The sequence below is a fragment of the Pantoea sp. JGM49 genome, from assembly GCF_018257655.1.
Classification (GTDB): Bacteria; Pseudomonadota; Gammaproteobacteria; order Enterobacterales; family Enterobacteriaceae; genus Pantoea; species Pantoea communis.
Genome location: NZ_JAERJM010000002.1, coordinates 115,344 through 173,014, shown reverse-complemented (window position 1 = coordinate 173,014; position 57,671 = coordinate 115,344). Strand labels below are relative to the sequence as shown.

At 53.9% G+C, this 57,671-nt stretch carries 53 protein-coding genes (2 of these 53 cut by a window edge); 23 read left to right on the top strand and 30 right to left on the bottom strand.

From position 1 onward, the window contains the following. A protein-coding gene (locus tag JK231_RS03940; protein WP_211728043.1) for a PLP-dependent cysteine synthase family protein crosses the window boundary here: on the top strand, positions 1-457 show its final stretch. 584 nt of this gene lie to the left of the window's left edge; the window shows 457 of its 1,041 coding nt (coding positions 585-1,041); its start codon lies beyond the left edge, outside the window; its stop codon occupies positions 455-457. 153 nt (positions 458-610) lie between these two features. On the opposite strand, the gene cof is transcribed toward JK231_RS03940, so the two are convergent. After that, complete coding sequence (gene cof, locus JK231_RS03935; protein ID WP_211728042.1) at positions 611-1,432, bottom strand: HMP-PP phosphatase; 822 nt, start codon at positions 1,430-1,432, stop codon at positions 611-613. A gap of 93 nt (positions 1,433-1,525) precedes the next feature. Between cof and JK231_RS03930 the strand changes: the two genes are divergently transcribed. Then, entirely contained in the window at positions 1,526-3,241 is a 1,716-nt protein-coding gene (locus JK231_RS03930; protein ID WP_211728041.1) for an SgrR family transcriptional regulator, read from the top strand. Between the two features lie 26 nt (positions 3,242-3,267). Beyond that, positions 3,268-3,963: a 7-cyano-7-deazaguanine synthase QueC gene (gene queC, locus JK231_RS03925; protein ID WP_058962234.1), complete on the top strand. Its 696-nt coding sequence runs from the start codon at positions 3,268-3,270 to the stop codon at positions 3,961-3,963. Positions 3,964-4,172: 209 nt separating this feature from the next. Here queC and JK231_RS03920 read toward each other — a convergent pair whose 3' ends face one another. The 9 genes from JK231_RS03920 to bolA all read right to left on the bottom strand — a co-directional run bounded on the left by JK231_RS03920 (position 4,173) and on the right by bolA (position 14,557). Beyond that, entirely contained in the window at positions 4,173-4,580 is a 408-nt protein-coding gene (locus tag JK231_RS03920) for a YbgC/FadM family acyl-CoA thioesterase (protein WP_058962233.1), read from the bottom strand. Positions 4,581-4,681: 101 nt separating this feature from the next. Then, entirely contained in the window at positions 4,682-5,005 is a 324-nt protein-coding gene (locus JK231_RS03915) for a ComEA family DNA-binding protein (protein ID WP_211728040.1), read from the bottom strand. Positions 5,006-5,144: 139 nt separating this feature from the next. After that, positions 5,145-7,013 (bottom strand): peptidylprolyl isomerase, encoded by a 1,869-nt coding sequence (gene ppiD / locus JK231_RS03910; RefSeq protein WP_160832689.1) that lies wholly within the window; start codon positions 7,011-7,013, stop codon positions 5,145-5,147. 237 nt (positions 7,014-7,250) lie between these two features. Further along, the gene (gene hupB, locus JK231_RS03905) at positions 7,251-7,523 is read right to left on the bottom strand and encodes a nucleoid-associated protein HU-beta (RefSeq protein ID WP_034828113.1); all 273 of its coding nucleotides are present in this window, start codon (positions 7,521-7,523) and stop codon (positions 7,251-7,253) included. 213 nt (positions 7,524-7,736) lie between these two features. Then, positions 7,737-10,091 (bottom strand): endopeptidase La, encoded by a 2,355-nt coding sequence (lon, locus tag JK231_RS03900; RefSeq protein WP_034828111.1) that lies wholly within the window; start codon positions 10,089-10,091, stop codon positions 7,737-7,739. A 186-nt stretch (positions 10,092-10,277) separates the two neighbouring features. After that, positions 10,278-11,549 (bottom strand): ATP-dependent protease ATP-binding subunit ClpX, encoded by a 1,272-nt coding sequence (clpX, locus tag JK231_RS03895; protein ID WP_211728039.1) that lies wholly within the window; start codon positions 11,547-11,549, stop codon positions 10,278-10,280. Positions 11,550-11,676: 127 nt separating this feature from the next. Then, positions 11,677-12,300, bottom strand: a complete 624-nt coding sequence (clpP, locus tag JK231_RS03890) for an ATP-dependent Clp endopeptidase proteolytic subunit ClpP (RefSeq protein ID WP_008103933.1) — start codon at positions 12,298-12,300, stop codon at positions 11,677-11,679. A 336-nt stretch (positions 12,301-12,636) separates the two neighbouring features. Continuing rightward, a complete protein-coding gene (gene tig, locus JK231_RS03885) occupies positions 12,637-13,941 on the bottom strand; it encodes a trigger factor (protein WP_211728038.1) in 1,305 nt (434 codons plus the stop codon). Positions 13,942-14,242: 301 nt separating this feature from the next. Beyond that, positions 14,243-14,557: a transcriptional regulator BolA gene (gene bolA, locus JK231_RS03880; RefSeq protein WP_034828103.1), complete on the bottom strand. Its 315-nt coding sequence runs from the start codon at positions 14,555-14,557 to the stop codon at positions 14,243-14,245. 267 nt (positions 14,558-14,824) lie between these two features. Here bolA and JK231_RS03875 point away from each other — a divergent pair, with 267 nt between their 5' ends. The 8 genes from JK231_RS03875 to JK231_RS03840 all read left to right on the top strand — a co-directional run bounded on the left by JK231_RS03875 (position 14,825) and on the right by JK231_RS03840 (position 23,763). Further along, complete coding sequence (locus tag JK231_RS03875) at positions 14,825-15,403, top strand: lipoprotein (RefSeq protein WP_211728037.1); 579 nt, start codon at positions 14,825-14,827, stop codon at positions 15,401-15,403. Between the two features lie 54 nt (positions 15,404-15,457). Further along, positions 15,458-16,945 carry a muropeptide MFS transporter AmpG gene (ampG, locus tag JK231_RS03870; RefSeq protein ID WP_211728036.1) on the top strand — a complete coding sequence of 496 codons (1,488 nt, stop codon included), beginning with the start codon at positions 15,458-15,460 and terminating at the stop codon, positions 16,943-16,945. 440 nt (positions 16,946-17,385) lie between these two features. Beyond that, complete coding sequence (gene cyoA / locus JK231_RS03865; RefSeq protein WP_034828097.1) at positions 17,386-18,312, top strand: cytochrome o ubiquinol oxidase subunit II; 927 nt, start codon at positions 17,386-17,388, stop codon at positions 18,310-18,312. A 4-nt stretch (positions 18,313-18,316) separates the two neighbouring features. Continuing rightward, positions 18,317-20,299 (top strand): cytochrome o ubiquinol oxidase subunit I, encoded by a 1,983-nt coding sequence (gene cyoB, locus JK231_RS03860; protein ID WP_034828096.1) that lies wholly within the window; start codon positions 18,317-18,319, stop codon positions 20,297-20,299. After that, on the top strand, positions 20,299-20,913 hold the full coding sequence (locus tag JK231_RS03855) for a cytochrome o ubiquinol oxidase subunit III (RefSeq protein WP_038648564.1): 615 nt from the start codon (positions 20,299-20,301) through the stop codon (positions 20,911-20,913). The genes cyoB and JK231_RS03855 overlap by 1 nt, the downstream gene beginning before the upstream one ends. Beyond that, on the top strand, positions 20,913-21,242 hold the full coding sequence (locus JK231_RS03850; RefSeq protein ID WP_034828092.1) for a cytochrome o ubiquinol oxidase subunit IV: 330 nt from the start codon (positions 20,913-20,915) through the stop codon (positions 21,240-21,242). The genes JK231_RS03855 and JK231_RS03850 overlap by 1 nt, the downstream gene beginning before the upstream one ends. A gap of 13 nt (positions 21,243-21,255) precedes the next feature. Further along, positions 21,256-22,143 (top strand): heme o synthase, encoded by an 888-nt coding sequence (gene cyoE, locus JK231_RS03845; RefSeq protein ID WP_034828090.1) that lies wholly within the window; start codon positions 21,256-21,258, stop codon positions 22,141-22,143. Between the two features lie 255 nt (positions 22,144-22,398). Continuing rightward, on the top strand, positions 22,399-23,763 hold the full coding sequence (locus JK231_RS03840) for an MFS transporter (RefSeq protein WP_211728035.1): 1,365 nt from the start codon (positions 22,399-22,401) through the stop codon (positions 23,761-23,763). A gap of 61 nt (positions 23,764-23,824) precedes the next feature. On the opposite strand, the gene adhP is transcribed toward JK231_RS03840, so the two are convergent. Then, a complete protein-coding gene (gene adhP, locus JK231_RS03835) occupies positions 23,825-24,859 on the bottom strand; it encodes an alcohol dehydrogenase AdhP (RefSeq protein ID WP_176505736.1) in 1,035 nt (344 codons plus the stop codon). A gap of 36 nt (positions 24,860-24,895) precedes the next feature. Next, positions 24,896-26,416, bottom strand: coding sequence for an aldehyde dehydrogenase family protein (locus tag JK231_RS03830; protein WP_211728034.1), 1,521 nt, complete (start codon positions 26,414-26,416; stop codon positions 24,896-24,898). A gap of 291 nt (positions 26,417-26,707) precedes the next feature. Between JK231_RS03830 and JK231_RS03825 the strand changes: the two genes are divergently transcribed. Then, a complete protein-coding gene (locus JK231_RS03825) occupies positions 26,708-28,480 on the top strand; it encodes a sigma-54-dependent Fis family transcriptional regulator (protein ID WP_211728033.1) in 1,773 nt (590 codons plus the stop codon). Here JK231_RS03825 and JK231_RS03820 read toward each other — a convergent pair. Beyond that, complete coding sequence (locus JK231_RS03820; protein ID WP_034831052.1) at positions 28,477-28,968, bottom strand: YajQ family cyclic di-GMP-binding protein; 492 nt, start codon at positions 28,966-28,968, stop codon at positions 28,477-28,479. The two genes, JK231_RS03825 and JK231_RS03820, sit on opposite strands and share 4 nt — an antisense overlap. 125 nt (positions 28,969-29,093) lie before the next feature. Here JK231_RS03820 and panE point away from each other — a divergent pair, with 125 nt between their 5' ends. Next, positions 29,094-30,014, top strand: coding sequence for a 2-dehydropantoate 2-reductase (gene panE / locus JK231_RS03815; RefSeq protein WP_045833921.1), 921 nt, complete (start codon positions 29,094-29,096; stop codon positions 30,012-30,014). After that, positions 29,968-30,579, top strand: a complete 612-nt coding sequence (gene yajL / locus JK231_RS03810) for a protein deglycase YajL (protein WP_211728032.1) — start codon at positions 29,968-29,970, stop codon at positions 30,577-30,579. The genes panE and yajL overlap by 47 nt, the downstream gene beginning before the upstream one ends. A 121-nt stretch (positions 30,580-30,700) precedes the next feature. On the opposite strand, the gene thiI is transcribed toward yajL, so the two are convergent. Further along, a complete protein-coding gene (gene thiI / locus JK231_RS03805) occupies positions 30,701-32,149 on the bottom strand; it encodes a tRNA uracil 4-sulfurtransferase ThiI (protein WP_211728031.1) in 1,449 nt (482 codons plus the stop codon). A 233-nt stretch (positions 32,150-32,382) separates the two neighbouring features. Between thiI and xseB the strand changes: the two genes are divergently transcribed. From xseB to JK231_RS03785, 4 genes are all read left to right on the top strand, one after another. Continuing rightward, the gene (gene xseB / locus JK231_RS03800; RefSeq protein WP_034831045.1) at positions 32,383-32,625 is read left to right on the top strand and encodes an exodeoxyribonuclease VII small subunit; all 243 of its coding nucleotides are present in this window, start codon (positions 32,383-32,385) and stop codon (positions 32,623-32,625) included. Beyond that, complete coding sequence (gene ispA / locus JK231_RS03795) at positions 32,625-33,524, top strand: (2E,6E)-farnesyl diphosphate synthase (RefSeq protein ID WP_034831043.1); 900 nt, start codon at positions 32,625-32,627, stop codon at positions 33,522-33,524. Before xseB ends, ispA begins: the two co-directional genes overlap by 1 nt. 19 nt (positions 33,525-33,543) lie before the next feature. Next, positions 33,544-35,409 carry a 1-deoxy-D-xylulose-5-phosphate synthase gene (gene dxs, locus JK231_RS03790; protein WP_211728030.1) on the top strand — a complete coding sequence of 622 codons (1,866 nt, stop codon included), beginning with the start codon at positions 33,544-33,546 and terminating at the stop codon, positions 35,407-35,409. Positions 35,410-35,471: 62 nt separating this feature from the next. Next, entirely contained in the window at positions 35,472-36,446 is a 975-nt protein-coding gene (locus JK231_RS03785; RefSeq protein ID WP_211728029.1) for an aldo/keto reductase, read from the top strand. 149 nt (positions 36,447-36,595) lie between these two features. On the opposite strand, the gene pgpA is transcribed toward JK231_RS03785, so the two are convergent. From pgpA to nrdR, 6 genes are all read right to left on the bottom strand, one after another. After that, positions 36,596-37,084 carry a phosphatidylglycerophosphatase A gene (pgpA, locus tag JK231_RS03780; protein ID WP_211728028.1) on the bottom strand — a complete coding sequence of 163 codons (489 nt, stop codon included), beginning with the start codon at positions 37,082-37,084 and terminating at the stop codon, positions 36,596-36,598. After that, a complete protein-coding gene (gene thiL / locus JK231_RS03775; protein ID WP_034831036.1) occupies positions 37,074-38,051 on the bottom strand; it encodes a thiamine-phosphate kinase in 978 nt (325 codons plus the stop codon). Before thiL ends, pgpA begins: the two co-directional genes overlap by 11 nt. Before the next feature lie 47 nt (positions 38,052-38,098). Then, the gene (gene nusB, locus JK231_RS03770; protein ID WP_038648596.1) at positions 38,099-38,518 is read right to left on the bottom strand and encodes a transcription antitermination factor NusB; all 420 of its coding nucleotides are present in this window, start codon (positions 38,516-38,518) and stop codon (positions 38,099-38,101) included. A 19-nt stretch (positions 38,519-38,537) separates the two neighbouring features. Beyond that, positions 38,538-39,008, bottom strand: a complete 471-nt coding sequence (ribE, locus tag JK231_RS03765; RefSeq protein ID WP_160867938.1) for a 6,7-dimethyl-8-ribityllumazine synthase — start codon at positions 39,006-39,008, stop codon at positions 38,538-38,540. Positions 39,009-39,101: 93 nt separating this feature from the next. Continuing rightward, positions 39,102-40,205 (bottom strand): bifunctional diaminohydroxyphosphoribosylaminopyrimidine deaminase/5-amino-6-(5-phosphoribosylamino)uracil reductase RibD, encoded by a 1,104-nt coding sequence (gene ribD / locus JK231_RS03760; RefSeq protein ID WP_211728027.1) that lies wholly within the window; start codon positions 40,203-40,205, stop codon positions 39,102-39,104. A 3-nt stretch (positions 40,206-40,208) separates the two neighbouring features. Then, a complete protein-coding gene (gene nrdR / locus JK231_RS03755) occupies positions 40,209-40,658 on the bottom strand; it encodes a transcriptional regulator NrdR (RefSeq protein ID WP_034831027.1) in 450 nt (149 codons plus the stop codon). 172 nt (positions 40,659-40,830) lie between these two features. On the opposite strand from nrdR, the gene lysM reads away from it, so the two are divergent. Then, positions 40,831-41,268 (top strand): peptidoglycan-binding protein LysM, encoded by a 438-nt coding sequence (gene lysM, locus JK231_RS03750; protein ID WP_045833917.1) that lies wholly within the window; start codon positions 40,831-40,833, stop codon positions 41,266-41,268. 15 nt (positions 41,269-41,283) lie between these two features. Beyond that, a complete protein-coding gene (locus tag JK231_RS03745) occupies positions 41,284-41,847 on the top strand; it encodes a DUF3251 domain-containing protein (RefSeq protein ID WP_211728026.1) in 564 nt (187 codons plus the stop codon). A gap of 59 nt (positions 41,848-41,906) precedes the next feature. Here the strand turns inward: JK231_RS03745 and secF are convergent, their stop codons facing one another. The 5 genes from secF to queA are packed head-to-tail and all read right to left on the bottom strand — an operon-like array spanning position 41,907 to position 47,350. Beyond that, positions 41,907-42,875 (bottom strand): protein translocase subunit SecF, encoded by a 969-nt coding sequence (secF, locus tag JK231_RS03740; protein ID WP_038648607.1) that lies wholly within the window; start codon positions 42,873-42,875, stop codon positions 41,907-41,909. 10 nt (positions 42,876-42,885) lie between these two features. Beyond that, a complete protein-coding gene (gene secD / locus JK231_RS03735) occupies positions 42,886-44,733 on the bottom strand; it encodes a protein translocase subunit SecD (protein WP_160867942.1) in 1,848 nt (615 codons plus the stop codon). A gap of 25 nt (positions 44,734-44,758) precedes the next feature. After that, a complete protein-coding gene (gene yajC / locus JK231_RS03730) occupies positions 44,759-45,091 on the bottom strand; it encodes a preprotein translocase subunit YajC (RefSeq protein ID WP_034831018.1) in 333 nt (110 codons plus the stop codon). A 25-nt stretch (positions 45,092-45,116) separates the two neighbouring features. Beyond that, complete coding sequence (gene tgt / locus JK231_RS03725) at positions 45,117-46,241, bottom strand: tRNA guanosine(34) transglycosylase Tgt (protein WP_034831015.1); 1,125 nt, start codon at positions 46,239-46,241, stop codon at positions 45,117-45,119. Positions 46,242-46,279: 38 nt separating this feature from the next. Next, on the bottom strand, positions 46,280-47,350 hold the full coding sequence (gene queA / locus JK231_RS03720; RefSeq protein WP_058961447.1) for a tRNA preQ1(34) S-adenosylmethionine ribosyltransferase-isomerase QueA: 1,071 nt from the start codon (positions 47,348-47,350) through the stop codon (positions 46,280-46,282). 105 nt (positions 47,351-47,455) lie between these two features. Between queA and JK231_RS03715 the strand changes: the two genes are divergently transcribed. From JK231_RS03715 to JK231_RS03705, 3 genes are all read left to right on the top strand, one after another. Continuing rightward, complete coding sequence (locus tag JK231_RS03715) at positions 47,456-48,037, top strand: ACP phosphodiesterase (protein ID WP_097117505.1); 582 nt, start codon at positions 47,456-47,458, stop codon at positions 48,035-48,037. Positions 48,038-48,201: 164 nt separating this feature from the next. After that, positions 48,202-49,011, top strand: a complete 810-nt coding sequence (locus tag JK231_RS03710) for an inositol monophosphatase (RefSeq protein ID WP_160833999.1) — start codon at positions 48,202-48,204, stop codon at positions 49,009-49,011. 282 nt (positions 49,012-49,293) lie between these two features. Then, positions 49,294-51,246 (top strand): acyltransferase family protein, encoded by a 1,953-nt coding sequence (locus JK231_RS03705; RefSeq protein ID WP_160834000.1) that lies wholly within the window; start codon positions 49,294-49,296, stop codon positions 51,244-51,246. A gap of 127 nt (positions 51,247-51,373) precedes the next feature. On the opposite strand, the gene proY is transcribed toward JK231_RS03705, so the two are convergent. From proY to phoR, 5 genes are all read right to left on the bottom strand, one after another. Continuing rightward, complete coding sequence (gene proY / locus JK231_RS03700) at positions 51,374-52,729, bottom strand: proline-specific permease ProY (protein ID WP_160834001.1); 1,356 nt, start codon at positions 52,727-52,729, stop codon at positions 51,374-51,376. Positions 52,730-52,796: 67 nt separating this feature from the next. After that, entirely contained in the window at positions 52,797-54,116 is a 1,320-nt protein-coding gene (gene brnQ / locus JK231_RS03695; protein ID WP_160834002.1) for a branched-chain amino acid transporter carrier protein BrnQ, read from the bottom strand. Between the two features lie 402 nt (positions 54,117-54,518). Continuing rightward, on the bottom strand, positions 54,519-55,622 hold the full coding sequence (locus JK231_RS03690; protein WP_211728025.1) for a cobalamin-independent methionine synthase II family protein: 1,104 nt from the start codon (positions 55,620-55,622) through the stop codon (positions 54,519-54,521). 172 nt (positions 55,623-55,794) lie between these two features. Beyond that, a complete protein-coding gene (locus JK231_RS03685) occupies positions 55,795-56,715 on the bottom strand; it encodes a PstS family phosphate ABC transporter substrate-binding protein (RefSeq protein WP_211728024.1) in 921 nt (306 codons plus the stop codon). Between the two features lie 92 nt (positions 56,716-56,807). After that, positions 56,808-57,671 carry the 3' portion of a phosphate regulon sensor histidine kinase PhoR gene (gene phoR / locus JK231_RS03680; RefSeq protein ID WP_211728023.1) on the bottom strand. 447 nt of this gene lie beyond the right edge of the window, so 864 of the gene's 1,311 nt are visible here — the last part of the coding sequence; the start codon falls outside the window, past its right edge — the gene reads right to left on this strand; its stop codon occupies positions 56,808-56,810.

Sequence of the window (57,671 nt, the reverse complement as noted above, 5' to 3'; positions counted from 1 at the left end):
ACTGGGCCGCTATATCCGTTATCAGGGGCACGATACGCGTCTGCTGGTGGTGGATCCGCAGCACTCCGTGTTCTTTGATTTCTGGCATAGTCGTGACAGCGCGCTGCGCAGCGATCGCGGCAGCATGATTGAAGGCATCGGACGTCCGCGTGTGGAGCCGTCGTTTTTACCGGATGTGATCGACGAAATGATCAAAGTACCCGATGGCGCGACAGTGGCTGCGATGCTTCATCTGGAGAAAATTCTGGGTCGTCGCCCTGGCGCTTCAACCGGCACCAACTTCTGGGGCATGCTGCAGGTGGCGAAACGCATGCGGGAAAATGGCGAGCAAGGTTCGCTGGTGACACTACTGTGCGACAGTGGTGAGCGTTATCCGGACACCTATTACAACCCGGAGTGGGTCGCGCAGCATATCGGGGATATTCAGCCGTGGCTGCGTGAGCTTTACCCTAAATAATTCGAATTGCAGGAAGGAGGCAAACGAGAGCATCCCGATGAGCTTACTGGAGTAAGTGATTCGGGTAAACGAGTGCAGCCAACGCACCTGCAATTCGAAGTATGACGGGTATGCAATAAAAAACCGGACATCCTGTCCGGTTCACTGTAAGCCTCAGCATTCGGGGGAATAATCGAGGTGTGGTGTGCTCATCCAGTGATTTAAGTAATGAGACACCGCCTGTGTCTCGCAATGTCCAATAATCGGCAAATGCGGCAGCGACGATTTCAATTGATGCATGGCGTTGCCCATGATGAACCCGCTGCCAACGCGCTCCAGCATTTCGCGATCATTCATCGCATCACCAAACGCCATACAATCCGCCATTGATAGCGACAGATGCTGGCACAGATGCGCCAGCGCCGCGCCTTTGTGGCAGTCCAGCGGCAGAACTTCCAGACAATCCCATGCGGAAAAACAGATATTGGCGCGCTCACCCAAGGCTTGCTGCAACTCTACTTTTAACGCCTGCAGCATCTCATGCGGCGCAATAAAGCAAATTTTGGTCACCTCATGCGCCGACATCTGACGCAAATCGCGCAGCTGATAATGGAAGCCGCTCATCACGTGTGCTTCCAATGCTCCCAGCAACGGTTTATCGGTGAACCAGCCCTCATCGTTGAAGATATGAATCGATGCCGGCGTTTGCCAATGCGTGTGGATCACCTCTTCGGCTACAGAAGAGGACAGATCACAGCCAAACAGCTGCTGACCCTCCAGATCGTGAATGCGTGTGCCATTGCCGGTAATCAACCAGGCCGGCAGGGTGAGCTGTTCACGTACCACCTGCACATCCATCAGATGGCGGCCCGTGGCAAAGGCAATGGTGATATCGCGCTGATGCAAGGCATGCAGGGTGTCGATGGTTTCATTCCCTAACCGATGCGTCGGCAGTAACAACGTGCCATCCATATCAAATGCCGCGAGGCGAGCCATGCAATGTCTCCTGTCTGAGTGAGGAATCTACTATCGCCTGGTAATTACGGAACTAATAGTGAATACTTTCAGGAAACTGTTCCGGGTTTAGCCATGCGCCAACTTCATCGGGTTAATCAATTTCAGCGCCTGTGGCAACTCAGCCAGGGCGAGCCTCTGCGTTTGAGTGTTGCTGCCATGGCCCAACACTGTTTTTGCAGTGAGCGCCACGTACGTACCTTATTACGCCAGTGGCAGGATGCAGGCTGGCTGCACTGGCGCGGCGAATCCGGCCGCGGAAAACAAGGCGAACTGACATTTCTGATCTCACCTGAACAACTTCGCCAACAGCTGCTAACCCAGCAACTGGAAGCAGGCGAAGCGATACAAGCGTTGCAAGTATTGGATCTTCATCCTGAGCGGCTGGTGAAAATGCTGCGACCGCTGATGGGCGGCCAATGGCAGAATCAGGCACCGGTACTGCGTATTCCCTATTATCGCGCGATGGAGCCGCTGCGGCCGCTGCGTCTGACCGGAAGAGCTGAGCAGCACCTGGTGCGGCAGATTTTCTCTGGCCTGACGCGCTTTAATGGCGACGATGTAGAAGGTGATCTTGCGCATCACTGGCAACATGATGGCAGCGGCTGTGACTGGTATTTCTGGTTACGACCTCAGCTCAGCTGGCACAACGATGAGCCAATTCAAGCTGCGCAGCTGGTTGCTCAGTTACAGCAGATTATGCAAACCGTGCGCGGCAGCCGCCTGCTGGCCTCTATCGAACGCATCGAGGCGCCACATCCGCTGGCTCTGCGTATTCAATTGCGTCAGAGCGACTACTGGCTGCCGCAGCGTCTGGCACATCAATACTGCCTGCTGCCACATCCTGATGCAGTGGATATAGGCAGTGGCCCCTGGAAGCTGACCCATTTCACCGATGAGCTGGTTCGCCTGGAAAGTCATGCCCGCTGGCATCTGCAACGACCGCTGATTCAGCGGGTGGAATACTGGATTACTCCACAGCTGTTTGCCCATGGTCTCGGCACCAGCTGTCGCCACCCGGTGCAAATCGCCATTGGTGATCCTGACGAGCTGGACGCATTGCGCCCGGTCGATCACAGCATCAGCCTCGGCTTCTGTTATCTGGCACCGCGCATTTCCGCCAGTTTCACTGCTGCTCAGGCAACAACACTGATTGCATTAATACAACACAGTGGCGTGATTCAGCAGTTACCGTTGGATGAAGGCTTGATTACCGCGAGCAAGGAGTTGCTGCCCGGTTGGCCCGTTCCCTCTGCCGGGATGACCACCGTCAAGCTGCCCGAAAAACTCACACTGCACTACCATCTTCCTATCGAACTGCATGTGATGGCGCAGGCGCTGGTGCCTTTGCTGGCCCATCAGGGCTGCGAATTAACCTGCGTTTTTCATGATGTGAAAAACTGGCGTGACGATATCGACCTGAGCGATGCCGATGTGGTGATGGGTGACCGGTTAATTGGCGATGCACCGCTGTTTACCCTGGTGAACTGGCTGGAGAACGATCCCGTATGGACTCCCTTACGTGCCCCGGTACTACAAGCGCCACTCATCGCTATCGCCCATCAGCCCGACCCAGAGCAACGCGCAGCATTAACACAGCAATTGTTCCAGCAGCTGATGGGTGACGGACATCTGTTGCCGCTGTTTAACTATCGCTATCAGGTGTTTGCCCCGCCCGGCGTTGAAGGCATCCAGCTCAATACATTGGGCTGGTTTGATTTCACCCGCGCCTGGATTCCACCGCCCGCAACCGCAGGGGCTGTTCAGCCCGCGCCCGAGCCAGTACCATAGACGCACTGATTTTTGGGGAAATTGAGATGAAACGAGCCGTTGTCGTATTCAGTGGCGGACAAGATTCCACCACCTGCTTGATTCAGGCACTGCAGCAGTATGATGAAGTGCACTGTGTCACCTTCGATTATGGTCAGCGCCATCGCGAAGAGATTGAAGTCGCGGCAGAACTGGCGCACAAACTGGGGGCGCGTGCACACAAAGTACTGGATGTGACGCTGCTCAATGAGCTGGCAGTCAGCAGCCTGACGCGCGATAACATTCCAGTGCCTACTTACGATCCTGACGCCAGCGGGTTGCCGAGCACTTTTGTGCCGGGCCGCAATATTCTGTTCCTGACCTTAGCCTCTATCTACGCCTATCAGGTGGAAGCCGAGGCGGTGATTACCGGTGTCTGCGAAACAGATTTCTCCGGCTACCCTGATTGCCGCGATGAGTTCGTTAAAGCGCTCAACAATGCCGTGAGTCTCGGTATGGCGCGCAACGTTCGCTTCGAAACGCCACTGATGTGGCTGAATAAAGCGGAAACCTGGGCGCTGGCCGATTACTGGCAACAGTTGCCACTGGTGCGGGCGGAAACCCTGACCTGTTATAACGGTGTGAAAGGCGATGGCTGTGGTGAATGCGCGGCTTGCCATCTGCGCGCGCGCGGGTTGGCGGATTATCAGGCTAATGCTTCAGCCGTCATGGCAGCGATGAAACAAAAAAGCGGCCTTAACTGATTGCGCTAAATCGGAGGCTCGCAGTGATTGCGCGGCCTGGCTGGTTGGGAGGGTTTAGCTGATTCGCTAGCAGGAAATAATTGAGCTGCTTCGCTAGCAGGAACTGTTTGAGCGTCTTCGTTCGCTGCAACTCATTGGGCTACTTAACTAGCTGGAACTTATTAAGCGGTTTAGCTGGCTGGCGTTTCTGACGCCAGCTCGCTCCGCTGTTAATGGCTTTCTACCATCAATGCCGACAAACGGTCGCGCAGCTCCCCTTCCATCGGTACCGCTTTTTGCGTACGCAAATCGATGCAGACGAAAGTTAACGCGGCGTCTGCCACCACGGTGTTATCACCCGCCAGCAGCACGCGCTGCGAAATAATGCCGCTTTTGCCATTCAACTGTGACACTTCGCTCTCAATATGTAATACGTCGCCCAGCACCGCCGGACGACGATAGTTAATATTGATATTGACCACCACAAACGCCAGCTTCTGATCCATCAGCCAGTGAAAAGCATCGACATCCTCCAGCCATTGCCAGCGCGCCTCTTCCAGAAATTCGAGATAGCGTGCGTTGTTCACATGCTGATAAACGTCCAGATGATAGCCGCGTACTTTGATGGTGGTTTGCATTGTTGCTCCTGTTCAGACTGTGAATACCAACTGGTATGACCTGTTGAGCATAGCACAGCCTGATTGGGTGCTTTATCAATCCTTCAAAGTCGCGACCCGCCTCACAGTTTCAGGCGATCGCTGTTACGTTCGACCAGCGCATTGCCGATGCCCGGTATTTCCTTAAGCTGATCGATGGCGGTAAACGGACCATATTGCTCGCGGTAACTGACAATCGCCTGAGCTTTCTTCAGGCCGATGCCGTTCATTACGGCTGCGAGCTGTTCAGCGCTGGCTTGATTGATGCTGACCTGTCCCTCTTGCGGCGAGGATACTTGCGTCGCCTGCGTTTCGCTGGGGCTTTCGGCCGCGGACAGTCCGGTGGTATAGAGTGCGCCACCCAGCGCCAGCGTGATACATAGAGCGCGAAAAGTTGATTTCACCATGCTGTGTTTCTCCTTGTGTTTGACAGCCACAGCAGAGTGTCACAGCGTGTTTTCAGGCTCAAAAGGGCAATTCCAGAAATGGAAAAGGCCGCAGAAGCGGCCTTTGAGTGTTGCAGCGGATTCACATTTTTTGTGAGGCTTACTGGTTTTGTGCAGCCGCGCCGTATTTGATTTTCGCGTCTTTGCGCAGGTTTTCCAGCAGCGCTTCAAACGCAATCTGTGCGTTATTCTGCGTCACGCCTTTCACCATCTCATCAATCTGCGCCTGCGGCATATTACCCGGGCTGACTTTATCCAGTGCGACCAGCACCACGTTGCCCTGCATATCTTCGCTCACGCCCCAGGACGGTTTGTTGTCCGCGGGTTGTGGCAAGTTAAAGGCAGACTGCGCAACCGGATCTTGTGCATTACGATCAAAGGATTTGCTGGCGCTCAGGGTCAAGCCTGCCGCTTTCAGCGCATCTTCTTTACCGGCTTTCAGATCAACCAGCAGCTTATCGGCCTGCGCTTTAGCCTGCTGTGTGGCTTTGTCATGCTTCAGCGTGTCGGCAATCTGCGCTTTCACCTGGTCCAGCGGTTTCACGGCTTCAGGCTTGTGCTCACTGATGCGCAGCACGAATGCACGATCGCCATCGACGCTGATGATGTCAGAGTTATTACCCGGCGCACCGTTTTGGCCCACCAGTCCACCGTTGAAGATCGCCTGCTTGACCTGATCGAAATCGAGTTCAGCCGGAACATTATCACGCGTGATCCAGCCGGTTTCCGTGACTTTCAGACCGGAAGCCTGTGCCGCACCCGCCAGCGACTCGTTGTCATTGCTGGCCGCTTCACTGACTTTCTGCTGCAGCTTGTAAAAGGCGTCGACTGCTTTTTCCTGCTTCACCTTGTCAGCAACGGCGTCATGGATCTCAGCCAGCGGCTTAATCTGCTCGGCCTGGATATCATCCAGACGTACCACCAGGAAACCGACTGAAGATTTGATCACGCCAGACAGTTGGCCTTTCTGCGTCAGGTTGGCATTTTTCAGCTCATCCGGCGTGGTACCCGGCTCCAGCCAACCCATATCGCCGCCTTTGCGTGCCGAAATTGGGTCAATGGATTTGCTTTTTGCCAGCGTAGCGAAGTCTTCACCCTTCTTCAGCGCTTCCAGAACGGCATTGGCATCCGCTTCAGTTTTGGTCTGAATCACGCTGTAGCGATTGCGCTGCGGCTGTGAGTAGTCAGCTTTGTGTTGATCGAACCAACTCTGAATGTCCGCTTCGCTCACGGTTTCCTGCATGCTGGCAGCATCCATTTTGATGTAGCTGACGCGGAACTGCTCAGGTGCCATGAAGCTGTTCTGATGCTGCTGGTAATACTGATTGATCTCATCATCACTGGCCGTTTGTTTCGCTGCCAGCGCGTTAACATCAATCACCGCCTGACGAATTTCACGCTGCTGCGAGACCAGGTCTACCAGCTTGCTGGTTTCACCTTTCAGCATGAAATCGGTATTAGCGATCGCATTGATCAACTGCTGAGTGGCCAACTGCTTACGCAGCGCCGCCGCGTACTGATCCGGCGTAAAGCCCATCTGAGTGATTAAGCCGTTATATTTCGCGTTATCAAACTTGCCGTTAGTCTGGAAAGCTTTTTGATTGAAGATCGCCTGCTTGATCTGATCATCGCTAATGCCAATCTTCAGATCTTTGATGTATTGATCAAGCAACGCCTGATCAATCAGCTGAGACAGCGCCTGCTGACGCATCTGCTGCATGTAACCTTCGTTGCTGGCCAGCTGCGAGAATTGATCGCCCAGCATCTGCTGCTGACGATTACGCTCGTTGTTAAAGCCCTGCTCAAGCTCTGCACGGCTAATTTCATGGCCATTAACTTTGGCGGCATAATCGCTGCCACCGCCGATCAGGTAGTTGCCCACCCCGGTCAGTACGAAAGACAGGATGATCAATCCCAGAATGATCTTGAGCACGACATGATTCGACGCCGCGCGTAAATTGTCCATCATGGTATGACAACACTCCGCTGTAGTGTGAATGTAAAGCTCTGACACGATGTCATCATCGTGCAACTGCTGTTCAGGCTGGCAGTTGGCAACCATGCGGAGACAATAGCCTGTGGCCATCGCCGCGCATCAAGAATAAAAAAGGCACATCAAAAATGATGTGCCCGTATGTTACATGAGAACGGCTTTTTCGTCCTCAATCCATAGAAGAAAATGCTTCAATGGATGTGTCAGCGGTCATTAATTGACTGAGTCTTTCAGTGCTTTACCTGCACGGAAGCCCGGAACTTTACCAGCCGGGATGGTGATCTCTTTACCGGTTTGCGGGTTACGGCCTGTACGAGCAGCACGCTCACGTACAGAGAAAGTACCGAAACCAACCAGTGCCACTTCATCACCGCCTTTCAGCGCGTCAGAAACGGAGCCCATGAATGCATCTAACACACGTCCCGCTGCTGCTTTAGAAATGTCAGCGTCTGCAGCAATTTTGTCGATCAACTGTGACTTATTCACTCTATTCATCCCCTCTTTTATTATTCACATCGCACCCGCGCTTCCCGCCCGGTGCGAACGCGCAGCCAGTTATATCAAGCCTGTGGAGCTGAAACAACGGTATTCATCTTATTCGTTGATTCAACAGCCCCCTAAATTAGCGGCACAAAAAAAAGCTGGCAAGCACCATTTGGCCTGCCAGCTTCGCTTTTTAACGGTTTTTGCCGTTAATCACTATTTTGCCGTCGCAACCTGCATGCCGTAAGGCGCATTTTCCAGTGCCAGGTTCAGCACCTCTTCAATACGCTTCACAGGATGGATGGTCAGATCGGCAATCACGTTCTGTGGAATCTCTTCCAGATCGCGCTTATTTTCATCCGGGATTAACACGGTTTTGATGCCACCGCGATGCGCTGCCAGCAGCTTCTCTTTCAGACCACCAATCGGCAACACCTGACCGCGCAGAGTGATCTCACCTGTCATCGCCACATCAGAGCGCACCGGGTTACCGGTCAGACAAGAAACCAGCGCCGTACACATGGCTATACCGGCACTTGGACCATCTTTCGGCGTTGCCCCTTCCGGCACGTGCACGTGGATGTCACGTTTCTCGTGGAAATCCCCGTTGATGCCGAGTTTCTCCGCACGTGCGCGAACCACTGTCAGCGCCGCCTGGATAGACTCCTGCATCACTTCACCCAGTGAGCCGGTATAAGTCAGTTTGCCTTTACCCGGTACGCAGGCGGTTTCAATGGTCAGCAAATCGCCCCCCACTTCCGTCCATGCCAGACCGGTGACCTGACCTACGCGGTTTTCAGTGTCCGCTCGACCATAATCAAAGCGCTGCACGCCCAGGAAGTCGTGAAGGTTTTCACCATTAATCTTGATGCTCTTCTTACTTTTGTCCATCAGCAGCGTTTTTACTGCTTTACGGCACAGCTTGGAGAGTTCACGTTCCAGACTACGCACGCCCGCTTCACGGGTGTAGTAACGAATAATGCCGATGATGGCGCTATCGTCAACACTGATCTCTTTTTCTTTCAGTGCATTACGCTCAATCTGTTTCGGCAGTAAGTGCTGTTTGGCGATATTCAGTTTTTCATCTTCGGTATAACCCGAGAGACGAATCACTTCCATACGATCCAGCAGCGGTGCCGGGATGTTCATGGAGTTAGAGGTCGCCACAAACATCACATCGGAGAGATCGTAATCCACTTCCAGATAGTGATCGTTGAACGCAATGTTCTGCTCTGGATCCAGCACTTCCAGCAGTGCCGAAGCCGGATCGCCACGCATATCGGACGACATCTTATCGATCTCATCCAGCAGGAACAGCGGGTTCTTCACGCCAACTTTCGCCATTTTCTGGATCAGTTTGCCCGGCATAGAACCGATGTAAGTACGGCGATGTCCACGGATTTCCGCTTCATCACGTACACCGCCCAACGCCATACGCACATATTTACGACCGGTGGCTTTCGCGATCGACTGACCCAGCGAGGTTTTACCCACGCCTGGCGGTCCGACGAGGCACAGAATTGGGCCCTTAATTTTGCTAACGCGACTCTGCACCGCAAGATACTCAAGAATGCGGTCTTTCACGCGTTCCAGACCGTAATGATCGGTATCCAGCGTTTCCTGCGCCTTCAGCAGGTCTTTTTTCACTTTGCTGCGCGCGACCCATGGAACCTGAACCATCCAGTCGATATAACCGCGTACCACGGTGGCTTCTGCAGACATCGGCGACATCATTTTCAGCTTCTGCAGTTCTGCTTCGGCTTTTTCGCGCGCTTCAGTCGGCATTTTTGCCGCTTCAATTTTACGTTTCAGCGCTTCGTATTCGTCCGGCGCATCATCCATTTCGCCCAGCTCTTTCTGAATGGCTTTCATTTGCTCATTCAGATAGTACTCACGCTGGCTTTTCTCCATCTGCTTTTTCACGCGATTGCGAATGCGCTTCTCAACCTGCAGCAGATCGATTTCGGATTCCATCATCGCCATCAGATATTCAAGACGTTCGTTGATGTCGGACATTTCCAGCACTGACTGCTTATCAGCCAGCTTCAGCGGCATATGCGCTGCCACGGTGTCGGCGAGACGCGCCGCATCGTCGATGCTGTTCAGTGAGGTCAAAACCTCAGGAGGAATTTTTTTATTCAGTTTGATGTAGCCTTCAAACTGATTAATCGCCGTACGCACCAGCACTTCCTGCTCACGCTCTTCAATTTCTGGCGAGATCAGGTATTCGGCCTGGGCAACAAAATGGTCGCCATTATCAGCCAGTGTGGTGATGTGCGCACGCTGCAAGCCTTCAACCAGCACTTTCACCGTGCCATCGGGCAGCTTGAGCATCTGCAATACGGAAGCGACGGTCCCTACAGAGAAGAGATCGTTAATACCAGGTTCATCCGTTGAAGCCTCTTTCTGGGCAACCAGCATGATCTTCTTGTCATGATCCATTGCCGCTTCGAGGCAACGAATCGATTTTTCCCGACCAACAAACAACGGAATTACCATGTGCGGATAAACCACCACGTCGCGCAAAGGCAACACGGGGATTTCAATGCGTTCAGAACGCTCAGGATTCATAGAGCTCTCTCTTAGTTTAATGTCCGCCAGGTGATGGGTACCGCGTAAAAGAAGTTTGCAGTTCAACCCACAGGATATTGAGTATATGGGGATGCTTGGTCGACATTCAATGTCAGGGGAGAGAGAAAAACAAAAGGGGAAACATTTTCCCCTTTTTTAAGATAACAACATGGTTAGATTGTTTATTTATTCGCCAGAAGCCTGAGCTTCGTGCTTACCATAAATCAACATCGGCTCGGATTGACCGTCAATCACTGACTCATCAATCACCACTTTTTCCACGTCATCCATCGATGGCAGATCGTACATGGTTTCCAGCAGCGCACCTTCTACGATAGAACGCAGACCACGCGCGCCGGTTTTGCGTGACATCGCTTTCTTAGCGATCGCCGTCAACGCTTCATCACGGAACTCCAGCTCCACACCTTCAAGGTTAAACAGAGCCTGGTACTGTTTGGTCAACGCATTCTTCGGTTCGCGCAGAATCTGAATCAGGGCTTCTTCACTCAATTCACTCAGCGTCGCCACCACCGGCAGACGACCAATGAATTCTGGAATCAGACCAAATTTGATCAGATCTTCTGGCTCAACCTGCGACAGCAACTTGCCTTCGCTGGCTTTTTGCGATTTACCTTTCACCGTAGCGCCGAAGCCGATACCGGATCCGGTTTCCACGCGCTGGGAAATCACTTTGTCGAGGCCAGCAAAAGCACCACCACAAATGAACAGGATCTTAGACGTATCAACCTGCAGGAACTCCTGCTGTGGATGCTTACGTCCACCCTGCGGCGGAACCGCGGCAACGGTACCTTCGATAAGCTTCAGCAACGCCTGCTGTACGCCTTCACCGGATACGTCACGCGTGATTGACGGGTTATCTGACTTACGAGAAATCTTATCGATTTCATCGATATAAACGATACCGCGCTGTGCTTTCTGCACATCGTAATCACACTTCTGCAGCAATTTCTGGATGATGTTTTCCACATCCTCACCCACATAACCGGCTTCGGTCAGGGTGGTGGCATCCGCCATGGTGAACGGAACATCCAGCAAACGCGCCAGGGTTTCAGCCAGCAAGGTTTTACCGCTACCGGTTGGACCGATCAGCAGAATGTTACTTTTGCCCAGTTCGATTCCATTACTGGTATCGCCGTTGCGCAGACGTTTGTAGTGGTTATAGACCGCTACCGCCAGCACTTTTTTCGCCCTTTCCTGACCGATGACGTAATCATCTAAATGATGACGGATTTCATGCGGTGTCGGCAGTGCACTGCGCTCACGGTGCGGAGCCACTTCTTTAATCTCTTCGCGAATGATGTCGTTGCATAAATCAACACATTCGTCGCAAATATACACTGACGGCCCGGCAATCAGCTTACGGACTTCATGCTGGCTTTTGCCGCAGAAAGAGCAGTACAGCAACTTACCTGAACCGTCTTTGCGCTTATCTGTCATCAGCTAACCTCTTTTCGTTCTCAGACCCAATTTGGTGTACGGCACTGGCCGCACATCAACGGCCGATATTCATGCAACTCATCGTGCTGCCCCGTTAACTATAGCGTAAGGGGCAGCCAGATGTGTCTTATTGGCGATGCGTCAGGATGGAATCGACCAAGCCATACTCTACCGCTTCGCTGGCAGAGAGGAAACGATCGCGCTCAGTGTCGCGTTCGATCTCTTCCAGTGATTTGCCGGTATGTTCAGCCATCAACTCATTCATACGCTGCTTCACTTTCAGAATTTCACGCGCATGGATTTCGATATCCGTCGCCTGGCCCTGATAACCGCCCAGCGGCTGGTGAATCATGACGCGGGAATTCGGCAGGCAGAAGCGCTTACCTTTGGTACCTGCAGTCAGCAGGAACGCACCCATCGAACAAGCCTGACCCATACAAATGGTGCTGACGTCCGGCTTGATAAATTTCATAGTGTCATAAATCGACATCCCGGCAGTAATCACGCCGCCTGGCGAGTTAATGTAGAGATAAATGTCTTTTTCAGGATTCTCAGCTTCCAGAAACAGCATCTGCGCCACGATCAGGTTGGCCATATGATCTTCAACCTGGCCAGTCAGGAAGATCACACGCTCTTTGAGCAGGCGGGAGTAAATGTCGTATGAACGCTCGCCGCGCGAGGTTTGTTCGACCACCATTGGCACCAGCGCCATGTGCGGTGCAGTAAATTCACGATCGCCACTGTATGACATTACCGTCTCCTGATAAATTTCATTGGCAACATTCTGTACCGATATTACGTGAGGCGCGTCGGGAAAACTATGCGCTGCCTTCTCACTCCGACATAACAGGACGGTTAATCAGCCAGTCTCACTGTTTTCATGCATTCTCCCTGTATCTGGGGATGCTGCCCAGTTGTTTCAAGCATAACAACCTTTTGCCCATTCGCTAACACGGAAAAAGAGCTTAGCGAACAATTTGCCGATTAATTAGGCAAATAGAGGACAAATCTGTGCGGTTAGCGCCTTAAAACGAAAAAGCCCGCGACTTTTCAGTCGCGGGCTTCGCACTTTCGGTTAACTAACGAATCAGGCCGCTGAGGTCTGGTTCATCAGTTCCTGGAAGTTGGTTGCTTTATCGGTCACTTTGGCTTTCGCCAGAACCGCTTCAACAGCCTGCTCTTCCAGTGCAACGTTGCGCATGTTGTTCATCAGCTCGTTGTTCTTGCTGTAGAACTCGATCACTTCCTGCGGATCTTCGTATGCAGAAGCCATCTCTTCGATCAGCGCTTTAACGCGGTCTTCGTCAGCTTTCAGCTCGTTGATGCGAATCACTTCGCCCAGCAGCAGACCGACAACAACGCGACGTTTAGCCTGCTCTTCGAACAACTCACGTGGCAGTTCGAAAGCTTGCTTCTCGTTGCCACCAAAACGCTGAGCAGCCTGACGACGCAGAACGTCGATTTCGCTGTCGATCAGTGCCACTGGCACGTCGATGTCGTTGGCTTCAACCAGACCATCAATCGCCTGAGATTTTACGCGGTTACGAATAGCGCCTTTCAGCTCACGATCCATGTTCTTACGCACTTCTGCACGCAGACCGGCAACGGAACCATCTTCAACGCCAAAGCGCTTGATGAACTCTTCAGTCAGTTCTGGCAGCTCGCGAGTTTCCACTTTTTTCAGCACGATTTCGAACTTCGCGTCTTTCCCTTTAAGGGTTTCAGCGTGGTAATCGTCCGGGAATTTCACGTCGATAGTGAAGGTTTCGCCCGCTTTGTGGCCAACAACACCTTCTTCGAAGCCTGGGATCATACGACCCTGGCCCATCGCCAGTACGAATTCAGACGCTTTGCCGCCTTCGAACTCTTCGCCGTCTACTGAACCGGAGAAGTCGATGGTTGCGCGATCTTCAGCAGTCGCTGCTGCATCGCTCTCTTTCCAGGTCGCCTGCTGCTTCTGCAGGGTTTCCAGCATGGTATCAACGTCAGCATCGGTGACTTCAACCACTGGCTTCTCGACTTCGATAGCATCCAGGCCTTTCAGCTCAACTTCAGGATACACTTCGAACTCAACCGCGTAGGTGAAATCTTCACCTTCTTTGTACTCACCTGGCACGTAGTTTGGTGCGCCAGCTGGGTTGATTTTCTCTTTGATGATGGCGTCAACGAAGTTGCGCGTCATCAGCTCGCCCAGCACGTCCTGGCGAACAGAAGCACCGTAGCGCTGAGAAATGATGTTTGCCGGCACTTTGCCTTTACGGAAACCGTCGATACGGACTTTCTTAGCCACTTCCACCAGTTCTTTCTTCACTGCGCTTTCGATGCTGTCAGCTGCAACAGTAATCGAAATGCGACGGCCCAGACCCTGAGTGGTTTCTACTGAAACTGTCATCTTGTTACCTCAAAAAATCACGTGCTCGGTCAACTTCAGACACCACACATTAAATGCGCCGTATCCAACAATCGGGACGGCCTCTGCAGGCAGAACCTAATCCCTGTCACCAGAAGCGTCCCGAAGACATTCCGGAAAAATAGACGCCGCATTATAGCGGCATCGCTGGAATGAGTCGAGGCTGCAAACTCACCACTTTTTAGCGGTTTTGCTGCTTTTTTGCGCCATGGATCGCGTTTGAGGGTAATAGATGAAAAGAAAACGGCCCGCAGGCCGTTTTGAGAGAGGATCAAGTGTGAACTTAGGCGAGGGTACCCGCTCCACGACAGTTCGGTGACGCCAGCACGGTATCTTGCAAACCATCCCACTCTTTTTGCGTGTAAGTGTGTAGTGCCAGTGCGTGCACGCTCCCTGCTAACTCTTCGGTCAATTCGCCATAAATGGCGCGATGACGCTGCAGGAATCGCTGGCCGGTAAACACATCGCTGACAATCACCACTTTAAAGTGACTTTCAGAACCAGCGGGCACGTTATGACGATAGCTTTCATCATGCACTTCGAGATGTGCAGGTTCGAACGCCTTACGCAGCTTTTCTTCTATTTGTTCGCGAATCATTGTTAACACTCCTCAACGGCGAGCGCTGTGCCCATCTGTTTAAATATTAGTAGGTTTTTTGCCCAACCCGCAGGCGCGCCGGAAATAATTCCTGATCTGCTGCGCATCTTAACGGGCTCATGCGTCAGGTCAATGCTGTTGCATGACCGCCTGTCCGAAAAAAGCCTTTACAATCAATTTCCACAGGCACGGGGCTTTTTTCGCCGTCGCGCAATGCTATGATGGCCGCAGTTTTGCAAACCAACCCATATGCTAACGAGAATGAGTATGTTGAAAAAACTGTTATTCCCTCTGCTGGCTGCGTTTATTTTAGCCAGCTGTGCCAGCAATAACACCACCCTGAACATTCAGCCTAAGATCCAGCTGCCACAGCAAGATCCCGGTCTGATGGGTGCCACCATCAGCGTTAACGGTGCCGATCAGCGTTCCGATCAGGCACTGGCAAAAGTGAATCGTGACGGTCAGTTAGTCACCTTAACACCATCGCGCGATCTGCGTTTCCTGTTACAGGAAGTGCTGGAGAAGCAGATGACAGCACGCGGTTATATGATCGGACCAAACGGTGCGGTTGACCTGCAGATTGTCGTCAATGGTCTTTACGCTGATGTGACACAAGGTAACGTGCGTTACAGCATTACCACCAAAGCTGACATTTCCATCATTGCAACCGCGAAAAACGGTAACAAGCAGGTTAAAAACTATCGTCAGACTTACAGCGTAGAAGGCGCATTCACCGCCACTAACGCGAAGATCACCAACGCGGTCAACTCTACCCTGAGCGACGTGATTGCTGATATGGCGCAGGACACCAGCGTTCACGAATTTATTAAACAGAACGCCCGCTAATTCCTCAGCTATTCTGCCCGGTCATCTTTGGCCGGGCATCATTTCAGGTTGGTTATGACTTCTCACTATCTGCGCATTTTCACCCAACGTAATGCAGCCGTATTACTGCTGCTCGGTTTTGCTTCCGGACTGCCTTTAGCACTCACGGCCGGGACCCTACAGGCGTGGATGACCGTAGAGAATGTCGACCTGAAAACCATCGGTTTCTTCTCCCTTGTCGGCCAGGCTTACGTGTTTAAGTTCCTGTGGTCGCCGATGATGGATCGCTATACCCCGCCGTTTCTTGGCCGTCGCCGTGGCTGGCTACTGGTCACTCAACTCGCACTGATCGCCGGTATTATCGCCATGGGCTTTATGCAGCCTTCGCGCGATCTGACGCTGCTGGCTGCCCTGGCCGTGCTGGTTGCCTTCTGTTCTGCATCGCAGGATATCGTGTTTGATGCCTGGAAAACCGATGTGCTACCGCCAGAAGAACGGGGCAGCGGCGCGGCGATTACTGTGTTGGGTTATCGCCTGGCGATGCTGATTTCAGGCGGACTGGCGCTGTGGCTGGCCGATCGCTATCTGGGATGGCAGGCGACTTACTGGTTAATGGCACTGTTGATGTTGCCAGGTTTGATTGCGACATTGCTGGCCAAAGAGCCCGCAGCATCCGCGCGCGAGCCGCACACCCTGCGTCAGGCCGTTTCGTTCCCGCTCAAAGACTTCTTCCTGCGTAACAATGCCTGGCTGCTGATCACCTTAATCATCCTTTATAAGCTCGGTGATGCTTTTGCTGCGTCGCTCACCACCACCTTCCTGATTCGCGGTGTAGGTTTCAGCGCCGGCGATGTCGGACTGGTGAATAAAACGCTGGGATTGCTGGCAACCATCATTGGTGCGCTGTACGGCGGTGTGCTGATGCAACGCCTGAGCCTGTTCCGTGCCCTGATGATTTTCGGCATTCTTCAGGCCGTTTCCAACTTCGCTTACTGGCTATTGGCCGTGACGCCGCCTCATTTATGGAGCATGGCGAGCGCGGTGTTCATTGAGAACCTTTGCGGAGGGATGGGCACCGCCGCCTTTGTTGCCCTGCTGATGACGCTGTGCAACAAATCGTTTTCCGCGACACAGTTCGCGCTGCTCTCGGCGCTTTCTGCCGTCGGGCGTGTCTATGTCGGACCGGCAGCGGGATGGCTGGTTGAGCTGTGGGGCTGGCCGACCTTCTACGCTTTCACTGTGTTCGCTGGCGTGCCCGGTTTATTGCTGCTGTGGATTAGCCGCAGCACCCTGCAAGCCATCCAGCAGAGCGGGGAGTTTATGATACGAACCCGCTGGTCGCAGGGCTATCGCTGGACAGTGCGTCTGTTCAGCTTCGGAAGTGGCCTGCTGGCACTCTGGTTGGTGATGCTAGCCCTGAATGCAGCGGGCATCTGGCATGTCAATGCGCTGCTGACACCACTTTTTGAGATGGGCATGGCACTGGCGTTGGTGGCCGTGGCGCTAGGTGTGATTCTGGATTGTCTGGCGTTAAGAAAAATGCCGGGAAAAAATCTGAGTTAAGTAATGATAATTTGCCAGCGGCTAAATATTTGGCTAAAAAAATAACAACGAACTCATTTTAACGAATAGCATTTTTTTCATCGCGAAAAAGAAACATTAAATTAACAACCCTGGATTATATTTAAATCCGGTGCGCAATTACTTTGTAGAAAACTCATCACCCAAATGCTACATAATTGTTAAATAAATGGGCATTAATAGTACGGTTTATGCTTTCCCTGATTTTTCTGCGGTTTCTATCATTGTTTTTTGTTATATTGACGCCAACTGCTTGTCGCAATTAATAATTTGTCACCCTGCGCAACATCTGTGACACCCTTAGCAAAAGGTGTCAACAGCCTTCTGACACATCCTTAAGCTGGTTTACACTGCATAAACCTTCCCGTAAAATGCGCGCACACTTAAACGACAATAGAGCCCTTTGTCATTGAGGTCGTTAAATGAGACTCAGGAAATACAATAAAAGTTTGGGGATTTTGTCATTAATTGCAGGCGCTGTATTACTCAGTGGCTGCGATAGTGCGTTGTTAAATCCCAAAGGACAGATTGCACTGGAGCAACGTTCGCTGATTCTGACAGCTTTTGGCTTGATGATGATCGTGGTTATCCCGGCAGTCTTCATGGCAGTATTCTTTGCCTGGAAATATCGGGCAACCAATACTAATGCGACTTATAGCCCTAACTGGTCACACTCTAACAAAGTGGAAGCCGTGGTCTGGACGATTCCAATCCTGATCATTATCTTCCTCGGCGTGCTGACCTGGAAATCAACCCACGCACTTGAGCCAAGCAAACCGCTGGTCTCTGATGTGAAGCCGGTTGAGATCGATGTGGTTGCGCTGGACTGGAAATGGCTGTTTATCTACCCGGAACAGGGTATTGCAACCGTGAACCAGATTGCCTTCCCGGCAAATACTCCGGTGAACTTCAAGATCACCTCCAACTCCGTAATGAACTCCTTCTTTATTCCTACGCTCGGTAGCCAGATCTACGCCATGGCGGGCATGCAGACTAAACTGCACCTGATCGCCAATGAGCCAGGAACATTCGACGGTATCTCTGCGAACTTCAGTGGTCGCGGTTTCTCTGGCATGAAGTTTAAAGCTATTGCAACCAAAGACGATGCGGAATTCCAGCAGTGGGTGGCTAAAGTTAAAGCAGCACCTAACGCGCTGACCACCATGGATGATTTCGAGAAACTGGCTGCGCCAAGCGAAAATCACCCGGTGGAATATTTCTCAACTGCGAATCCAGAACTGTTCAAGCAGGTTATTGATAAGTTCATGATGAGCCACGGAAAGATGGACATGCCAGAGCACAAAGGCATGGACATGAATCACGCCGCTGCTGCGGGAGCCGAGGAATAATACGATGTTCGGAAAATTAACACTGGATGCAGTGCCATACCACGAACCCATTATCGTGGTAACGGTAGCCGCAATCATCTTAGGTGGTCTGGCACTGGTTGCCGCGATTACTTATTTTGGTAAGTGGCAATACCTGTGGTCAGAATGGTTCACCTCCATTGACCACAAAAAACTGGGTATCATGTACATCATCATGGCTTTCGTCATGCTGCTGCGCGGCTTTGCCGATGCAGTAATGATGCGTACCCAACAAGTGATGGCTTCCGCAGGCGAAGCCGGCATATTACCACCGCACCACTACGACCAGATCTTCACCGCGCACGGCGTGATCATGATCTTCTTCGTGGCGATGCCTTTCGTGGTAGGTCTGATGAACATCGCGGTACCGCTGCAAATCGGTGCACGTGACGTTGCCTTCCCGTTCCTGAACAACCTGAGCTTCTGGTTTACTGCGATCGGTGTGATCCTGGTGAACATTTCTCTGGGTGTGGGCGAGTTCGCACAGACTGGCTGGTTGGCTTATCCACCGCTTTCGGGCGCGGAATACAGTCCTGGCGTCGGGGTCGATTATTGGATCTGGAGTCTCCAGCTATCCGGTATCGGTACGACACTGACCGGTATCAACTTCTTCGTGACCATTCTGAAGATGCGTGCACCGGGTATGGACCTGTTCAAGATGCCTGTATTCACCTGGGCATCACTGTGTACCAACGTCCTGATCATCGCTGCGTTCCCGGTTCTGACCGTCACGCTGGCACTGTTGACGCTTGACCGTTACCTCGGCTTCCATTTCTTCACCAATGAAATGGGCGGTAACATGATGATGTACGTCAACCTGATTTGGGTCTGGGGTCACCCGGAAGTATACATCCTCGTTCTGCCGGTATTCGGTGTGTTCGCGGAAGTCACTGCAACCTTCTCCAAAAAGCGTCTGTTCGGTTATACCTCTCTGGTGTGGGCGACCATCGCAATTACCGTTCTGTCGTTCATCGTTTGGCTGCACCACTTCTTCACCATGGGTGCCGGCGCCAACGTTAACGCCTTCTTCGGTATTATGACGATGATCATCGCCATTCCGACCGGCGTGAAAATCTTCAACTGGCTGTTCACCATGTATCAGGGTCGCGTTGAGTTCCACTCAGCGATGCTGTGGACAATCGGCTTCCTGGTCACCTTCTCTATTGGTGGTATGACCGGTGTTCTGCTGGCCGTTCCAGGTGCGGACTTCATTCTGCATAACAGCTTGTTCCTGATTGCACACTTCCATAACGTGATTATCGGTGGTGTGGTGTTCGGTTGTATGGCTGGCGTGACCTACTGGTTCCCGAAAGCATTCGGCTTCACCCTGAACGAAAAATGGGGTATCCGTGCATTCTGGTTCTGGATCATTGGTTTCTTCGTTGCCTTCATGCCGCTGTACGCACTGGGCTTCATGGGTATGACCCGTCGTATCAGCCAAGACATCGATCCTCAGTTCCACTCACTGCTGGTTGTTGCAGCAGGCGGTGCGGCACTGATTGCATGCGGTATCCTGTGCCAGCTGACTCAGTTCTACGTTTCTGTGCGTGACCGCGACCAGAACCGCGATCTGACCGGTGACCCGTGGGGTGGTCGTACGCTGGAGTGGGCAACCTCTTCACCGCCTCCGTTCTATAACTTTGCTGTTATCCCTGAAATCCACGAGCGCGATGCGTTCTGGGAAATGAAAGAGAAAGGCGAAGCCTATAAGCAACCAGAAAAATATGAAGAAATTCATATGCCGAAAAACAGCGGCGCAGCCCTGATTATCGCAGCCTTCATGACTGTGTTTGGTTTCGCGATGATCTGGCACATCTGGTGGCTGGCTGGCCTTACCTTCCTGGCCACAATTGTGACCTGGATTGTGAAGAGCTTCGATGAAGACGTGGATTACTACGTTCCGGTTGCTGAAGTCGAGCAGATCGAGAAGAAGCACTTTGACGAAATCAGCAAAGCAGGTCTGAAATAATGTCAACTGAAACTGCAAAACACCACCACGACGCCCATGCGGAGCATGGGCATCACGATGCAGGAGCCAATAAAGTCTTTGGCTTCTGGATCTACCTGATGAGTGACTGCATTATCTTCGCAACCCTGTTTGCGACCTATGCAGTTATGGTCAATAACACTGCCGGTGGTCCGGCAGGTAAAGACATCTTTGAACTGCCGTTTGTGCTGGTTGAAACCGCGCTACTGCTGCTCAGCTCCATTACTTATGGAATGGCAGTGATCGCGATGAACAACCAGAACAAGGGTTCAGTCATCAGCTGGTTGGCTCTGACCTTCCTGTTTGGTGCTGGATTCATCGGCATGGAAATCTATGAATTCCATCATCTGATCCTGGAAGGCTTCGGTCCTGACCGCAGTGGTTTCCTGTCCGCGTTCTTTACGCTGGTCGGTACCCACGGTCTGCACGTGACCTCAGGCCTGATCTGGATGGCAGTGATGATGTTCCAGATTTCTAAACGTGGTCTGACTGCAACCAACCGCACCCGCATCATGTGCCTGAGCTTGTTCTGGCACTTCCTGGATGTGGTTTGGATCTGCGTATTCACCGTTGTCTATCTGATGGGAGCCATGTAATGAGTCATTCAGTTAACGAACATGGCGCTTCTCACGGTAGCGTGAAGTCTTACATGATCGGCTTCATCCTCTCTATCATCCTGACCGGTATTCCGTTCTGGATGGTAATGGATGGCGGCGCATCACACGGCACGATTCTGGGTGTGGTTCTGGTGTGTGCGGTGGTTCAGGTGTTAGTGCACCTGGTCTACTTCCTGCACTTAGACAGCAAGTCAGAGGGTGGCTGGAACATGGTGGCGATAGTCTTCTCAGCACTCATCATTCTGATTGTTGTTGTCGGCTCACTGTGGATCATGTGGAACCTCAACTACAACATGATGGCCGACTAAAGAGTCACACGTAATGATTAAGCAATACCTGCAAGTAACAAAACCAGGAATTATTTTCGGCAACTTAATTTCTGTGATCGGTGGATTCTTGCTGGCTTCGAAAGGCAGCATTGATTACCCCCTGTTTCTCTATTCACTGGTGGGCGTTTCGCTGGTTGTCGCATCGGGTTGTGTATTCAACAACGTGATTGACCGCGATATCGATATCAAAATGGAGAGAACGCGGAACCGTGTTCTGGTCAAAGGCCTGATTTCGGCGAAAGTAAGCCTGGTTTATGCAACCGCATTGGGTATTGCTGGCTTTGCGTTGCTGTATTTCGGCGCTAACCCGCTGGCCATGTGGCTGGCGGTGATGGGCTTCGTTGTCTATGTGGGCATTTATAGCCTGTATATGAAACGCAACTCCGTGTATGGCACGCTGATCGGTAGCCTCTCTGGTGCAGCACCGCCAGTGATTGGCTACTGCGCAGTGACCAACCAGTTTGATGCTGGCGCCCTGATCTTATTGGCTATCTTTAGCCTGTGGCAGATGCCGCACTCGTACGCGATTGCGATTTTCCGCTTCAAAGATTATCAGGCGGCTAACATCCCGGTTCTGCCTGTCGTGAAAGGTATCTCGGTAGCCAAAAATCATATTACGCTATACATCCTGGCGTTCATGATTGCTACGCTGATGCTGACACTCGGCGGTTACGCGGGTTACAAGTATCTGGTGGTCGCCGCGGCAGTGAGTGTGTGGTGGTTGGGCATGGCGCTTTCAGGTTACAAAACCTCAAACGATAAAGTTTGGGCGCGTAAACTGTTTGTGTTCTCGATTGTCGCTATCACAGCATTGAGCGTGATGATGTCGGTTGATTTTATGACGCCGGCCTCTAAAGACCTGCTGACTTACGTCTGGTAATACAGCTCCGCAACACCAGAAAGGGCGCGAATTTCGCGCCCTTTCTTTTGTTACCACTGCTTAACAACAATTGTTTTACCCGCCCTGCCCTGCTCCCTAAAATGAGAGCTAAATGCCCGGAATAATTCGAGATGCAGGAAGGCGGCAAGTGCATGAATCCCTGGGAGCTGACTAAAGTAAGTGACCTGGGTGAACGTGCGCAGCCAACGCATCTGCGGCTTGAAGTATAAAGGGCATAAACTTACAGAGGTTGGAATGAACGACAATAAAATGACGCCAGTAGAGCTTCGGGCTACATGGGGTTTAGGCACAGTTTTTTCCCTGCGCATGCTGGGAATGTTTATGGTCCTGCCGGTACTCACCACGTACGGTATGGCGTTGCAGGGAGCCAGTGAAACCTTAATTGGTCTGGCAATTGGCATCTATGGTCTGGCGCAAGCCGTATTCCAGATTCCGTTTGGTCTGCTGTCCGATCGCGTCGGTCGCAAACCGCTCATTGTTGGCGGGCTGTTAGTGTTCGTGCTGGGCAGTATTATCGCAGCGATGACCACCTCAATCTGGGGCGTGATCCTGGGTCGTGCTTTACAAGGCTCTGGCGCAATTGCCGCTGCCGTGATGGCGCTACTCTCAGATCTCACTCGCGAACAAAACCGCACTAAAGCAATGGCGTTTATTGGCATCAGTTTCGGTGCGACCTTTGCTATTGCGATGGTGGTAGGCCCAATTGTCACCCATGCTCTGGGTTTGCATGCACTGTTCTGGATGATCGCTATTCTGGCCTCGCTGGGCATTGTTATCACGCTATTGGTGGTGCCGAGCGCACCGAATCACGTGCTGAATCGTGAATCCGGCATGGTAAAAGCCAGCATTCGTGAAGTGTTAGCCAACCCTAAACTCCTGAAATTAAACATCGGTATTCTTTGCCTGCATATCCTGCTGATGTCGAGTTTTGTGGCTTTGCCAGGCCAGTTTGAACAAGCGGGCTTCCCGGCATCTGAACACTGGAAAGTCTATCTGGTCACCATGCTGGTCGCTTTCGTTCTGGTGGTGCCTTTCATCATCTATGCCGAAGTGAAACGCCGCATGAAGCGCGTTTTTGTTACCTGCGTGGCACTGATCATTATCGCGGAAATCGTACTGTGGGGTGCGGCTGGTCATTTCTGGACGCTGGTGATTGGCGTGCAGCTATTCTTCCTCGCCTTCAACCTGATGGAAGCCATTCTGCCTTCGCTGATCAGTAAAGAATCACCGCCGGGCTACAAAGGTACAGCGATGGGCATTTACTCCACCAGCCAGTTCATTGGCGTGGCGATTGGCGGCAGCATGGGCGGTTGGATCTTCGGTCACTTTGATGCGCAGACGGTGTTTCTGGTGGGTGCGATTGTCGCGGCAGCCTGGCTGTTTGTGGCGATGTCGATGCAGGAGCCACCTTACGTCAGCAGCCTGCGCATGGTACTCAGTGATGCCGTATTAGCGGTGCCTAACCTTGAGAAGCGTTTAAAAGCGCAGCCGGGTGTCTCTTCAGTATTTATCGTGCCGGAAGAGAAAAGTGCTTACATCAAGATCGACAGTAAAGTGACGAGCCGCGTCGAAATCGAAGCGCTGCTCGCCAGCTGTTAGTTAGTAGTCACACACTCTGTGGCGGCGCGATTAACCGCTCCGCCACAAACCATCACGCTAATTAAAGCGACATATCCACCACGATACGCCCTTCAATTTTTCCCGCATGCATACGCGCAAAAATGTCGTTAATGTTGGTCAACGGTTCAACCGCCACGTTGGCTTTCACTTTGTGACGACCGGCGAAATCCAACGCTTCCTGGAGATCTTTACGCGTGCCCACAATTGAACCGCGCACCGTAATCCCGTCCAGCACCATATCGAAAATCGACAAATCAAATTTGCCCGGTGGCAGACCGTTCAGCACCATGGTGCCGCCACGGCGCATGGTGCCAATCGCCTGCTCAAACGCTTTAGGTGATACGGCCGTAACCAGCACACCATGCGCGCCGCCAAAACTTTCCTGGAACACTTTTGCGGGATCGACGTTCTTCGCATTCGCTACCACACTGGCACCAAGCCGCTTAGCAAACGCCAGCTTCTCATCGTCGATATCAACCGCAGCCACATTCAGTCCCATCGCCACCGCGTACTGCACCGCCATATGACCTAAACCTCCAATACCGGACACCACTACCCAATCGCCTGGCTTGGTATCGGTCATTTTCAGGCCTTTGTACACCGTCACACCGGCACACAGAATTGGTGCGATTTCGTTGTAATCGATGTTTTCCGGGATGATGCCGACATAGTTCGCATCCGCGAGGCAATATTCTGCGAAACTGCCGTTCACCGAATAACCGGCATTCTGCTGTGACAGGCACAGGGTTTCCCAACTATCCAGACAGTGCTCGCAGTGGCCACATGCGGAATAGAGCCACGGCACGCCCACACGATCGCCCAGTTTTAAATGCTTCACACCTTCACCGAGCGCCACTACCTGCCCTACGCCTTCGTGGCCAGGAATAAACGGGGGATTGGGTTTAATCGGCCAGTCGCCTTCGGCGGCATGTAAGTCGGTATGGCACACCCCAGTCGCCGCGATTTTCACCAGAATCTGGCCCGGTCCCACTTGCGGTACTGGCACCTGCTCAATCACTAACGGTTCACCAAAGGCTTTAACAACGGCGGCTTTCATGGTGGTTTTGATTTGCATATTCATCTTTCACTCTCCATTTGATCGAATGCAGACTCAGAACAGGCCCAAAGGGGCGGTGCTATAGCTGACCAGCAGATTTTTGGTTTGTTGGTAGGCGCTAAGCGCCATCTTGTGCGTCTCGCGTCCCACGCCCGATTGCTTGTAGCCACCGAAAGCCGCGTGTGCGGGATAGATGTGATAGCAGTTGGTCCAGACACGACCGGCTTTGATGCCACGTCCCATGCGATACGCCAGATTGGTATCACGCGTCCACACGCCCGCCCCGAGACCAAACTGGGTTTCGTTGGCAATCGACAAGGCTTCCGCTTCATCTTTAAAGGTGGTGATGCCGATAACCGGCCCAAAAATCTCTTCCTGGAAACACCGCATCTGGTTGGTGCCTTTAATCAGGGTTGGCTGGATATAGAATCCGTTATCCAGTTCGGCAGCGACGCTGGCGCGATCGCCTCCGGTTAGAATTTGCCCCCCTTCGTCGCGCGCGATGTTGATGTAAGACAGGATTTTGTCGAATTGCTGGCGGGAAGCCTGAGCACCGATCATGGTGTCGGTATCCAGCGGATCGCCCCGGCGGATATTCGCCACTTTCTCCATCACCCGCGCCATAAACGGCTCATAGATCGATTCATGGATCAACGCACGTGATGGACAAGTACAGACCTCGCCCTGGTTGAAGAAACCGAGCACCAGCCCTTCCACCGCTTTTTCGATAAAGTCCGATTCACCCTCCATCACATCGGCAAAGTAGATGTTCGGCGACTTGCCGCCCAGCTCAACGGTACACGGAATGATGTTTTCAGCCGCGCACGCCATAATATGACGGCCCACTGGCGTAGAACCGGTGAACGCGATTTTGGCGATACGTTTGCTGGTGGCCAGCGCTTCACCGGCTTCACGGCCAAAGCCCTGCACCACGTTAAGCACGCCGGCCGGGAACAGATCGCCGATCAGCTCCATCAGCAAGGTGATTGCCAGCGGGGTTTGCTCAGCCGGTTTCAGCACCACGCAGTTACCCGCCGCCAGCGCCGGAGCCAGTTTCCATGCCGCCATTAACAGCGGGAAGTTCCACGGGATGATCTGCCCGACCACGCCCAGCGGTTCATGGAAGTGATAGGCAACGGTGGTTTCATCAATCTCAGCGGTGCTGCCTTCCTGCGCACGCAGACAACCGGCGAAGTAGCGGAAGTGATCCACCGCCAGCGGTAGATCGGCGTTGAGGGTTTCACGGATCGGCTTGCCGTTGTCCCAGCTCTCCGCCACAGACAACATTTCGAGGTTTTGTTCAATGCAGTCGGCCACCTGCAGCAGCAGATTGGCCCGATGTTGCACGCTGGTTTTTCCCCAGGCGTCAGCGGCCTGATGAGCAGCGTCCAGTGCTAAATCGATATCCCGCGCGTCAGAACGCGGAAACTGCGCAATATCGCTGCCATCAACAGGCGAGGTGTTCGTAAAATACTGGCCGCTGAGCGGCTCTGTGAATTTGCCCGCAATAAAATTGCCGTAGGTCGCTTTAAAAGTGACCAAAGCGCCGGGCGTGCCGGGATGTGCATAACGCATCGCAAACTCCTTCGTGTAGGGTCGTTTATTGTTAACTGGCAGCGGCAACCTGTGGGTCAACAGATTGAACAGCCCGCTGCCGTACATACCTATTGCAGCGGGCGTGCCAGTTTTTTTCAGCTTGCGAATTTTCGAAAAATCGTTTTATCTATCATCGATTTATAAAACAAATATCCCTTTTAAACGCACGGGTTCTGCCACCAAAATCTTCATCTGTGTTGCGTATCGCAACACCGCAGAAACCAAGCCGCTACAATGCTGCAACACTTTCGCTTAGGCATGAGGTTACCAATGCAGGGAAATTCAGCCGCGTCTGCCGTTAATACCAACCCGCTGTTAAGCGACTCCTGGTTTCGTAGCCAGCTGTATGGTCTCGACCGCACCGCCGATGATTTTCCTCGCGTCCGCCAGGGTGAGCTGGCTGATGTGCTGGCCAGTAATGCCGGGCTGCAACAATTTGCCCAACCGGTGATCAAACAGCTGGCGCAGAAACTGGCGGAAAAACAATCTGTGGTAATCCTTTCTGATGCCACCGGTTTGGTACTGAACACCTTTGGCGACATGCAATCGATGGAGAAAGCGCAGCGATTCGCCCTCGCCCCTGGCAATTTGTGGAGCGAATGCGGGCGCGGCACCAATGCGATTGGCACCGCGCTAGCGATTGACGATGGCTGTGAAATTGAAGGCCAGCAACATTTTCTCACCTTGAATCAGGGGCTCTACTGCGCCGCCATGCCGTTGCAAATGCCCAACGGTCAGATTGCGGGCGTGCTGGATATCTCTGGCCCAGCGCACTTCCCGCATCCGCAAACGTTTCAGTGGGTCAAAGCCGCCGCTAAACAGATCGAGTATTTGTGGGTTAAGCAAAGCCTGCATCCCCAACAATGGTTGATGAGCCTGCACGTTGAGCCGCACGGCATTGATACCAGTGATGAGTTGCTGCTGGTGTTCTCCGATAATGTGCTCACCGCCGCAAACCGCCTGGCGATGCGTGAACTCAATCTCACCACCGGGCAGTTGGGCACCCTGACATTCCAGCAGCTGTTTGATCAGCTCGAACAGCAGGCCAACACCATTCCTTTACCGATGCATTTTGCACAACAGCGCTACTACTTCCGCCTGCGCGCTCCGCACCGCACCCACTTTGCTACGCCAAGTGAACCCAGCGTGGATCTTCCCTTCTCACTGGGTCGCGATGGCGAGAAAATGGTGCGTCTGATGAATGCCGGTGTGTCGTTGTGCATTCACGGTGAAACCGGCAGCGGTAAAGAGTATGTCAGCCGTGCGCTGCATCAGCAGAGTCGCTGGCGTGATGGGAAGTTTGTCGCCATCAACTGTGCTGCCATTCCGGAAGCGTTGATTGAATCCGAGCTATTTGGTTATCAGCCTGGTGCCTTTACCGGAGCCAGCAAAAATGGCTACATCGGTAAAATCCGCGAGGCGGATAGTGGCGTGCTGTTTCTTGATGAAATTGGAGATATGCCGCTGGCGCTACAAACCCGTTTGCTGCGCGTGCTGCAAGAAAAAGAGGTCGCGCCGCTCGGTTCCAGTCGCAGCTGGCCGGTGAATTTTGCCGTGATCTGCGCCACGCACCGTGATTTGGCGCAGCGTGTGGCCGAGGGCGAGTTCCGCGAGGATCTTCTCTATCGCTTGCAGGAATTTTCCATGACCATCCCGCCGTTGCGTGCCTGGCCAGATATCGAAGACTTTATTGGTCGGTTGTGGATTGAGCTGGGCGGCGCAGATCGCGATATCCAGCTTTCTCCCGCCTTGCTGGCATCGCTGGCACAATTGCCATGGCCGGGCAACGTGCGGCAATTACGCAGTCTGTTGCGCGTGCTGCTGGCGTTGGCGGACGAAGGGGAAGAAGTCACTGATGTGCATTTGCCAGCCGAATATCGTCGAGCAGAGGCGGTGCCAGCGGAAGATAAGCAGAGCCATGATGAGCGGCTGATTAGCGAAACGCTCCAACGCTTCAATGGCAATATCAGTAAAACGGCGGAGGCATTAGGTGTCGCGCGCAGCACGCTCTATCGTCGTGCCGCACGCGACAAACGCGATTAGTCGCGGAAGTTCTTGAACTGGAAGGGCTGACCAAGGTTGCCACCGCGCACCAGCGCCATTGCACCCTGCAAATCGTCGCGTGATTTACCGGTCACGCGCAGCTCTTCACCCTGAATCTGCGTTTGCACTTTCAGCTTGCTGTCTTTAATCAGCTTCACCAGCTTTTTAGCGATATCGCTTTCGATACCCTTTTTCAGCTTGGCTTCTACGCTCCAGCTTTTACCGCTGTGAATGATCTCTTCTGGCACTTCAATCGCTGCGCCTTCAATGCCGCGTTTCAGCAGCTTTTCACGCAAAATATCCACCAGCTGTTTAACCTGGAAATCAGATTCGCTGGTGATTTTGATGGTCTCATTCTTTTCGTTAAGCTCAATGCTGGCGCTCACGTTGCGGAAATCGAAACGGGTTGAGATTTCACGGCTGGCATTCTCCACCGCATTACGCACTTCCGGCAGTTCGACTTCGGAAACGATATCGAAAGATGGCATCTTTTCTTCTCCTGATACTAAAGTGACATGCATAATACGCGTCTTATGGCGCTAATTAAACACGATACGCGGAAAGCTATACTTAACGATGTCGTGAAATTGAGAACCCGTCAGCGGGAGGCAAAATGAAAATTACCGTGTTGGGTTGTGGCGCCCTGGGTCAAATTTGGCTCGCCGCGCTCGCACGTCAGGGACATGAGGTTCAGGGCTGGTTGCGCGTGCCGCAGCCCTATTGCTCGGTGAACGTAATTGATCCGCAAGGACAAGTCAGCAATCACACGTTTATCGCCAACGATCCGCTGTTTCTTGCCGAAAGCCAGTTGTTGCTGGTGACACTTAAAGCGCCACAGGTTTCCCCGGCGGTCAAAAACCTGCAAAGCATCCTGCCTGCTCATGCTGCCATTTTGTTATTGCACAATGGCATGGGCACGCTGGAAGAGCTGAAGGAGTTGCAGCAACCGCTGCTGCGCGGCATTACCACCCACGCGGCGATGCGCGATGGCACGGTGATCAAACACGTTGCGCAGGGCATCACACATATCGGTCCCACCGGACGTGAAAGTGCCGCGATGAGCGATATCGCCGATATCCTGCATCAGGCGCTGCCGGACGTGGCCTGGCATGACAACATTGCTTCTGCCAGCTGGCGCAAACTGGCGGTGAACTGCGTGATTAATCCGCTTACCGTTGAACACGATTGCCAGAACGGTGCCCTGCGTGCCTGGCCGCAGCAGATTGCCACGCTGTGTGAAGAGATTGCCTGGGTGATGGAGCGTGAAGGCCAGCACATTGCGGTCGATAACCTGCGCGACATCATTTATGACGTCATCGACAGCACCGCAGCGAATACCTCCTCAATGTTGCAGGATGTGCGCGCCCAGCGCCTGACAGAAATTGACTACATCACCGGCTACCTGCTGCGCCGCGCTCGCGCGCAGGGCATTGCGCTGCCGGAGAACACCCGTTTGTACGATCTGATTAAACGCAAGGAGTCCCAATATGAGCGCGACCGCATCGGTTCTGGTTTGCCTGGCACATGGCAGTGAAGAGATTGAAGCTGTCACCACTATCGACCTGCTGGTCCGCGCGGGCTTAAGCGTCACCACCGCCAGTGTCGAAAGCGATGGCACGCGCGAGATCGTCTGCTCACGCGGCGTGCGCCTGCTGGCCGATGCGCCACTGGTTGAGGTGGCGGATAACGATTATGACGCCGTGGTGCTGCCCGGCGGCCTCAAGGGCGCAGAGACCTTCCGTGACAGCCCACTGCTGGTGGAAACCGTACGCCAGTTTCATCTGGCAAGGAAAATCGTTGCCGCGATTTGTGCCGCACCTGGCACGGTGCTGATTCCGCACGATCTGTTCCCGGTAGGCAATATGACCGGCTTTCCTGGCTTGCGCGACACCATCCCTGACAAACACTGGATGGATCGCCGTGTGGTATGGGATCCGCGCGTCAACCTGCTATCCAGCCAGGGTCCAGGCACTTCGATTGATTTTGCACTGAAGCTGATTGATCTGCTGGTGGATAAAGAGAAAGCGCGTGAAGTGGCGTCACAGTTGGTATTAGCGGCGGGGATTTATAACTATCAGGAATTTGAAGAGCGTGAATAACCGCATTGTAATGCAGTAAAAAGCACTTAACGGTAGCGGCGCAATGTATTGCGCATGTCACAGTGGCAAGGTGCCGAGTGTGACACGCGCGATGAATCACGCCGTTACCAGGTTATCACCGTTACGGACGATAGACCTTCACGTTTTTAAAGCCTTGCTCATGCAGATACAACGCCTGTAAACGGCTCATCACGCCGCGATCGCAATACAGCAGCCAGGTTTTGTTCTGATCCAAATCGCCGAACTGTGTGCTCAATTTGTAGAACGGCAGAGATTTCACATCCACGCCTTCCAGCGCCAGCGGTGATGCCTCTTGCTCATCCACAGAACGGATATCCAGCACCACATCCTCTGCGGTGAACGAGACCACCGTCTCCACTTCCACCACTTCTTCCTGTGCCTTCTCCGCAATCTCGCGGATATCGACGTTGCTGGCTTCCTGCACCATGCGATTGAGGATCTCGAAATCGAAGTTTTGCTCTTCCGCTTCGATCTTCGCCTTCACCGCTTTCACCGTTGGGCTTTTCGAAATCACACCGCAGTATTCCGGCATGGTTTTGGCGAAATCTTCGGTGCCGATATGGCGCGCCAAATCGATGATGTGCTCTTTATCATGCGAGATCAGTGGACGCAGGATCAGGGTATCCGAGGCGTTATCAATCAGACGCAGGTTGGTCAGTGTCTGGCTCGATACCTGGCCCAGCGCTTCACCGGTCACCAGCGCCTGCACGCCGTAACGCTCAGCGACCATCGATGCCGCACGCACCATCATGCGTTTCAGCACCACGCCCATCTGGCCGTCGTCCACTTTCTCTAAGATCTCGCCCACCACCGGCTCGAAGTTGATCGCCACGAAGCGCACGCGATGCGAACGACCATAACGCTGCCACAGATAATGCGCGACCTGACGCACGCCGATTTCATGCGCGGCACCGCCGAGATTGAAGAAGCAGTAGTGCACGCGGCAACCACGACGCATCAGCATATAGCTGGAAACGCCGGAGTCGAAGCCACCTGAAATCAGTGACAGCACATCTTCTTGTGTCCCGATGGGGAAACCACCCAGCCCTTCATAACGGCCGGTGATCAGCAGCAGACGATCGTCTTCGATCTCGAGATTGACCGTCACATCGGGATTTTTCAACTGCACGCGTGCAGTCTCAATGTGCTGATTGAGACCGCCACCCACGTAACGCTCAACCTCAATCGAGCTGAAGCTGTGTTTGCCACGACGCTTCACGCGCACGCAGAAACTTTTCCCTTCCAGACGTTCGCGATTCAGTGCCAGCGTCTGCTCGAAGATATCGTGCATATCGGTGTAAGGCTGATCCTCAACCTCCAGTACATGGTGAATACCGGGGATGCGCGTCAGTTCATCAATAACGACGGTACGCAGCGCTTCTTTCTTAGCGCGCACTTCAATATGGTCCCAGTGGCGCACCACGGCGATTTCGTCGTCGACAGTACGCAGGGTATTGCGGATGTTACCGGTCAGGATCTTGATAAAGCGCAAACGCACCGACTGACTTTTGATGGTGATTTCAGGGAAGAGCTTAATGATAAACTTCATGGCGACACAGCTTCGTTGGGCAAATAAGTGCTAAAACCATCGGCACTTAACTGGTAAAATCATATAATTACGGGTAACGCAGAGGCGCCCGCATCCGAGGCGCAAAAGTATACCACCTTTGTCAGATGACCGCTTCTGCAACCGCAATCACATTCATTATTTTGCTAATTAATCCTCGTCGGCTACCATGACCGATTGCAAGATGATTCCTAACCTGTGAGTCGACACTGATTATGCCGAAAAAAGCCGAAGCGCCAGCCAGTTTTGAAAGCGCATTACAGCAGCTGGAACAAATCGTCAGCCGTCTGGAAAGTGGTGAACTGCCGCTGGAAGAAGCACTGAACGAATTTGAACGCGGCGTACAGCTGGCACGCACCGGTCAGCAAACCCTGCAGCAGGCTGAACAGCGCGTGCAGATCCTGCTCAGCGATGACAAAGATGCCGCGCTCGCGCCGTTCACGCCGGAAAATGACTGATGGATTTCGCCAAATTACTCAACGCGTATCACGAACGCGTCAATCTGGCGTTGACACGCTTAATAGATCCACTTCCTTTTCAGAGTTCTCCTCTGGTGCAATCCATGCAATATGGGGCACTATTAGGCGGTAAGCGTCTGCGTCCATTTTTGGTTTACGCCACGGGCGAGATGTTAAAGGCCGATGCGGCCAGCCTGGATGCCCCGGCCGCTGCCGTTGAGTGCATTCATGCTTACTCTCTGATTCATGATGATCTGCCCGCGATGGATGACGATGCGTTACGTCGCGGACAGCCAACCTGCCATATAAAATATGGTGAAGATACAGCAATTCTCGCTGGTGATGCGTTGCAAACCCTGGCGTTTTCGATTCTGGCCGATGAGCCGATGCCCGGCGTCAGCCCGCAAGATCGCATTGCGATGATCTCCGAACTGGCTCAGGCCAGCGGTGTGGCAGGCATGTGCGGTGGCCAGGCGCTGGATCTCGCCGCAGAAGGCAAGCACATTGACCTCGCCCAGCTCGAGCAGATTCATCGTCATAAAACTGGCGCTTTGATTCGCGCTGCAGTGCGTCTTGGCGCATTGACGGCGGGTGAACGTGGCCGTGCGGCACTTCCGGTCCTGGATACCTACGCCAACGCCATCGGACTGGCGTTCCAGGTGCAGGATGACATTCTTGATGTGGTGGGCGATACCGCGGTGCTGGGCAAAACTCAGGGCGCGGATCAGGCATTGGGTAAGAGCACTTATCCGGCGCTGATGGGACTGGATAATGCCCGCAGTAAAGCGTGGGATCTTTATCAGGAAGCACTGGGCGCGTTAGAGATTCTGGCGGCGCAGTCCTACAACACCACCGCATTACAAGCACTGGCAAGCTTCATAATTGAACGCGATAAATAACTTTCATAATGAGTCTCTGATGAGTTTTGATATTGCAAAATACCCGACACTGGCATTAGCGAGCACGGTTCAGGAATTACGTTTACTACCGAAAGAAAAACTTCCGGTACTGTGTGACGAGCTGCGTCAGTATCTGCTGGATAGCGTGAGCCGGTCTTCCGGCCACTTTGCTTCGGGTCTGGGCGTCGTCGAACTAACAGTCGCGCTGCATTATGTTTACAACACCCCGTTTGACCATCTGGTGTGGGACGTTGGTCATCAGGCCTATCCGCACAAAATTCTGACCGGACGCCGCGATCGTATCGGCACTATCCGCCAGAAAAATGGCCTGCATCCGTTCCCGTGGCGCGGCGAAAGTGAATACGACGTATTGAGCGTCGGTCATTCATCGACCTCGATCAGTGCCGGATTGGGCATGGCGGTTGCCGCTGAGCGCGAAGGCAAAGGACGTCGTACTGCCTGTATTATTGGCGATGGCGCCATCACCGCAGGTATGGCGTTCGAAGCCATGAACCACGCTGGCGACATCAAACCTGACATGCTGGTGATCCTTAACGACAACGAGATGTCGATCTCGGAAAACGTTGGCGCACTCAACAATCGTCTGGCCCAGATTCTCTCCGGTAAAACCTACTCACGTCTGCGCGAAGGCGGCAAGCGTGTGTTGGGCGGCCTACCTCCGATCAAAGAGCTGGTGAAGCGCACCGAAGAGCACCTGAAAGGCATGGTGGTGCCGGGCACGCTGTTTGAAGAGCTGGGCTTTAATTACATCGGTCCGGTTGATGGCCACGATGTGCTGACGCTGGTGAGCACGCTGAAGAATATGCGTGACCTGAAAGGCCCGCAGTTCCTGCACATCATGACCAAAAAGGGCAAAGGCTACGCGCCTGCCGAGCAAGACCCTATCGCCTGGCATGCGGTACCGAAGTTCGATCCGGCCAGCGGTTCTCTGCCGAAAAGCGCGCCAGGCCTGCCGAGCTACTCGAAAATTTTCGGTAGCTGGCTGAGCGAAATGGCGGCGGACGATCCGCGTTTAATGGCGGTGACGCCGGCGATGCGTGAAGGTTCTGGCATGGTCAGCTACTCTCGTGACTATCCGCAACAGTACTTTGACGTGGCGATTGCTGAACAGCATGCGGTGACCTTTGCTGCAGGTATGGCGATTGGCGGTTACAAGCCGGTGGTGGCGATTTACTCCACCTTCCTGCAGCGCGCTTACGATCAGCTGATTCACGATGTGGCGATCCAGAAACTGCCGGTGCTGTTCGCTATCGATCGCGGCGGCATCGTTGGCGCCGATGGGCAAACGCATCAGGGCGCATTCGATATCGCCTTCCTGCGCTGTGTGCCCGAAATGGTGATCATGACGCCAAGCGATGAGAACGAATGTCGCCAGATGCTTTACACCGGCTATCACTATCAGGCGGGGCCAAGTGCAGTGCGCTATCCGCGCGGCACGGGCACCGGTGCCACGCTGGAGCCGTTGGCCAGCCTGCCGCTGGGCAAAGGCATTGTGAAGCGCCGTGGTGAAAAGCTGGCGATCCTCAACTTCGGCACGCTGTTGCCTGAAGCACAGGCTGCCGCTGAAGCGCTGAACGCCACGCTGGTAGATATGCGTTTTGTGAAGCCCCTGGATGAAGCCTTGATTGCCGAACTGTCCACCAGCCATGATTCGCTGGTGACGCTGGAAGAAGGCGCGATCAAAGGCGGAGCCGGTAGCGGCGTCAACGAATACGTGATGGCTAAACGCCTGCGTGTGCACGTGCTGAACCTCGGCCTGCCAGATGAATTTATTCCACAGGGCACGCAGGAAGAAGTTCGTCAGGATTATCAGCTGGATGCCGACGGTATTCAGCAGCAAATCACTGACTGGCTGGCGCAGTAATCCCCTCCCCGCTCCTGCTGCTATGCTTAGGGCATTCCTAACGCATAAGAGCAGGAGCTCCCATGAAAACCATTCGTTTAGGCCAAACCGACTTACAGGTTTCGCGTCTCTGTTTAGGCTGCATGACTTACGGCGATCCGATGCGCGGAAATCACGCATGGACCCTGCCCGAAGAGAGCAGTCGACCGCTGATCAAGCAAGCGCTGGACGCTGGCATTAACTTTTTCGACACCGCCAACAGCTACTCCGATGGCAGCAGTGAAGAGATTGTCGGGCGTGCGCTGAAAGATTTCGCCCAGCGCGATCAGGTTGTTGTCGCCACCAAAGTCTATTCCCCGCTCAGCAACCTTTCTCAGGGACTGTCACGCAAGAACATTCTGCAATCCATCGACGATAGCCTGACGCGTCTCGGCATGGAGTATGTCGACCTGCTGCAGATTCACCGCTGGGATTACGACACGCCGATCGAAGAGACGCTTGAGGCGCTGAATGAGGTGGTGAAATCGGGTAAAGCGCGCTACATCGGCGCTTCTTCGATGCATGCTGCGCAGTTCGCTCAGGCGCTGGATCTGCAAAAGCAGAATGGCTGGGCGCGTTTTGTCAGCATGCAGGATCAGTACAACCTGATTCAGCGCGAGGAAGAAAACGAAATGCACCCGCTGTGTGAACGTGAAGGCATCGCGGTGCTGCCGTGGAGCCCGCTGGCACGCGGCAAATTGACACGTCCATGGGGCGAAACCACCGCACGTTCGGTATCGGATAACGTGATGGAAAAACTCTATACCGGCACCGAAGAGAACGATGCGGCGATTGCAGAGCGTCTGGCGACCATTGCCGCCGATAAAGGCGTGACGCGTGCACAGGTGGCACTGGCGTGGCTGCTGCATAAACCGGTGGTCACAGCCCCGATTATCGGTGCATCGCGCGAGCAGCAGTTTGCAGAGTTGGTTAAAGCAGTGGATGTGGAGCTGAGTTCAACGGATATCGCCGAGCTGGAGACGGTATATCAACCGCATCCGGTTGTAGGATTCGAGTAATGATTTAATAGCCCGCGTCCTGCGGGCTATCCTGGCAGACTCATTCCGTTTAGCGCTGCGGATTGCCAGCCCCTGAACGGCACCAGCTTGCTCTGAATCTTTCGTACGCGTTGTGACAGAGGGCACGTGAGTTAGGCGCACCTGCCGAATTAAAGCACCAGCCCAAATCCATACAAAATTGCCGCTGATATCACGCCTGCGATAATGTCATCGACCATAATGCCCATGCCGCCATGCACGTTCTGATCGAACCAGCGAATCGGCCAGGGTTTCCACATATCGAAGATGCGGAAGATGACAAACCCGGCCAGCACCCACTGCCAGCTCATCGCTGGGATCGCCATCAGCGTAATCCACATGCCGATAAACTCATCCCAGACGATGCTGCCGTGGTCGTGCACACCCATGTCTTTCGCCGTGCGATGGCAGAGATAAACGCCCACGCTAATGCCAATCAGCACCAGCAGAGAGTAAATCTGCAACGGCAGAAAGGTCATCAACCACCAAAAGGGAATCGCGGCAATCGAACCGGCGGTGCCTGGCATGATCGGGCTCAGGCCACTGCCAAAACCGGTTGCCAACAGATGCCAGGGATTGCTCAGGCGCAGGCGGCTTTTCGCTACATCTTTACTTCGCATTAAAGTGATCAAATCCCTTGTGATTAAAACGACGTGGCTTGCCATTTTCCAGCAGCGTCAACCCGTCGGCTTCAGGCGCAATCTGCCCGATGCAGGTATAAGGCACACCAAGATGACCCAGCGCCACGTCCAGCGCACCACGATTGACTTCCGGCACGGTAAAGCACAGCTCGTAATCTTCGCCGCCACTTAACGCCCAGGTCAGCACCTGTTCCGGCTCAAAATGATCGCGCAACGCAGCGGACAGCGGCAACGCTTCCAGATTGAGACGCGCACCGACGCGGCTCGCCGTGAGAATATGGCCGAGATCGGCAATCAAACCATCGGAGATATCAATCGCCGAGGTCGCCAGATTGCGCAGTGCCTGGCCCTGCAACACGCGTGGCATCGGGCGCAGATGGCGCTTGATCAACACTTCATGGACAGCCGGATCGTTCAGGCGATGACGATGTTGTAGCAGCGACAGGCCAGCCGCGCTGTCACCCAGAGTACCGGTGACAAAGATCCAGTCGCCAGGTTTGGCACCCGAACGCTTTAATGCGCGTCCTGTCGGCACCAGACCGTGAATCCCCAACGTCAGGCTCAGCGGTCCGCGCGTGGTATCACCGCCAATCAGCTGCATATCATAGTAATCCAGCAGCTCAAACAGGCTGTCGCTAAATGCGGCCAGCCAGCTTTCATTCACTTCAGGCAAGGTAATCGCCAGCGTCAACCACGCCGGATCGGCACCCATTGCCGCCAAATCACTGAGATTCACGGCCAGCGCTTTGTAACCCAGATCGGCAGGATGGATATCACGCAGGAAGTGCACGCCCGCCACCAACGTATCGGTGCTAATGGCCAGCGTCTGTTTTTCGGGCACGTTCAGTAACGCACAGTCGTCACCAATTCCCTTCTCCACATCGCGGCGGGAGCTGGTAACGCGGTTAAAATAACGTGCGATCAGTTCGAATTCACCACAGGACATAAGTCAGGTCTCAATGAGAAAAAGGCCGGTAAACCGGCCTTTCGCATTTATTTTTTATTGGGTCGAATTTGTGGGGCTGCTTTATCCAGTACGCCGTTGACAAACTTGTGGCTGTCTTCGGCGCCAAACACTTTGGCCAGTTCGATGCCTTCGTTGATGGCCACTTTATAAGGCACATCAGAACGTTTGCTCAGCTCATACAGCGAAAGACGCAGAATGGCTTTTTCTACCTGACCCAGCTCTTCCAGCTGACGTGACAGGTAAGGCTTCATCAGACCGTCCAGGTACGCGCTGTTAGTCGCCACACCGGCCAGCAATTCGCGGAAATAGCTAATATCGACGTCTTTGACGTCTTGTTCCGCCAGAAACTGGTATTCCACATCGGCAATGTCGTTGTTCGACAGCTGCCAGGAGTAAAGCGCCTGGACAGCGCACTCACGGGCGCGACGACGAGCAGCAGGTTTCACAAAATTCCCCTTCCAAAAATCAGGCTTTGATGGCTTTCAATACGTTAATCATTTCGAGTGCAGTCAGGGCCGCTTCGGCGCCTTTATTACCTGCTTTGGTGCCGGCGCGTTCAATCGCCTGCTCGATGTTTTCGGTGGTTAACACGCCGAAAGTCACCGGAATTTCGCTGGTCATCGCCACGTTGGCAATGCCAGAGCTGGCTTCACCTGCCACATATTCGAAGTGGGCGGTGCCGCCACGGATCACGGTTCCCAGAGCCACGATTGCATCGTGCTTACCGGCTTTTGCCAGTGCGCGCGCTGCCAGAGGCAGTTCGTAAGCGCCTGGAACCCAGACCACAGTGATGTTTTCTGCTTTGACCTGGCCAATACGCTTCAGCGCATCCACCGCGCCATCCAGCAGGCTGTCATTAATGAAGTTGTTAAAACGCGCAATGACGATGGCAATGTGAGCATCAGGCGCGGCAACAGGAGCTTCGATAACTTTCATACATATCCTTTGGGTGTTTGATTTATGGCCCCGCAGAAGGGGGCGGATTCTATCATACTCTTCGACAACGCGCTCAGGCTTTTCAGTCGGTGCTTAAGCGGGCGTCAGGGTCAGTCGCAGGTCCGCGCCAACCTTGCGTACGTCACTAAACTTCAGCTCTGGCGCATCGGACAATCGTTCCAGCCCAGGCAGTTCACACAGGCCGCGTGCCGCATTGCCCAGTAGTTTCGGTGCCACATAGACAATCAGTTCATCGACCAGTCCAGCCTGTAACAGTGCCCCCGCCAGACTGGCGCCAGCTTCAACCCACACCGAGTTAATCTGACGCTGGCCGAGTATCATCATCATCGCCACCAGATCCAGTTGTTCTCCGCGCAGCGGCACCGCAATCTGGCTGACGCTGTCTGGCCAGGTTTGCTGATCGATTGCACTGCGCATCAGCCAGGTTTCGCCCGGCTGACTCATCAGTCGATGTTGCGGCGTCACACGCTGCTGGCTATCAATCACCACGCGAATCGGCTGACGCAGCGTGGCTTCATCCAGCTGCTGGCGTGCATCTTCATTCAGTTCGCCCCAGCGCACGGTTAATGACGGATCGTCTGCCAACACGGTGGCACTCGAGGTAAGAATAGCCGAACTCTGGGCACGTAATTGTTGCACATCGCGCCTTGCCGCCGCCGAGGTGATCCATTGACTTTCGCCACTGGCCATCGCGGTGCGCCCATCAAGGGATGCGCCGAGTTTGAGCTGAATCCACGGGAAGCCAGTGCGCATACGTTTCAGAAAACCACGATTCAATGCTTCAGCTTCGCTCATCATTAAGCCGTGGCTGACTTCAATCCCGGCCTGCTGCAAACGATACAAGCCGCGTCCCGCCACTTGCGGATTGGGATCCTGCATTGCCGCCACCACGCGACTGACGCCCGCAGCGATCAACGCATCGCAACACGGCGGCGTGCGGCCATGATGGCTGCAGGGCTCCAGCGTGACATAAGCGGTCGCACCTTTAGCTTTTTCACCCGCCATGCGCAGCGCGTGCACTTCAGCATGCGGCTCGCCCGCACGGTGATGCCAGCCTTCGCCGACAATCTCGCCGTCGCGTACAATCACGCAGCCAACATTAGGATTAGGTGTGGTGGTAAAACGTCCGCGACGCGCCAGTTCCAGCGCACGCGCCATGTAGCGTTCGTCAGTCATGGCTTAGTCCTGTAAGCGGGCGATCTCTTCGCCAAAATCACGGATATCTTCGAAGCTGCGGTACACCGAAGCAAAGCGGATGTAAGCGACCTTATCGAGTTTCTTCAGCTCTTCCATCACCAGATTACCGACCAGCTTGCTGGGAATTTCGCGCTCGCCAGTGGCACGCAGTTGCGTTTTAATGTGGTTGACGGCGTTATCCACCGCATCGGCGCTCACCGGGCGCTTCTCCAGCGCCTTCATCATGCCGCTGGCGAGCTTATCTTCGTTAAAGGGTTCACGCACATCGTTGCTTTTCACCACGCGCGGCATCACCAGCTCAGCCACTTCAAAGGTGGTAAAACGCTCATGGCACACCAGACACTGGCGGCGGCGACGCACCGATGAACCTTCACTGACCAGGCGAGAATCAATCACTTTGGTATCCACAGCGGAGCAGAAGGGGCAATGCATGACGTTTCCTGTCGCGAGATAAATAGGCCACACAGTGTAGCGCGATCTTCAAAGCAACTGAATACACGCGACCGAATCACCGCCTGGCTCACAGATGCAGGATGTCACGCTCTGTAAACAAGAAAAGCCACTAAGCTTAAACAGCCAATCCGGCACATTTGCAGGAGGTCACATGGGTCTGTTCAATTTCGTGAAAGAAGCAGGTGAAAAGTTATGGGATGCCGTCACTGGCGCTGACGATCCCAGCAAAAAACTACAGGATCATATTAATCAACTCGGCTTACCTGACAGCGATAAAGTCAAAGTCGATGTGCAAGGCGACACCGTTACCGTGAGCGGTGATGGCATTTCACAGGAGCTGAAGGAGAAAATCCTGGTGGCCGCCGGTAACGTGGCAGGGATTACCAAGGTCGATGACAAGGTCACCGTCACCGACAGTGCGCCAGAAGCCGATTTCTATACGGTGAAAAAAGGCGACACCCTGAGTGCGATTTCCAAACAGGTCTACGGGAATCCCAATGAATACAACAAGATTTTCGCAGCAAACAAGCCAATGCTGACGCATCCTGATAAGATCTACCCCGGCCAGGTATTACGTATTCCGAAATAACAGAAAGGACAATGCATGACGATCAGGACGTTTTGGGCGCCCGCCGCACTTTCGCTGCTGGTGCTCAGTGGTTGTAGTTCAACGCCGACTTCACCGCAGGTCAAAGAGTTACATCAGGAAGTCAGCCAGCTTAACCAGCAGATGCGCAAGCTCACCAATCAGGCAACGGCGCTGGAAATTCAGGGTCAACTCAATGGGCAATCAACCCAGGGGGCATGGCTGTTGCCGCAAGCCAACACTCCCGTCGAGTTACAGACGCAGGTGGGCAAATTGCGCCTGTCACTGTCTCGCGTCGAGGGGGAAGCCAGTGGTAGTCGCGCTAACCTGAATATCCGTTCCACCGATGACCAGCCGATCCCCGCGCTGAGCGCCACCGTGGTATGGGGTGAGCTGGATCCAGCCAGTGGCAAACCGCTGAATGCGGAGAGTCTGAGCCAGACCATTCAGGTTGAGGCGAGTCTGATGCCACGCAGTTCGGTAACAGTGCCGCTGCGCCTGAGCGGACTGACGCCGGAGCAACTCGGCTTTGTGCGCGTGCATGATGTGCAGAGCACAGCAGCCACCAAATCCGCGCCCTGATCAGCAGGCATAAAAAAACGGGCTGCCCTTAGGCAGCCCGTTTCATTTCATCAGCAGAATTAAGGCAGGATAGAAGGCTGATCTGCGCCCTCTTTCTCCACTTTCTGCACCAGCATGTGTTCACGCTTCATACCCAGTTTCAATGCCAGAGCAGAAGAAACATAGATAGATGAAACGGTACCGATGGTGACACCGATCAGCATGGTCAGCGAGAAGCCTTTCAGCAGCGCACCACCAAAGATGAAGAGAATCAGAATCATCGCCAGCGTGGTCAGCGAGGTGATCAGGGTACGGCTCAACGTCTGGGTCAGCGACACGTTAGTAATATCGTAGGAAGAACCGCGACGAATTTTGCGGAAGTTCTCACGAATACGGTCGGAAACCACGATTTTATCGTTAAGCGAGTAACCAATCACCGACATCAGTGACGCGACAATCGTCAGGTCGATCTCGATGTGTGACAACGCCAGAATGCCGCAGGTGATAATGACGTCATGCGCCAGTGCCAGCACGGTACCCAGCGCCAGACGCCACTCAAAGCGGAAGCCGATATAGATCAGAATCGCAATCAGTGCCGACAGCAGCGCCATCGCACCGGCTTGCGCCAGATCGCTACCCACGCTTGGGCCGACGAACTCAATGCGCTTCACGGTCGCGTTCTGCTGCGTCGTCTCATTGATGGAGGTCACGACTTTGTTGCCGAGCTCCTGACCTGCTGCACCGGTGGCTGGCGGCATACGCACCATTACGTCACGGCTGCTGCCAAAGTTCTGCACCAGCGGCTCCTGGAAGCCCGCTTTCACCAAACCTTCACGCAGTGCGTCCAGATCGGCCGGTTTTTCCAGGTTAATCTCAATCACCGTTCCGCCGGTAAAGTCGAGGCCCCAGTTGAAGCCTCGCACACCGATAATGGCGATAGACGCCACAATCAGCAGACCGGAGATGATGAATGCCAGCGTATCCCAGCGCATAAAGTCGACGACCTTACGCCCGTGGTTTAGCTGCTCAATACTATATTCCTGTGCCACAACGCACTCCTCAGATGGACAGCTTGTTGATGCGTTTGCCGCCGTAAACCAGGTTAACGATGGCACGGGTGCCGACGATAGCGGTGAACATTGAGGTCGCGATACCGATAGCGGTGGTGATCGCAAAGCCTTTAATGGAGCCGGTACCGACCGCATAAAGAATGATAACTTTGATCAGCGTAGTGACGTTGGCATCGACGATACTGGAGAAGGCGCCTTTGTAGCCTTCGTGAATCGCCTGCTGTACCGAGCGTCCGTTACGCAGTTCTTCTTTAATACGTTCGTTAATCAACACGTTGGCATCGACAGCAACCGCCAGCGTCAACACGATACCGGCAATCCCCGGCATGGTGAGGGTCGCACCCGGCAGCAGTGACATGATGCCGACAATCAGCACCAGGTTGCACAGCAGCGCGCTGGTCGCAATCAAACCAAATTTCTTATAGAACACCACCATAAACAGAATGGACGCGATCAGACCCCACAAGCAGGCTTCGAGACCCTGAGTGATGTTCTGCTGGCCCATTGTTGGACCAATGGTACGCTCTTCCACAATCTGAATTGGCGCGATCAACGCACCGGCACGCAGCAGCAGCGACAGCTGACGCGCTTCGTTCGGGTTGTTGATACCGGTGATGCGGAAGCTGTTACCGAGGCGCGACTGAATGTTCGCCACGTTAATCACCTGCTCCTGTTTCACCAGGATTGCACGACCGTTGGCGTCTTTCTTACCGCTGTCCTTGTACTCCACAAACAGGGTCGCCATCGCTTTACCGATGTTGTCCTTGGTGAAGTTCGACATCATGTTACCGCCCGCGCCATCCAGTGAAATGTTCACCTGCGGCTGGTTGTACTCGTCCATACTGGACGTCGAATCGGTAATATGGTCACCGGTCAGAATCACACGCTTGTACAGCACCACTGGCTGGCCTTCACGCGTCTCTTTCACTTCCGAATCACCCGGCACACGGCCACTCGCCGCGGCAGTTGGATCAACGGTGGTGTTTACCAGACGGAATTCCAGGGTCGCAGTGGCACCCAGAATCTCTTTGGCACGCGCCGTATCCTGAATACCCGGCAGTTCCACCACGATGCGGTCAGAACCCTGACGCTGCACCAGAGGCTCGGCAACGCCAAGCTGGTTCACACGGTTACGCAGGATATTGATGTTCTGCTGAACCGCATACTCACGGGCTTCGCTCAGACGCGCATCGGTCATCACCGCACGCAGCGTATCGCTGCCGACGCTGGAGATCACCAGATCGCGATGACGCGGTGACAGGTAGCTGATCGCCGCATCACGGCTGGCACCGTCGCGGAAACGCACTTCTACACCGTAGTTAGCGATTTTATTGACGTTGGTATACGGGATGCTTTTGTCGCGCAGGTCACTGCGCAGGCCATCGGCATTCTGCTCTTGCAGCTTGCCCAGAGCGGTATCCATATCCACTTCCATCAGGAAGTGTACGCCGCCACGCAGATCAAGACCGAGTTTCATCGGCTGTGCAGCCAGCATGGTCAGCCAGCGCGGGGTTGCCGGCGCGAGGTTGAGTGCCACAACATAGTTGTCGCCCAACGCGGTAGTGATGGCATCACGCGCGCGCAGCTGCGCATCCTGATTGTCAAAACGGGCCAGAATGGCGCCATTTTCCAGAGCGAGGGATTTGCTCTGGATATTATCTTGTTTTAATAAAGTCTGGACCTGATCCAACGTCTGTTCACTGGCGGCGCCACCGCGCGCACCAGTGATCTGAACGGCCGGATCCTCTCCATAAAGGTTAGGAAGCGCATAGAGCAGGCCGACGAGAATCACGACGACCAGCATGATGTACTTCCACAAAGGATAACGGTTTAACACGGCAGTTCCCTTCGGGAAGAAAAAATTACAGCGCCTTCATAGTACCTTTCGGCAGAACGGCGGCCACGAAATCACGTTTTACAACTACTTCAGTGGTGTCGTTCAGGGCGATAGAAACGTAGCCGTTGTCAGCCACTTTGGTCACACGACCTACCAGGCCACCGCTGGTCAACACTTCATCACCTTTAGAGATGGAATCCATCAGCTTCTTGTGATCTTTAGAACGTTTCTGCTGCGGGCGCAGAATCATGAAATAGAAGATCAGACCAAACACCACCAGCATGATCACCAGAGAATAAGGACTTCCCTGAGACGGAGCGCCTGCTGCGGCAACGGCGTCAGAAATGAAAAAGCTCATTAAATTTCCCTCATTGATAGAATTATCAGACGTTTAACGGTGGAACCGCTTTACCCGTCCGTTGGTAGAACTCGCTAACAAAGTGCTCTAATTTACCCTCTTCGATGGCCTTACGTAAACCCGCCATCAGACGCTGGTAATAGCGCAGATTGTGAATCGTATTCAGACGTGCGCCCAGTATTTCGTTACAACGATCAAGATGATACAAGTAGGCGCGACTGTAATTGCGACAGGTGTAACAATCACACTCCGCATCCAGCGTTGTCGTGTCATCTTTATACCGGGCGTTGCGGATTTTCACCACGCCATCGGTCACAAACAGGTGACCATTACGCGCATTACGCGTTGGCATGACGCAGTCAAACATATCGATACCGCGGCGAACGCCTTCCACCAGATCTTCTGGCTTGCCGACGCCCATCAAATAACGCGGTTTATCTTGCGGAATTTGCGGACAGACGTGTTCCAGGATACGGTGCATGTCCTCTTTAGGTTCACCCACCGCCAGGCCGCCCACAGCGTACCCATCAAAGCCGATATCTACCAGACCTTTAACCGAGACATCTCGTAAATCTTCGTAAACACCGCCCTGAATAATGCCGAACAGCGCATTTTTATTCCCGAGTGAATCAAAGCGATCGCGGCTACGCTGCGCCCAACGCAGTGACATCTCCATCGAACGTTTGGCGTAATCCCAGTCTGCTGGATACGGCGTACACTCGTCGAAAATCATCACCACGTCTGAACCGAGGTCGTACTGAATTTCCATCGATTTTTCCGGATCGAGGAAAATCGGGTCGCCGTTGATCGGATTACGGAAATGCACGCCCGCTTCGGTGATCTTACGAATGTCACCGAGGCTGAACACCTGGAAGCCGCCGGAGTCAGTGAGGATCGGACCCTGCCAGTTCATGAAATCGTGCAGGTCACCGTGCAGTTTCATGATCTCCTGACCTGGACGCAGCCACAGGTGGAAGGTGTTGCCGAGCAGGATCTGCGCGCCGGTGTCTTTCACTTCTTCCGGCGTCATGCCCTTCACGGTGCCGTAGGTGCCCACAGGCATGAATGCCGGGGTTTCAACCACACCACGATCGAACACCAAACGGCCACGGCGCGCGCGCCCGTCGGTGGTATCTAATTCAAATTTCACATTGACCTCATTAGATAATCAGAGAAACAGTCTGATTATTAAGCTCCAACCACTTCGTCAGGAGCCTGTGGATTACGGGTGATGTACATGGCATCCCCGTAGCTAAAGAAACGGTACTGCTCTGCCACCGCGCTTTGGTAAGCCGCCATGGTATTTTTGTAACCGGCAAATGCTGACACCAGCATGATCAGCGTCGATTCCGGCAGATGGAAGTTAGTGATCAGCGCATCAATCACCTGATAGTGATAGCCCGGATAGATGAAGATCTGCGTGTCGTCGAAGAAGGGTGCAATCAGCGCATCCTGAGCCGCCTGCGCCGCGCTCTCCAGAGAACGCACGGAGGTGGTGCCCACCGCGACCACTTTGTTGCCACGCGCTTTACACGCCAGCACCGCATCCACCACATCCTGCGGCACTTCGGCATACTCAGAGTGCATGATGTGGTCATTAATGTTCTCGACGCGCACCGGCTGGAAGGTACCTGCGCCAACGTGCAGCGTGACAAATGCCATTTCGATGCCTTTCGCGCGCAGCGCGTCCAGCAACGGTTCATCAAAATGCAAACCGGCGGTCGGTGCGGCTACCGCACCCGGACGCGCGCTGTAAACGGTTTGATAAAGTTCACGGTCTGCTTCTTCATCCGGACGATCAATATACGGCGGCAACGGCATATGGCCGACGCTGTTAAGGATATCCAGCACTGCGCGGTCATCGGCAAATTCGATTTCAAACAGCGTATCGTGGCGCGCGACCATGGTGGCTTTGACGCTTTCGTCATCGCCCAGCAGCAGCTCTGCACCCGGCTTCGGCGCTTTCGAGGCACGCACATGCGCCAGCACGCGTTTGTCATCCAGCATGCGCTCCACTAGCATCTCGATTTTGCCGCCACTGGCTTTTCGGCCGAAGACACGCGCCGGAATAACGCGGGTATTGTTAAACACCAGCAGGTCGCCCGGATTGAGTTTATCCAGTACGTCGGTAAACACTTCATGGCTTAACGCCCCACTTGGGCCATCCAGCGCCAGCAAGCGGCAACCGCTGCGCTGCGCCTGCGGATAGTGGGCGATCAAAGATTCTGGCAACTCAAAAGCAAAATCGGCTACACGCATGCATCACTTCTTTCAGGACTCAAAAAACAGGCGGCATAGTTTAGCGGAAAAGCGGCAAATTCTGAACAACTGGCTGCATATCTGTGATTCTGCCTATAATGCGCCATGAACTTTCTCGCTCACCTTCACCTTGCACAGCTGGCAGACAGCTCCCTGCTGGGCAATCTGATGGCCGACTTCGTGCGCGGCAATGTGCAATCGCAATGGCCGGAACCGGTTGTGGCGGGCATCGCTATGCATCGCCGACTGGATGTTTTGACGGATAACCTGCCGGAAGTGCGTGAAGCGCGGCAATTCTTTCGCGCTGAAACTCGTCGCGTTGCGCCCATCACTTTGGATGTCATCTGGGATCACTTCCTCGCGCTGCACTGGGACCAGCTGCACCCTTCCCAATCGCTGGTCGCGTTCACGGCGGCAGCCGAGCGTGAAATCATGCCGCAACTGCCCGGCACGCCAGAAGGATTCATCGAACTCAATTCGGTGATGTGGCGCGAGCGCTGGTTTGAGCACTATGCCGAACCAACGCGGCTGGCCCGCGTATTGAGCGGTATGGCACATCGCCGCCCGCGTCTGGCAGCACTGCGCGACTCCTATCAGGATTTTGTCGATCATTATCAGCAACTTGAACCGCTGTTCTTCCAGTTCTATCCGCGCCTGATGGACGCTGCGCGCCACCAGCAACTCTAAACCCGCTTTTTTTCACAATCCCAGCATTTACGCCTCTTGCCAGCCGCACTCATCTGCGGCTTAATGAAACCTTTCTTAACTTTTGTTAAGTAGGTCACACCGCCAGGTCGCCTGTTTCGGCGTTTTTTGTCACTTCGTTTGTCAGAAAATGATAAGAGGGAAAGATGTCATCAGCTACGCTAACCGAACTTGACGCGCGTTATCACTTTGCCTGTGATGTCGCTAAAACTGCAGCCAGCCGCGCTTTATCCTGGTATCAGCAGCGTCATCAACTGGTGATTGAGCATAAAAAGGATTTACAGGATGTGGTTAGCGAAGCCGACCGCAACGTGGAAGAATTGGTCAAGCACCTGATTTACGAACGCTTTCCCGATGACGCCGTGCTGGGTGAAGAGAGCGGTGGTGAAACTACAGGTGCGCGCTTTGTCTGGGTGATTGACCCGATTGATGGCACCAGTAACTTCCTGAATGGATTACATAACTGGTGCGTGTCACTGGCGATTGTCTGTGAAAATGAGCCGGTAATTGGCGTGGTCTGCGATCCCAACCATCATGAAACCTTCCACGCCTGCCGTGGTAAAGGCGCATGGGTTAACGAAAAACGTATTCAGGCGCACAGCGCTCAGCATCTCAATCAGGGCGTGCTCGGCATTAGTAGTTCCAACAGCCAACCGGTGGAACCGTTGACGACCTTTATTGGTGGCTTGCTGTCACAGGGCGGGATGTTCATCCGTAATGGCTCTGGCGCATTAATGAGTGCCTGGGCCGCCGCTGGTCGTTTAATTGGTTATTACGAAGCGCATATGAATCCGTGGGACGGTTTACCTGGGATTGTATTGATGCGTGAGGCCGGCGGCATAACCAATGATTACCTTGGTCACAACGGTCTGCAGCAGGGCAATCCTGTGCTGCTCGCCAATAGCGTTATCTACCCTCAGCTCAAAGCACTGTTACCCGCGCATATCAGCCTGTAGCCGATTCACCACATCATGAAAGATAAGCCTGAAGGATAATCCGGGCTTATCTTTTCGCTATTTATGCTTCAGCGGTGTAAATACAAATACCACCTTAATCTGCGATTATTCTAATTTTCTTCCGCCCTGATATTTAGCGGCTAAAAGCGCGTATTCTGTCAGCGTCAATCATCCCTTGTAATACCCATTTTTCTCCTTTGTAACTTTTTTCGGCGACAGGATGCGCCGATTTATTTTTTCTGGAACGCATAACCATTCTTATCCTAACTTCTGGGTTAAATTATGACTGCGAATGCCTCTCACCGTTATCGGGCGGATATTGACGGCCTGCGCGCCGTCGCCATCATTCTGGTGGTACTCTTTCACTCCGGCGTCACCTCGCTGCAGGGTGGCTTTATTGGTGTCGACCTCTTCTTTGTTATTTCCGGCTTTCTGATCGGCGGTATTATCAGCAAGGAAATATCCGAGGGTCACTTCTCATTTTATCAATTTTATTTACGCCGCATTAAACGTATCGCTCCCGCGTTATTTTTCATGATGACGATATTGCTGCTACTGGGCTTCATCCTGCTCTCACCGCTAGAGTTCAGCCAGCTGGCCAAATACAGCCTGGCGGTATTTATCGCCGTACCCAATATGCTGCTACTCAAGAGCGGTGACTATTTCAGTACCGATTCCGATTTAAATCCCCTGCTCATGACCTGGTCATTGGGAATAGAAGAACAGTTCTATATTGTGCTGCCATTCATTCTGCTTTTGGCCGTACGACTCAAACGTTCGATGCGCTCTGTGGTACTGATACTGAGTGTGATCTCTTTGGTGGCCTGTATCGGGATCACACCGTTTGCCACCACCCACGCCTTTTATCTGTTGCCAACCCGCGCCTGGGAACTCGGTGCCGGTGTGCTGCTGGCGCTGTGGAAACCACAACCCCTCACCGGCCGAGCGGCCAGCCTGCTCAATCTGCTGGGTTGGATGATGATTATCTCCGCCAGCCTGTTGCTTAGTAGCCATAGCCAATTTCCGGGCTGGTTGGCGATCATTCCCGTGCTGGCGGGTTGCCTGATGATCGGTGCGCGCAGCGAGCTTAACCAGTTACTGTTAGAAAATCCGCTGATGCGCTTTATCGGCAAGATCTCTTATTCCTGGTACCTGTGGCACTGGCCGCTGCTAAGTCTGGCGCGCATCTGTAGCGATCACCCCCTTACCGTCTGGCAAGGTTTGATGATCTGCGGCGCAGCGCTGGGTCTGGCCTGGTTTTCTTGGCGCTTTGTCGAGCAGCCCTTCCGCCAGACGCGCATGGGCACGCGTTGGGTGATCCCCGGCTACTGTGCCTCTTCCCTGATTGCGGCGGGTGCGATGCTACTGTTGTGGCAAACCGGGGGCATGAAATCGCGGGTTAGTGAACTCGTCGTGAATGCGGACAGCTGGAAAATTTCGGCGCAGCGTAATCCGTGCTTGCTTGATTACGGGGCAAACCTGCCCTCCAGGCATGAGGAGTGTCATCCAAACACCGATCGCCCCGGTATCGCCTTAATTGGCGACAGTCACGCTGCCGCACTGCGTGCTTCGGTGTCGGGCTATGCACAACGTCAGCATAAACCGCTGTATCAACTCACCAAAGCCTCCTGTCCGTTCCTGATTGGTGCCACACGCGTGGTGAGCCAAATGCCACATCATGCGCAACAATGCATTACCTTTAATCAGGAAGTGCTGAAGATGGTGCTGAGCGACAAGGTGGACGAAGTGGTGATCAGCGCCTATTGGGCATCGGGTATGAGCCTGTTGCCCGGTGCCGGTTTCCGCGAAACCGATCATCCTGAAAAGAGTAATCTTGAGGCGCTGCAAGCGGGTATGGATCGCGTGGTGGCTCAGCTGACTCAGGCGGGCAAAAAGGTCACGGTAATAGAGGATGCGCCTTCAGTGGACGTTGACCCGCTGCGCTACAGCAATAACCGTAATATCCCGATTCGTCGCGAATTGAGCGCCTGGCTGAGCAAGTGGGAAGCTCCGCCGCTGCTCTCTGAGCGCACCAGATTGTTCCAGTTCCCGGAAGAGGCCGTGGAGAAATTATTGCAGCGTTATAAGCAACAAGGCGTACGCGTGTTATCGCTGCGAGAGAATCTGTGTAATGAGCAGGGCTGTTTGATCACCAGCGGAGGATTGCCGCTCTATTATGATGACAATCACCTGAGCCCGGCGGGCGGAGAGATTGCGTTGGGTAGCAATTGGTAGTCGTGCTTCGGCCTGCGCTTTTCATCATACTTAAAAGCTCAGGGCGGGAATCTCTCCCGCCCTGAACACTACCTATCCTTCCACGCTTAACGGGCAAACATCCCACCCGTTATGCGCATCAGAATGATCAGGCTTTCCGCTTTTTCGCCAGCGGCCAGGCCAGCAACAGCAGCACAATCCACGCGAAGCCAACATACAGCGACACGCGCGTGTCAGGGAAATAACCGATCAAGGCAATGATGAACACCAGGAAAGCCACGCCAAACCAGGCGGTTTTGCTGCCGCCAGGCAGGGCGAATTGCAGTTTACCCGCCTGCTCTATGCCAATTTTGCGGCGAAACGCGATTTGCGACAGCAGAATCATGATCCACACCCACACCGTGGCGAAGGTCGCCAGCGACGCGATCACCAGGAACACTTTTTCCGGCATCAGGTAGTTGAGATACACGGCGATCAGCATCGCCACCATCATCACCAGCACGGTGACCCACGGAATCCCGCGATCCGAGACCTTCTGGAACATCTTCGGCGCATGGCCCTGCTGCGCCATGCCGTGCAGCATACGCCCGACGCCAAACACATCGCTGTTGATCGCCGACAGTGACGCCGTCAGCACCACGAAGTTAAGAATCGATGCCGCCGCCGCGATGCCCAGATGCTGGAAAGTCAGCACAAAGGGACTGCCGGAGGTGCCGACCTGGTTCCACGGATAGATCGACATGATGACAAACAGCGTGCCGACATAGAACACCAGAATACGCAGCGGAACGGAGTTAATGGCGCGTGGAATCGACTTCTCAGGCTCTTCCGCTTCACCGGCGGTGATACCGATAATTTCAATGCCGCCATAGGCAAACATCACCATCTGCAGTGACAGCAGCATACCGACAATGCCGTGAGCGAAGAAGCCACCGTTGGTCCACAGGTTATGGATACCCGTAGGCTGACCGCCGTTGCCGATGCCCCAGAAAATCATGCCAAAACCGGCGATGATCATGATGATAATGGTGGCGACTTTGAAGAAGGAGAACCAGAACTCGACTTCACCAAACACCTTCACGCTCATCAGGTTAATGGCACCGATAATCAGCACCACCGACAGCACCCAAATCCAGTGCGGTACTTCCGGGAACCACACGCCCATGTAGATACCAAAAGCCGTCACGTCGGCAATCGCCACAATCAGGATTTCAAAACAGTAGGTCCAGCCGGTGATGTAACCTGCTAACGGCCCCAGATAGTCCTGCGCGTAGCGCGAAAACGAGCTGGCCTGCGGGTTATTCACTGACATCTCACCCAAGGCACGCATGATGATGTACGCCACCGCACCGCCGATGATGTACGCCAGCAGCACGCTGGGGCCTGCCATTTTGATCGCATCCGCCGAGCCGTAAAACAGCCCGGTACCGATTGCCGATCCCAGCGCCATAAAACGGATGTGGCGCGTGCTCAGTCCGCGTTTGAGCTTGTTGGTTTCTTGCATAACACCAATACCTTGTAAATGAAAAAACCACGGGCAAGCCCGTGGTTGAAATTAACAGCAATGTCGATTACGAGTGGGCAGCGACCTGTTCGCGTCCTTTTGCCCGATCGACCACCGCGGCAATCACCAGCATCACCAGCGATGGCGGCAACCAGGAGAGTCCCTGATCGGCCAGTGGCAGATGCTGGCTAAACAGCGGCAGCACATCTTTAAAATTGGTGGTTTTGATGGCATCAACGATGCCAAACAGCAGGCTCACCAGCATGGTTGGCGCGATAATACGCGTGCTCTTATTCCACCATTTCAGGGTGAAGCTCAGCACCACCAGCACGATGCACGGTGGATAAATCGCCGTCAGCACCGGAATGGAGATCTGAATCAAGTGGCTCAGGCCTAGATTCGACACCACCATCGAGAACAGACCCAGAATAAACACCAGCGCTTTATACGACAACGGCAGGTATTGCGCAAAGAATTCCGCACAGGCGCAGGTCAGGCCAACCGCCGTCACCATGCAGGCCACGAAGATCAGTGCTGCCAGGAAGAAGCTGCCCATGCCGCCAAAGGTCTGCTGCACATACGCATGCAGAATCGCTGCACCATTGGCATTCTGATCAACCAGGCCAGCACTGCCAGAACCGAGTTTGAACAGGCTCAGATACACCAGCGTCAAGCCAACACCGGCAATCACGCCCGCCAGCATGGTGTAACGGGTCAGCAGTTTCGCATCTTCAACGCCGCGAGAACGTGCCGCATTGACGATAACAATACCAAACACCAGCGCACCCAGCGTATCCATCGTCAGATAGCCGTTAACGAAGCCGCTGGAGAAGGCCGCACGCTGGTAATCAGCCGTAGCAGGCGCGATACCACCGGCCGGCCACAGCAGTGCTGCCAGACCGAGAATGGTCAGCGCCACGATTTTCAGCGGAGCGAGGAAGTGGCCGACAGTGTCCAGCAATTTGCCAGGATACAGGGAAATGCCAATCACCAGCGCAAAATAAATCAGGCTGTAGATAAACAGCGGCAGCGCGCCATCACCAGTCAGCGGAGCAATCCCCACTTCAAACGACACGGTCGCCGTACGCGGCGTAGCAAACAGCGGACCGACCGCCAGGTAGCAAACCGTTGCCAGCAACAGACCTGCGGCTTTACCAATTGGCGAGCTGAGGGCATCAATGCCGCCGCCCACGCGCGCCAGGGCGATAACGGTCATCACCGGCAAGCCAACGGCCGTAATCAGAAAGCCAAAAGCGGCAACCCAGACGTGTTCGCCAGACTGAATCCCCACCATCGGTGGAAAGATAATGTTTCCTGCGCCTACGAACAGGGCAAACGTCATGAAGCCCAGCGCCAGGATATCCTTGGAGGTTAAACGATGTGTCATAAACTTCTGTACTGCCTGTAACTGATGTTGCGGTGGAAGTTGAGTGCGTGTTGTCCTCTGCATGCACAAAAACAAAGGCTTATCTGATGAGTTCAGAGCGTTATGCGGGCCTAATCGTTAAAGCGCAGGTGATTTAATCTACTTTTCTTCTGTTCGCAGAGGGATAAATCGACAACGGCGCAAATTAAAACGTTTATAGCGAAGAAAGGCAATACGGGATCGGAAAACCAGAAGGATATAACAAGAAAGTGACGCAAAGCAGTTTATCAGCGGGTAATAGCGTGAAAACACCTCAGATGATTTGCTTAAAGTTTCCGCATCACGGGAGATCTCCTCGCAAAACCGGGCTCTTAAATGCACAAAAGGCGCGATTTACGCGCCTGTTTGCACAAGTTTACAGCATCACCACACCTGATTGGCGATATCGACCACCAGACGAATCTTCTGCCACTGCTGCGCTTCCGTCAGGCTGTTGCCCTCTTCTGTCGAGGCAAAGCCACATTTTGGGCTGAGGCAAATCTGGTTCAGACTCACAAACTGAGAAGCTTCCTGCAGGCGCGCTTTCACCTGCTCCGGATCTTCCAGTTCACCGTTCTTAGTCGTGATCAGACCCAATACCACTTGCTGATGGCCGGGTTTGATAAAGCGCAGCGGCTCAAAACCACCGGAACGCTCGTTGTCATATTCGAGGAAGTAAGCATCGATATTCACCTGACCAAACAGAATCTCGGCCACCGGCTCATAGCCACCTTCGGAAATCCAGGTTGAGCGGAAGTTGCCGCGGCACACATGCAGACCAATGGTCAGGTCAGCTGGTTTATCTTCCAGCGCTTTGTTCAGCACCTCAGCGTAAATACGCGCCAGTTCCTGCGGATCTTCACCGCGCTCACGGATCTGCTGCTGCTGATCCGAAGAGCACAGGTAAGCCCAAACAGTGTCATCCAGCTGCAGAAAACGGCAGCCCGCCGCGTAGAAAGCCGCGATCGCATCTTTGTATGTCTGCGCCAGGTCAGCAAAGTACGCTTTCAGATCGGGATAGACGGTGGCATCGATCACTTTACGGCCACCACGGAAGTGCAGCACGCTTGGGCTTGGGATGGTCATTTTCGCCACGGCGTCGCCCGCAATGCTTTTCAGGAAGCGGAAGTGATCCAGCATCGGGTGATGTGGATTAAAGGCCACCTTGCCGGTGACTTTCACGCCGTGCGCTTTGGTTTGCACGCCGTTGAACTGGATGCCCTGCTCCGCTTCAAATAGCTCAACGCCTTGCAGATCGCCAAAGAAGTCAAAGTGCCACCAGGCGCGACGGAACTCGCCGTCGGTGACCACTTGCAGGCCGTTAGCGCGCTGCTGCTCGACCACGTGGCGGATTTCTTTATCTTCTACCTGACGCAGCTGCTCAGCCGTGATCTCGCCATTGGCAAACTGCACGCGCGCTTGCTTGATCGCCGCAGGACGCAGAAAACTGCCGACGGTATCGGCACGGAACGGTTGTTGTTGTGGCATGTTCACTCCTGGCTAAACGCATAATTGCGTCAGGGTATAATTTCACCCGGTTATTTATAGCCATCTGGATGGCTAAATGTCCATAAAGAGTGACATGCTGAAACAAATTGGGCAATGGAAGAAAATTCAGGTGACGTGAATAAAATTCATGATCGGGTGCTCGTTCTTCCATTTACTCAATGGCGGCACGTGCCTGGGCCATCTGGCTTTCGGAAAGTGGCAAATAACCGGCTTCAGTTACCCGGCGCTGCCCTTCAGGTGATAACACCTGATGCAGAAACGCATTCACCAGCGGCGGCAGCGGTTTGCCCGGCGCTTTATTGACGTAAATATAGAGCGGACGCGACCACGGATAGCGGCCGCTGCGAATGGTTTCGGCGTCCGGCATCACGCTATCGCCGCTGGCAGTGACGATGGGCACCATCTTCACGCCGCTTAAGTGAAAACCAAAACTGGCATAACCAATGCTGTTGGGTGTTGCCGCGACGGCCTGCACCACCGCCGCCGAGCCGGGAAACTCCGCGACGTCTGAGCGGAAATCCCCTTTACACAGCGCCTGCTGTTTGAAGAAGCCCCAGGTACCTGATGCCGAATTACGGCCAAAACGCTGAATACTGCGTCGCGCCCAATCTCCCTGGTTGAGGCCAAGATCGCCCCAGTGCTGCGGCACCAAGTGCGCACCACACAGACGAGTGACAGAGAAAAGGGCATCGAGTTGCGGTTGATCGATACGCGTTAGCGGGTTGTCCTGATTGACCACCACCACCAGCGCATCCATCGCCACCGGCACCGCCAGCGGGGGATAGCCGTAGCGCGTGGTAAACAGTTGGCGTTCATCAATTTGCATCGGGCGGCTCATCGCCCCGAGCTGGGCAGAGCCTGCCGCCAGCGCGGTGGGTGCGGTTGAGGATCCAGCCGCCTGTACCTGAACGTTAACGCCCGGTGACTGGCGGCTGAAATCCTCGCCCCATAAGGTCATCAGATAGCCGAGAGTATCGGAACCGACGCTGCTCAAATTGCCGGTGAGCATGGTTTGTTGGCTTTGTGCCAGCGTAGAGCACAGCAGCAACGTGAACAGCAACAGCGATCTCATCAGGTCTTCCGCAAATCAGGTCAGGAACATTGGACTGCACATTCTGTCGCGCCGCGATTCATCACGCAATCAATTGCGCCACTTCATCGTGCTTAACTGACCTTACTGTGCACGCTCTTCGCCACAATCAAACGTGGCGGCAGCACGAAACTAAAACAGGTTTCCTGATGCGGAATACTGGTGATTTCCAGCCGTGCATTATGGTGACTCAATGCATGCTTAACGATCGCCAGCCCTAAGCCACTGCCGCCGGTGGCGCGCGATCGGGCTTTATCCACCCGATAGAAACGCTCGGTGAGGCGCGGTAAATGCTCCTCGCTGATCCCCGGTCCGTTATCGCACACTTTGAACTCCGCGCCCTCTTTGGTGCGCAGCCAGCTGATATCCAGGCGCGTCCCTTCCGGCGTGTGATTCACCGCGTTGTACACCAGATTAGAAATGGCGCTGCGCAGCTGTTCATCATTACCGAAGACTTTGAGGTGCGGATCCGTGCGGAAATGGATGCTGTGTCGCCCCTGGCTGAGCGTTTCCGCCTCGCGCTGCAACAGTTGCAGCATGCCCGGAACATCCACCGTCTCTTTGAGATCGATAGCCGGTGCGGCCTCGATACGCGACAAGGTCAGCAACTGTTTCACCAGGCTATCCATGCGACGCGTTTGCTCCTGCATGGTGTGCAACGCCTTGCCGCGCGTGCGCTCGTTCATCGCCGCATCGTCCATCATCTCCAGATAGCCCTGCAGCACCGTTAACGGCGTACGCAGTTCATGACTGACGTTGGCAAAGAAGTTACGCCGCGCCCCTTCCAGCTGGTGCATTTGCGTGACATCGCGCGCCACCATCAACCACTGCCCTTCGCTGTAGGGCATCACACGGAATTCCATATGATGTTGATTGTTCAGCACCAGCGTCAGCGGCTTGTCAAAATCGCGTTGGCGAATATAGCGGGAAAACTCAGG

Coding starts and splice junctions, on each gene's coding strand:
- cof (WP_211728042.1), bottom strand. CDS start 1,432: ATGGCTCGCCTCGCGGCATTTGATATGGATGGCACGTTGTTACTGCCG.
- JK231_RS03930 (WP_211728041.1), top strand. CDS start 1,526: ATGCGCCAACTTCATCGGGTTAATCAATTTCAGCGCCTGTGGCAACTC.
- queC (WP_058962234.1), top strand. CDS start 3,268: ATGAAACGAGCCGTTGTCGTATTCAGTGGCGGACAAGATTCCACCACC.
- JK231_RS03920 (WP_058962233.1), bottom strand. CDS start 4,580: ATGCAAACCACCATCAAAGTACGCGGCTATCATCTGGACGTTTATCAG.
- JK231_RS03915 (WP_211728040.1), bottom strand. CDS start 5,005: ATGGTGAAATCAACTTTTCGCGCTCTATGTATCACGCTGGCGCTGGGT.
- ppiD (WP_160832689.1), bottom strand. CDS start 7,013: ATGATGGACAATTTACGCGCGGCGTCGAATCATGTCGTGCTCAAGATC.
- lon (WP_034828111.1), bottom strand. CDS start 10,091: ATGAATCCTGAGCGTTCTGAACGCATTGAAATCCCCGTGTTGCCTTTG.
- clpX (WP_211728039.1), bottom strand. CDS start 11,549: ATGACAGATAAGCGCAAAGACGGTTCAGGTAAGTTGCTGTACTGCTCT.
- clpP (WP_008103933.1), bottom strand. CDS start 12,300: ATGTCATACAGTGGCGATCGTGAATTTACTGCACCGCACATGGCGCTG.
- tig (WP_211728038.1), bottom strand. CDS start 13,941: ATGACAGTTTCAGTAGAAACCACTCAGGGTCTGGGCCGTCGCATTTCG.
- bolA (WP_034828103.1), bottom strand. CDS start 14,557: ATGATTCGCGAACAAATAGAAGAAAAGCTGCGTAAGGCGTTCGAACCT.
- JK231_RS03875 (WP_211728037.1), top strand. CDS start 14,825: ATGTTGAAAAAACTGTTATTCCCTCTGCTGGCTGCGTTTATTTTAGCC.
- ampG (WP_211728036.1), top strand. CDS start 15,458: ATGACTTCTCACTATCTGCGCATTTTCACCCAACGTAATGCAGCCGTA.
- cyoA (WP_034828097.1), top strand. CDS start 17,386: ATGAGACTCAGGAAATACAATAAAAGTTTGGGGATTTTGTCATTAATT.
- cyoB (WP_034828096.1), top strand. CDS start 18,317: ATGTTCGGAAAATTAACACTGGATGCAGTGCCATACCACGAACCCATT.
- JK231_RS03855 (WP_038648564.1), top strand. CDS start 20,299: ATGTCAACTGAAACTGCAAAACACCACCACGACGCCCATGCGGAGCAT.
- JK231_RS03850 (WP_034828092.1), top strand. CDS start 20,913: ATGAGTCATTCAGTTAACGAACATGGCGCTTCTCACGGTAGCGTGAAG.
- cyoE (WP_034828090.1), top strand. CDS start 21,256: ATGATTAAGCAATACCTGCAAGTAACAAAACCAGGAATTATTTTCGGC.
- JK231_RS03840 (WP_211728035.1), top strand. CDS start 22,399: ATGAACGACAATAAAATGACGCCAGTAGAGCTTCGGGCTACATGGGGT.
- adhP (WP_176505736.1), bottom strand. CDS start 24,859: ATGCAAATCAAAACCACCATGAAAGCCGCCGTTGTTAAAGCCTTTGGT.
- JK231_RS03830 (WP_211728034.1), bottom strand. CDS start 26,416: ATGCGTTATGCACATCCCGGCACGCCCGGCGCTTTGGTCACTTTTAAA.
- JK231_RS03825 (WP_211728033.1), top strand. CDS start 26,708: ATGCAGGGAAATTCAGCCGCGTCTGCCGTTAATACCAACCCGCTGTTA.
- JK231_RS03820 (WP_034831052.1), bottom strand. CDS start 28,968: ATGCCATCTTTCGATATCGTTTCCGAAGTCGAACTGCCGGAAGTGCGT.
- panE (WP_045833921.1), top strand. CDS start 29,094: ATGAAAATTACCGTGTTGGGTTGTGGCGCCCTGGGTCAAATTTGGCTC.
- yajL (WP_211728032.1), top strand. CDS start 29,968: ATGAGCGCGACCGCATCGGTTCTGGTTTGCCTGGCACATGGCAGTGAA.
- thiI (WP_211728031.1), bottom strand. CDS start 32,149: ATGAAGTTTATCATTAAGCTCTTCCCTGAAATCACCATCAAAAGTCAG.
- xseB (WP_034831045.1), top strand. CDS start 32,383: ATGCCGAAAAAAGCCGAAGCGCCAGCCAGTTTTGAAAGCGCATTACAG.
- ispA (WP_034831043.1), top strand. CDS start 32,625: ATGGATTTCGCCAAATTACTCAACGCGTATCACGAACGCGTCAATCTG.
- dxs (WP_211728030.1), top strand. CDS start 33,544: ATGAGTTTTGATATTGCAAAATACCCGACACTGGCATTAGCGAGCACG.
- JK231_RS03785 (WP_211728029.1), top strand. CDS start 35,472: ATGAAAACCATTCGTTTAGGCCAAACCGACTTACAGGTTTCGCGTCTC.
- pgpA (WP_211728028.1), bottom strand. CDS start 37,084: ATGCGAAGTAAAGATGTAGCGAAAAGCCGCCTGCGCCTGAGCAATCCC.
- thiL (WP_034831036.1), bottom strand. CDS start 38,051: ATGTCCTGTGGTGAATTCGAACTGATCGCACGTTATTTTAACCGCGTT.
- ribE (WP_160867938.1), bottom strand. CDS start 39,008: ATGAAAGTTATCGAAGCTCCTGTTGCCGCGCCTGATGCTCACATTGCC.
- ribD (WP_211728027.1), bottom strand. CDS start 40,205: ATGACTGACGAACGCTACATGGCGCGTGCGCTGGAACTGGCGCGTCGC.
- nrdR (WP_034831027.1), bottom strand. CDS start 40,658: ATGCATTGCCCCTTCTGCTCCGCTGTGGATACCAAAGTGATTGATTCT.
- lysM (WP_045833917.1), top strand. CDS start 40,831: ATGGGTCTGTTCAATTTCGTGAAAGAAGCAGGTGAAAAGTTATGGGAT.
- JK231_RS03745 (WP_211728026.1), top strand. CDS start 41,284: ATGACGATCAGGACGTTTTGGGCGCCCGCCGCACTTTCGCTGCTGGTG.
- yajC (WP_034831018.1), bottom strand. CDS start 45,091: ATGAGCTTTTTCATTTCTGACGCCGTTGCCGCAGCAGGCGCTCCGTCT.
- queA (WP_058961447.1), bottom strand. CDS start 47,350: ATGCGTGTAGCCGATTTTGCTTTTGAGTTGCCAGAATCTTTGATCGCC.
- JK231_RS03715 (WP_097117505.1), top strand. CDS start 47,456: ATGAACTTTCTCGCTCACCTTCACCTTGCACAGCTGGCAGACAGCTCC.
- JK231_RS03710 (WP_160833999.1), top strand. CDS start 48,202: ATGTCATCAGCTACGCTAACCGAACTTGACGCGCGTTATCACTTTGCC.
- JK231_RS03705 (WP_160834000.1), top strand. CDS start 49,294: ATGACTGCGAATGCCTCTCACCGTTATCGGGCGGATATTGACGGCCTG.
- proY (WP_160834001.1), bottom strand. CDS start 52,729: ATGCAAGAAACCAACAAGCTCAAACGCGGACTGAGCACGCGCCACATC.
- brnQ (WP_160834002.1), bottom strand. CDS start 54,116: ATGACACATCGTTTAACCTCCAAGGATATCCTGGCGCTGGGCTTCATG.
- JK231_RS03690 (WP_211728025.1), bottom strand. CDS start 55,622: ATGCCACAACAACAACCGTTCCGTGCCGATACCGTCGGCAGTTTTCTG.
- JK231_RS03685 (WP_211728024.1), bottom strand. CDS start 56,715: ATGAGATCGCTGTTGCTGTTCACGTTGCTGCTGTGCTCTACGCTGGCA.